44 protein-coding genes and 1 pseudogene (1 of these 45 only partly in view) are annotated in these 57,671 nt (G+C 59.6%); 10 read left to right on the forward strand and 35 right to left on the reverse strand.

From position 1 onward, the window contains the following. The 6 genes from ABID19_RS15500 to ABID19_RS15525 form a co-directional block, all read right to left on the reverse strand. Positions 1 to 373, reverse strand: the start of a protein-coding gene (locus tag ABID19_RS15500) for a substrate-binding domain-containing protein (protein WP_292217688.1). Its footprint begins 659 nt before the window's first position; only the first 373 of its 1,032 coding nucleotides appear in the window; its start codon is at positions 371 to 373; its stop codon lies off the left edge, out of view. A gap of 222 nt (positions 374 to 595) precedes the next feature. Beyond that, positions 596 to 1,879 carry a glycosyltransferase gene (locus tag ABID19_RS15505; RefSeq protein WP_354491826.1) on the reverse strand — a complete coding sequence of 428 codons (1,284 nt, stop codon included), beginning with the start codon at positions 1,877 to 1,879 and terminating at the stop codon, positions 596 to 598. 367 nt (positions 1,880 to 2,246) lie between these two features. After that, positions 2,247 to 3,866 carry an ABC transporter ATP-binding protein gene (locus ABID19_RS15510; protein ID WP_354491827.1) on the reverse strand — a complete coding sequence of 540 codons (1,620 nt, stop codon included), beginning with the start codon at positions 3,864 to 3,866 and terminating at the stop codon, positions 2,247 to 2,249. A gap of 1 nt (position 3,867) precedes the next feature. Further along, positions 3,868 to 4,989: an ABC transporter permease gene (locus ABID19_RS15515; protein ID WP_354491828.1), complete on the reverse strand. Its 1,122-nt coding sequence runs from the start codon at positions 4,987 to 4,989 to the stop codon at positions 3,868 to 3,870. After that, a complete protein-coding gene (locus ABID19_RS15520; RefSeq protein WP_354491830.1) occupies positions 4,982 to 5,905 on the reverse strand; it encodes an ABC transporter permease subunit in 924 nt (307 codons plus the stop codon). The genes ABID19_RS15515 and ABID19_RS15520 overlap by 8 nt, the downstream gene beginning before the upstream one ends. Before the next feature lie 179 nt (positions 5,906 to 6,084). Further along, positions 6,085 to 7,677: a peptide ABC transporter substrate-binding protein gene (locus tag ABID19_RS15525; RefSeq protein WP_354491831.1), complete on the reverse strand. Its 1,593-nt coding sequence runs from the start codon at positions 7,675 to 7,677 to the stop codon at positions 6,085 to 6,087. A 376-nt stretch (positions 7,678 to 8,053) separates the two neighbouring features. Between ABID19_RS15525 and ABID19_RS15530 the strand changes: the two genes are divergently transcribed. Continuing rightward, on the forward strand, positions 8,054 to 8,533 hold the full coding sequence (locus ABID19_RS15530; RefSeq protein ID WP_354491832.1) for a TadE/TadG family type IV pilus assembly protein: 480 nt from the start codon (positions 8,054 to 8,056) through the stop codon (positions 8,531 to 8,533). Positions 8,534 to 8,578: 45 nt separating this feature from the next. Next, the gene (locus ABID19_RS15535; protein ID WP_354491834.1) at positions 8,579 to 10,318 is read left to right on the forward strand and encodes a pilus assembly protein TadG-related protein; all 1,740 of its coding nucleotides are present in this window, start codon (positions 8,579 to 8,581) and stop codon (positions 10,316 to 10,318) included. A gap of 16 nt (positions 10,319 to 10,334) precedes the next feature. Here ABID19_RS15535 and bglA read toward each other — a convergent pair whose 3' ends face one another. The 10 genes from bglA to ABID19_RS15585 form a co-directional block, all read right to left on the reverse strand. Then, the gene (gene bglA, locus ABID19_RS15540) at positions 10,335 to 11,963 is read right to left on the reverse strand and encodes a beta-galactosidase BglA (protein WP_435528736.1); all 1,629 of its coding nucleotides are present in this window, start codon (positions 11,961 to 11,963) and stop codon (positions 10,335 to 10,337) included. Beyond that, positions 11,956 to 13,965 carry a glycogen debranching protein GlgX gene (glgX, locus tag ABID19_RS15545; protein WP_354491837.1) on the reverse strand — a complete coding sequence of 670 codons (2,010 nt, stop codon included), beginning with the start codon at positions 13,963 to 13,965 and terminating at the stop codon, positions 11,956 to 11,958. Before glgX ends, bglA begins: the two co-directional genes overlap by 8 nt. 277 nt (positions 13,966 to 14,242) lie before the next feature. Next, on the reverse strand, positions 14,243 to 15,871 hold the full coding sequence (locus ABID19_RS15550; protein ID WP_354491838.1) for an alpha-D-glucose phosphate-specific phosphoglucomutase: 1,629 nt from the start codon (positions 15,869 to 15,871) through the stop codon (positions 14,243 to 14,245). Positions 15,872 to 15,874: 3 nt separating this feature from the next. After that, positions 15,875 to 17,320 (reverse strand): glycogen synthase GlgA, encoded by a 1,446-nt coding sequence (gene glgA, locus ABID19_RS15555; RefSeq protein ID WP_354491839.1) that lies wholly within the window; start codon positions 17,318 to 17,320, stop codon positions 15,875 to 15,877. Positions 17,321 to 17,323: 3 nt separating this feature from the next. Next, on the reverse strand, positions 17,324 to 18,589 hold the full coding sequence (gene glgC / locus ABID19_RS15560) for a glucose-1-phosphate adenylyltransferase (protein ID WP_354491840.1): 1,266 nt from the start codon (positions 18,587 to 18,589) through the stop codon (positions 17,324 to 17,326). Between the two features lie 35 nt (positions 18,590 to 18,624). Continuing rightward, positions 18,625 to 20,838, reverse strand: a complete 2,214-nt coding sequence (glgB, locus tag ABID19_RS15565; RefSeq protein WP_354491841.1) for a 1,4-alpha-glucan branching protein GlgB — start codon at positions 20,836 to 20,838, stop codon at positions 18,625 to 18,627. A gap of 53 nt (positions 20,839 to 20,891) precedes the next feature. After that, positions 20,892 to 23,354, reverse strand: coding sequence for a glycogen/starch/alpha-glucan phosphorylase (locus ABID19_RS15570; protein WP_354491843.1), 2,463 nt, complete (start codon positions 23,352 to 23,354; stop codon positions 20,892 to 20,894). A gap of 230 nt (positions 23,355 to 23,584) precedes the next feature. Continuing rightward, a complete protein-coding gene (locus ABID19_RS15575) occupies positions 23,585 to 24,367 on the reverse strand; it encodes an ATP-binding cassette domain-containing protein (protein WP_352936307.1) in 783 nt (260 codons plus the stop codon). Positions 24,368 to 24,369: 2 nt separating this feature from the next. Next, positions 24,370 to 25,434: an ABC transporter permease gene (locus ABID19_RS15580; RefSeq protein WP_354491845.1), complete on the reverse strand. Its 1,065-nt coding sequence runs from the start codon at positions 25,432 to 25,434 to the stop codon at positions 24,370 to 24,372. Positions 25,435 to 25,588: 154 nt separating this feature from the next. Further along, the gene (locus ABID19_RS15585; protein WP_292515013.1) at positions 25,589 to 26,566 is read right to left on the reverse strand and encodes a sugar ABC transporter substrate-binding protein; all 978 of its coding nucleotides are present in this window, start codon (positions 26,564 to 26,566) and stop codon (positions 25,589 to 25,591) included. Positions 26,567 to 26,835: 269 nt separating this feature from the next. Between ABID19_RS15585 and ABID19_RS15590 the strand changes: the two genes are divergently transcribed. The 4 genes from ABID19_RS15590 to ABID19_RS15605 all read left to right on the forward strand — a co-directional run bounded on the left by ABID19_RS15590 (position 26,836) and on the right by ABID19_RS15605 (position 30,668). Then, entirely contained in the window at positions 26,836 to 28,062 is a 1,227-nt protein-coding gene (locus ABID19_RS15590; RefSeq protein WP_354491847.1) for an ROK family transcriptional regulator, read from the forward strand. Positions 28,063 to 28,186: 124 nt separating this feature from the next. Beyond that, positions 28,187 to 28,360, forward strand: a complete 174-nt coding sequence (locus ABID19_RS15595; RefSeq protein WP_435528730.1) for a hypothetical protein — start codon at positions 28,187 to 28,189, stop codon at positions 28,358 to 28,360. Next, positions 28,357 to 29,280: a carbohydrate kinase family protein gene (locus ABID19_RS15600; RefSeq protein WP_354491849.1), complete on the forward strand. Its 924-nt coding sequence runs from the start codon at positions 28,357 to 28,359 to the stop codon at positions 29,278 to 29,280. Before ABID19_RS15595 ends, ABID19_RS15600 begins: the two co-directional genes overlap by 4 nt. 245 nt (positions 29,281 to 29,525) lie before the next feature. Next, positions 29,526 to 30,668 (forward strand): DegT/DnrJ/EryC1/StrS family aminotransferase, encoded by a 1,143-nt coding sequence (locus tag ABID19_RS15605; protein ID WP_354491850.1) that lies wholly within the window; start codon positions 29,526 to 29,528, stop codon positions 30,666 to 30,668. A 29-nt stretch (positions 30,669 to 30,697) separates the two neighbouring features. Here the strand turns inward: ABID19_RS15605 and ABID19_RS15610 are convergent, their stop codons facing one another. From ABID19_RS15610 to ABID19_RS15620, 3 genes are all read right to left on the reverse strand, one after another. Beyond that, positions 30,698 to 31,945 (reverse strand): glycosyltransferase family 4 protein, encoded by a 1,248-nt coding sequence (locus tag ABID19_RS15610; protein ID WP_354491852.1) that lies wholly within the window; start codon positions 31,943 to 31,945, stop codon positions 30,698 to 30,700. A 316-nt stretch (positions 31,946 to 32,261) separates the two neighbouring features. After that, complete coding sequence (locus ABID19_RS15615) at positions 32,262 to 33,014, reverse strand: class I SAM-dependent methyltransferase (RefSeq protein ID WP_354491854.1); 753 nt, start codon at positions 33,012 to 33,014, stop codon at positions 32,262 to 32,264. A gap of 270 nt (positions 33,015 to 33,284) precedes the next feature. After that, positions 33,285 to 33,476 carry a hypothetical protein gene (locus ABID19_RS15620; RefSeq protein ID WP_354492200.1) on the reverse strand — a complete coding sequence of 64 codons (192 nt, stop codon included), beginning with the start codon at positions 33,474 to 33,476 and terminating at the stop codon, positions 33,285 to 33,287. 286 nt (positions 33,477 to 33,762) lie between these two features. Here ABID19_RS15620 and ABID19_RS15625 point away from each other — a divergent pair, with 286 nt between their 5' ends. Then, positions 33,763 to 35,082 carry an ABC transporter ATP-binding protein gene (locus ABID19_RS15625; protein WP_354491856.1) on the forward strand — a complete coding sequence of 440 codons (1,320 nt, stop codon included), beginning with the start codon at positions 33,763 to 33,765 and terminating at the stop codon, positions 35,080 to 35,082. 25 nt (positions 35,083 to 35,107) lie between these two features. Beyond that, on the forward strand, positions 35,108 to 35,878 hold the full coding sequence (locus ABID19_RS15630; protein ID WP_354491858.1) for an ABC transporter permease: 771 nt from the start codon (positions 35,108 to 35,110) through the stop codon (positions 35,876 to 35,878). A 51-nt stretch (positions 35,879 to 35,929) separates the two neighbouring features. Here ABID19_RS15630 and ABID19_RS15635 read toward each other — a convergent pair whose 3' ends face one another. From ABID19_RS15635 to cysD, 14 genes and pseudogenes are all read right to left on the reverse strand, one after another. Then, positions 35,930 to 36,619, reverse strand: a complete 690-nt coding sequence (locus tag ABID19_RS15635; RefSeq protein WP_354491860.1) for an FkbM family methyltransferase — start codon at positions 36,617 to 36,619, stop codon at positions 35,930 to 35,932. An 83-nt stretch (positions 36,620 to 36,702) separates the two neighbouring features. After that, positions 36,703 to 38,019 carry a glycosyltransferase gene (locus tag ABID19_RS15640; protein ID WP_354491862.1) on the reverse strand — a complete coding sequence of 439 codons (1,317 nt, stop codon included), beginning with the start codon at positions 38,017 to 38,019 and terminating at the stop codon, positions 36,703 to 36,705. Then, positions 38,012 to 39,268, reverse strand: coding sequence for an FkbM family methyltransferase (locus tag ABID19_RS15645; RefSeq protein WP_354491864.1), 1,257 nt, complete (start codon positions 39,266 to 39,268; stop codon positions 38,012 to 38,014). The genes ABID19_RS15640 and ABID19_RS15645 overlap by 8 nt, the downstream gene beginning before the upstream one ends. A gap of 16 nt (positions 39,269 to 39,284) precedes the next feature. Next, on the reverse strand, positions 39,285 to 40,577 hold the full coding sequence (locus ABID19_RS15650) for a glycosyltransferase (RefSeq protein WP_354491866.1): 1,293 nt from the start codon (positions 40,575 to 40,577) through the stop codon (positions 39,285 to 39,287). Positions 40,578 to 40,582: 5 nt separating this feature from the next. Continuing rightward, on the reverse strand, positions 40,583 to 41,572 hold the full coding sequence (locus tag ABID19_RS15655; protein WP_354491867.1) for a polysaccharide pyruvyl transferase family protein: 990 nt from the start codon (positions 41,570 to 41,572) through the stop codon (positions 40,583 to 40,585). A 14-nt stretch (positions 41,573 to 41,586) separates the two neighbouring features. Then, the gene (locus tag ABID19_RS15660; protein WP_354491869.1) at positions 41,587 to 42,825 is read right to left on the reverse strand and encodes a glycosyltransferase; all 1,239 of its coding nucleotides are present in this window, start codon (positions 42,823 to 42,825) and stop codon (positions 41,587 to 41,589) included. Between the two features lie 9 nt (positions 42,826 to 42,834). Further along, complete coding sequence (locus tag ABID19_RS15665; protein WP_354491871.1) at positions 42,835 to 43,530, reverse strand: class I SAM-dependent methyltransferase; 696 nt, start codon at positions 43,528 to 43,530, stop codon at positions 42,835 to 42,837. A gap of 641 nt (positions 43,531 to 44,171) precedes the next feature. Continuing rightward, entirely contained in the window at positions 44,172 to 45,113 is a 942-nt protein-coding gene (locus tag ABID19_RS15670) for a glycosyltransferase family 2 protein (RefSeq protein WP_354491872.1), read from the reverse strand. Between the two features lie 196 nt (positions 45,114 to 45,309). Continuing rightward, positions 45,310 to 46,200: a glycosyltransferase gene (locus tag ABID19_RS15675; protein ID WP_354491874.1), complete on the reverse strand. Its 891-nt coding sequence runs from the start codon at positions 46,198 to 46,200 to the stop codon at positions 45,310 to 45,312. A gap of 319 nt (positions 46,201 to 46,519) precedes the next feature. Further along, complete coding sequence (gmd, locus tag ABID19_RS15680) at positions 46,520 to 47,593, reverse strand: GDP-mannose 4,6-dehydratase (protein ID WP_354491876.1); 1,074 nt, start codon at positions 47,591 to 47,593, stop codon at positions 46,520 to 46,522. 107 nt (positions 47,594 to 47,700) lie between these two features. Continuing rightward, positions 47,701 to 48,164: pseudogene (locus ABID19_RS15685) on the reverse strand (ISAs1 family transposase); the annotation flags it as partial. 166 nt (positions 48,165 to 48,330) lie between these two features. Then, positions 48,331 to 49,119: a 3'(2'),5'-bisphosphate nucleotidase CysQ gene (cysQ, locus tag ABID19_RS15690; protein WP_354492178.1), complete on the reverse strand. Its 789-nt coding sequence runs from the start codon at positions 49,117 to 49,119 to the stop codon at positions 48,331 to 48,333. A gap of 10 nt (positions 49,120 to 49,129) precedes the next feature. Continuing rightward, the gene (gene cysN, locus ABID19_RS15695) at positions 49,130 to 51,067 is read right to left on the reverse strand and encodes a sulfate adenylyltransferase subunit CysN (RefSeq protein WP_354491878.1); all 1,938 of its coding nucleotides are present in this window, start codon (positions 51,065 to 51,067) and stop codon (positions 49,130 to 49,132) included. A 2-nt stretch (positions 51,068 to 51,069) separates the two neighbouring features. Continuing rightward, a complete protein-coding gene (gene cysD, locus ABID19_RS15700) occupies positions 51,070 to 51,975 on the reverse strand; it encodes a sulfate adenylyltransferase subunit CysD (RefSeq protein WP_352936290.1) in 906 nt (301 codons plus the stop codon). 506 nt (positions 51,976 to 52,481) lie between these two features. On the opposite strand from cysD, the gene ABID19_RS15705 reads away from it, so the two are divergent. Continuing rightward, complete coding sequence (locus ABID19_RS15705) at positions 52,482 to 53,762, forward strand: O-antigen ligase family protein (protein ID WP_354492179.1); 1,281 nt, start codon at positions 52,482 to 52,484, stop codon at positions 53,760 to 53,762. 17 nt (positions 53,763 to 53,779) lie between these two features. After that, positions 53,780 to 54,727: an NAD-dependent epimerase/dehydratase family protein gene (locus ABID19_RS15710; protein ID WP_354491880.1), complete on the forward strand. Its 948-nt coding sequence runs from the start codon at positions 53,780 to 53,782 to the stop codon at positions 54,725 to 54,727. On the opposite strand, the gene ABID19_RS15715 is transcribed toward ABID19_RS15710, so the two are convergent. Then, positions 54,715 to 55,254, reverse strand: coding sequence for a sugar transferase (locus ABID19_RS15715; protein WP_354492180.1), 540 nt, complete (start codon positions 55,252 to 55,254; stop codon positions 54,715 to 54,717). The genes ABID19_RS15710 and ABID19_RS15715 overlap by 13 nt on opposite strands. Positions 55,255 to 55,460: 206 nt before the next feature. Beyond that, positions 55,461 to 57,464: a nucleoside-diphosphate sugar epimerase/dehydratase gene (locus tag ABID19_RS15720; RefSeq protein WP_354491882.1), complete on the reverse strand. Its 2,004-nt coding sequence runs from the start codon at positions 57,462 to 57,464 to the stop codon at positions 55,461 to 55,463. Positions 57,465 to 57,671 lie beyond the last annotated feature (207 nt).

A 57,671-nucleotide genomic window follows, 5' to 3' on the forward strand; every position in this document is an offset into this window, starting at 1 on the left:
CGAATGTGACTACTGCCGTTCCTTGGTCGATAGCCCGATTGATCGGCTCGATGAATGGATCGGAGTTCATCGGATGCACCAGGATACCAGCCGGCTTCTGGGCCAGCGCCTGGTCGAATGTCGCTATCTGTTTGTTCACGTCGTACTCGGGCGTTCCGGTGTATTCGGTCTCGCAACCGAACTGCTGTCCGGCCTGCTTGAACATCTCGTAGACCGGGAACCAATATTCGACGCCGGAAACCATGACGTTCATGACGTATTTTTCACCCGGCTCGCATTTGAACGGGTTAGCGGCCTGGGCCGCGGCGTGGCTTGCCCCCAACACAGTGGTGGCTGCTGCCGAAATGGCGAGCATGCTCAAAAATTTGCGCAAGAATCCTCCCTCGGCCGAAGCCTGGTCAATGGGCGGTCGACACTTCCATGCCGCCGCTTGTGGTTGCTGACACCGAACCTCCTCCCGAGGCCCAGCGATTGATCATTCGCAGGAGTTCGCTCAACTGTCAATAAAATTCATGATCTGAAATATATTTCATGCTACTTGGTGCACCCGGCCAACCGAGACAACCACGCTTTGCCAACGCAGCGTGCACAGCCGTCACTTTGCCGAGTCACTGCGCGTCGCGACCGCGTCCTTGACGGCATTCGCAAGGTTGGCGAGGATTCTCCATTCCTGCTTGAGACCTTCGAGCGTCGCCTCAAACGAACGTGTGCGAGTAGCTCGGGCACCGGCATGGCTCGCGACAGCATGCGAATAGAGCTCGACGGTCTGCTGCGCGGTAGAAGATCGTGAATAGGAGGCCGCAGTCAGTCTGGCTTCTTCTTGCAATGCTGCCCGGCCCGGCGGAGTGAGCGCGCGGACTCTGGCGAGAGTTTCGGAGAATTGGCCAGGGGATGAATCGGCTGACAGGAGATGGCCGTTCTTTCCGTTGCGTACCACTTCACGAGCCCCAGGTTCATCGAGCCCGACTACGGGAACGCCGGTCGCCATCGCCTCGACGAGCACAAGACCCTGAGTTTCGGAACGCGACGAGAAGGCGAAGACGTCCATCGCGGCATAGACGTCGGCCAGATCGGCGCCTTCGACCATGCCTAGCAAATGACATCTGTCCTGAAGGCCCGCCTCTTCCAGCATTCGGCGCATTTCGGACGCCGACGCACCGTCGCCGGCGACGACAAAATGCGCGCGCTCATGTTGCGAAAGAAAAAGGCAGACTGCTTCGGTGAGGTAAGTCAGGTTTTTCTCCGGCGCCAGCCGACCTACGTGCCCGACGATGAAATCGGTTTCCGCTATTCCCAGCCGGCTCCGCAATCTCAGTCGATCTCCATCGGCAAACCTGGCTAGGTCAATCCCGGTCGGGATTATGCTGATCGGTTTGGTGACGTCGTGATGACGCAAGAGGTCGGCAATGCTCTGGGTTGGAGCGATGATATGGTCGCATAGATCACAGTAGCCGGCCGCCAGGCTGAGCACGAGCCGTTGGAGGACCGGCGCATCTTGCGCAACGTAGTGGCCGTAGAGTTCGTAGCGGGTGTGATAGGTAAATATCGTCGGCAATGCTCGCGACGCCGCGATGCGAAGAGCGGTGTCGCCGAGAAGAAACGGGTGATGCGAATGGACGATATCCGGTTCGAAGCCGTTCAATGTCTTTTCGAGCGAGCGCGCGAACGGGATCGGCACTGAAAAATCGCTCCCGTTAAAATTCTGGATCGCAGGGACGCGAAGGATGTTGCTTTCCGATCGAGCTGCTTCCGCATAGTCCGGCGCGACGATCAGGACTGCATGCCCCAACTCACGAAGCATTTCCGACAACGATGCAACGCTGTGTGCAACGCCACCGACATGGGGGACGAATGTGTTGGTAAACATCACAATGTTCATGCAGGGCCTGTCGAGTACCGCGCCTGTCGATCGAAGGGGCAGCCTTCAAGCAATTGCCGCATCCAGCTTGCCGAGTCGGCGACGACCAGGCGGCACGCTCGGTGGCTGGCGCTCAGGCCAAGCCTTGACCTTACCCTCAAGGGTTACCCTACCATCCTGAACGTTAGCGCGGATAGTCTGAGCTTCCGTTTCTGCCTCGCGCTTCAGCACTGCCGCGCGTCTCTTGATATCGGAAACTGAGGGACGTGCCTTTCGATCGGAGAGCATATCCAGTCTTCCAACGCGACTTGGCTCAACCGACAGCTCGTCGCGCGCGAGCTCCTTTGCTTCCGAAACATTTTATCCGCTGCAGCCCCGATCGGTGGCGCTAGGCGCTCAAGCGGAACCGTGTGACGTCGATCGCCGCGGCCATCAGCGTTTGCGTGTAGGCAGCCTGCGGATTGCTGAAGATGGCCTCGGTCGGCCCTTCCTCGACGATCTTGCCCTGCTTCATGACGATGATGTAGTCGGCCATGGCACGCACGACGGCGAGATCGTGGCTGATGAACAGATAGGACAGTTCGTGGTCGGCCTGCAGCTTCCGCAATAATTCGACGATCTGCTTCTGGACGGAGCGGTCGAGCGCCGACGTCGGCTCGTCGAGGACGACCACCTTGGGCTTGAGGATCATCGCGCGGGCGATGGCAATGCGCTGGCGCTGACCGCCGGAGAATTCGTGCGGGTAGCGATTGCGCGCATTCGGATCGAGCCCGACCTCGCGCAGGGCCTCGACCGCGCGCTGGTCGCGTTGCTTGCCAGACAGGGTCGGCTCATGCACCAGAAGCCCTTCGGTAATGACCTGGCCGACGGTCATGCGCGGCGACAACGAACCGAACGGGTCCTGGAAGACGAGCTGCAATTCACGACGCAGCGGCCGCATGGCCTGACGGTCGGCGGTGGAAATATCGCGGTCGCCGAAGCGAATGAGGCCGTCGCTTGGCAGGAGCCGCAGCAAGGCCCGGCCGAGCGTCGATTTTCCCGAACCGGATTCGCCGACGATACCGATCGTCTGGTTTCGTTTCAGCCGGATCGAAATGTTATCGACCGCGCGCAGGATCAGCGGCTCTCCGGCAAGAAACCCGCCACCGATCCTGAATGTCACCTCGACATTCCTGCCTTCGAGCAGGACGGGCGCATTTGGCGGTGGCGGCGCCTTGGTTCCGGCCGGCTCGGCAGCCAAAAGCATCTTGGTATAGGCATGCTGCGGGCTGACGAAGATCGCTTCGGCCTTGCCCTCCTCTACGACTTCGCCGTAGCGCATGACATAGACGCGGTCGGCAAAGCGCCGGACGATGCCGAGATCGTGGGTGATGAAGACGATCGCCATGCCGAGCTTGCGCTGCAGTTCGGCGAGCAGCACGAGGATCTGCGCCTGGATGGTCACGTCAAGCGCCGTCGTCGGTTCGTCGGCGATCAGGATATCCGGGTCGTTGGCCAGCGCCATGGCGATCATCACCCGCTGGCGCTGGCCGCCCGACATTTCATGCGGATAGGATTTCATCCGCCGTTCGGGATCTGGGATATGGACCAGCCGCAACAGCTTGAGCGCCTCTTCGTGCGCTTGCGCCGCACCAAGTCCGCGATGCCGGCGGATCGGCTCGATCAACTGGTTGCCGATCGAATAGAGCGGATCGAGCGAGGTCATCGGCTCCTGGAAGATCATGCTGATCTTGCGGCCGCGGACCTTGTTCAATTCGGATTTGCTCAGGGTCAAAAGGTTGCGGCCGCGGTAGTCGACAGCGCCTGATGCCTCGCCGTTCGAGGCCAGCAGGCTCATCGCCGCCATCATCGTCTGGCTCTTGCCAGATCCGGATTCGCCGACCACGGCAACGGTTTCGCCTGCATTGACGTGGATGTTGATACCCTTGACGGCCTCGACCGCGCCGTCGAGCGTGCGGAAGCGGACGCGAAGGTCCTTGACGCTGAGGATCGTTTCGGAAGCAGCCATCTTAGCGGTCCTTGGGGTCGAGCGCGTCGCGCAGGCCGTCGCCGACGAAGTTCAGCGCAAACAATGTCGAGACGAGGAAGAAGGCCGGGAATAGAAGCAACCAGTTGGCGGTGCCGATGTTCTGGGCGCCGACCGAGATCAGCACGCCCCAACTGGTCATCGGCTCCTGAACGCCGAGGCCGAGGAACGACAGGAAGCTTTCCAGGATGATGACCTGCGGCACGAGCAGCGTCATGTAGATCACCACCGGTCCGAGCAGGTTTGGAATGACATGGCGAATCAGGATGCCGCGCTGGCCGACGCCCAGGGCTTCGGCCGCCTGGACATATTCCTGCCGCCGGATCGAGAGCGCCTGGCCGCGCACGATGCGCGCCATGTCGAGCCACAGCACGGCACCCACCGCCAGGAACATCAGCACGAAGTTGCGGCCGAAGAACACCACCAGCATGATGACGAAGAAGATGAAAGGCAGCGAATAGAGCACGTCGACGATACGCATCATCACCTCGTCGACCTTGCCGCCGGCAAAACCGGCGGTGGCGCCGTAGAGCACGCCGATCACCACCGCCACTACGCCGGCAAGCAGGCCAATGGCCAGCGAGATGCGTCCCGCCATCAGCGTTCGCGACAGAAGATCGCGGCCGGTGTTGTCGGTACCGAACAGGAAATATTGCTGCTTGACCGAGGCGCTCATCGTCACTTCGAGGCCGTCCGGCGATTTGCTCTCGATGTGCGTGCCGTCAAACGCATCGGAACGGTCAAGATAGCGGATGTTGCGGTCGTCAATCGGCCTGGTCGATTTGACGGTGACGAAGACCTTGTTGCCTTCCTGCCGCCACTCCTTGATGTCGACCCGCATGCGCTTGATCGCTTCATCAAGCGCGGCCTCGATCATGTTTGCTTTCGGATATGGCGAAAAGCTCGGCGGCGTGCGCACATAGTCGCCGTAGATGGTGGTGTATTGATGCGGCACGAACCAGGGGCCGAAAACGCTGATGGCCGCGACGAAAGCAAGATAGTAGAGGCTGAACATGGCGGCGCGATTGGCCTTGAGGCGCGCCCAGGCATCGCCCCAGAGCGAGCGGCCGACGACGGCCGGAGCGGTGACGGCGATGTCAGTCATAGCGCACCCTCGGATCGACGACGGCATACATGAGATCGACGATCAGATTGAAGATGATGGTGAAGAGAGCGATCACCACCACGGTACCCATCACCAGCGTGTAATCGCGGTTGAGCGCGGCTACGACAAAATGGCGACCGATGCCTGGAATGGAGAAGATCGTCTCGACGATGATCGAGCCGGTGAGCAGTGCTGCCGCGGCCGGACCGGTGAAGGAGACGATCGGCAGGATGGCGCCGCGCAAAGCATGCTTCACCACCACCGACCAGTCCGACAGGCCGAGCGCACGGGCCGTGCGGATATGGTTTGAACGCAGCGATTCGATCATTGAGCCGCGCATCAGGCGGGCGACGATCGCGATCTGCGGCAGAGCGAGCGTCAGCACTGGGCCAATCTTGTTGATTAGCGCGCCATCTCCCCAGCCACCGATCGGCAAAAGCGTCCAAGTCAATCCGAACAAGAGCTGGATCACCGGGGCAGTGACGAAGGTCGGGATGGTGCTGCCTGCCGTCGCCAGCGCGATCACCGAATAGTCAGCAAGCTTGTTCTGGTTGAGCGCGGCAACGGTGCCGAGCATGCTACCGAGCAGCAGCGCCAGAATGAGGGCCGAAGCGCCGAGCTGGACCGAGATCGGAAGGCCCTCTTTGAACAATTCGCCGACGGTGAAGTCCGGCATATTGTAGCTGGGACCGAAATTGCCGCGCAACAAATTGCCGAGGTAGTGGACATATTGCAGCCAGAGCGGGTCGTTGAGACCGAACTGAGCCTCAAGATTGGCTCTGATCTCGGGGCTGAGCCCCCGCTCCTGGTTGAATGGGCCGCCCGGCGCGACGCGTATCAGGAAGAACGCCGCGGTCACGATGACCAACAGCGTCGGGATGGCGGTCAGAAGCCGCCGGAATACATAACGCAGCATCGGCGCCCCGCTTCGGCCAGAGCGACACGCATCCATGCAGACGCATAACCACGCTCCAGCGCCTTCAAATCTTCGCATCGTGTGTGCCGAAAATCGACAACGACTTTCGGACCGTGCGACGACCGACCGGCCCGCCGTGCTCCCGGAGAGGAGCGCGGCGGTCCAGCCAAGGATGATTGTCAGTCCTTGGAGATGAAGCGGGACGGATGGATGTCCATCACATTGTCGTCGAAGCCATGCAACTTCGAGGAGACGATGTCGTGAAAGCTGTAGTAGAGGAGCGGGATGTTTCCGACCTCATCGACGAGGATGCGCTCGGCCTTGGCGAGTTCCTTCATGCGATCTTCGGGCTTGCCGCCGGCGGCCGCCGCCTTGTCCATGGCCTCCTCGTATTTCGGACTGTTGTAGATCGAATAGTTGTTGCCGCTGGCCTTGCGCGAGATGCCGAGGAAGGTTTCCGGATCCTTGTAGTCTGCGATCCAGGCGGCGCGCGCCACGTCGTAGTCGCCCTTCTGTTCGAGGAAGGAATAGTGGGTCTTGGTGTCGGTGTTGAGCAGCGTGACTTCGACGCCGAGCGGCTTCAACTGTTCCTGAATGGCCACCGCGGTGTTCTTGTGGTTTTCCGAGGTGTTGTAGCGGATCTCCATCTTCAACGGCTTCTCGGGCGTATAGCCGAGCTTCTCCAGCACCTTCTTGGCCTCGTCCTCACGATCGATTTGCGACATGTCGGCGTATTTGGCCAGTGCCGGCGTGTAGCCCTCGATGCCCGGAGGCACCATCGAATAGCCTGGTAGCATCGAGTTCTGCCAGACTTTTTCGGCCAGGAAGTCGCGATCGATCGCCATGGAAATGGCGTTGCGCAGCTCGACATTGTCCCACGGCGCCTTGTCCGTCTTGATCGCATAATAGTAGGTGCCGAGATATGGCCCGACACGGATCTGGTCGCCGAATTTGGTCTTGAGATCAGCGAGCTGTTCGGTCGGCAGGTCACCGTAACTGTCGAGTTCGCCGGCCTCAAAGCGCTTCATCGCCGACGAGCGGTCCTCGGTAGGGATGTAGTTGACGGTGTCTATCTTGACCGTCGCGGCGTCCCAGAATTTCGGATTCTTGACCATTTTAAGGTGGTCGTTGGGAACCCATTCGGCAAGCGTGTAGGCGCCGTTGGACACCAGGTTGCCCGGCTTGATCCAATCGGCGCCAAGCTTTTCGATAGACGCCTTGTTAACCGGATAGGTCGCCTGATGGGTCAGCATCTCCAGGAAGTAAGGCGTTGGTGCCTTGAGCGTGACTTCGAGGGTATTTGCGTCGATCGCCTTGACGCCCATATCCTCCGGCTTGCCCTTCTTGGTGTTGACTTCCTCGGCGTTCTTCACGGGATAGAGCATGGAAGCGTATTCGGCAGCGGTGGCCGGATCTTCCAGCCGACGGAACGAATAGACGAAGTCGTCCGCCGTCACCGGGCTGCCATCTGACCAGAGGCCGTCCTTGCGCAGCTTGAAGGTGTAGACAGTGCCGTCGTCGGACACTGTCCAGCTTTCGGCGGCGCCCGGAATGAGGTTCGTCTTTTGGTCATGCATGACGAGGCCCTGGAACAGGTCGCGTATGATATCGGCTTCGTAGACCGTCGAGGTCTTGTGCGGATCGAGCGTCTCCGCTTCGGCGGCGGATCCGCGGTTGTAGACGGTCTCGGCGAAAGCCGGCGTGTAGAACGTGCCGGCGGCCAGCGCTATGGTTGTGGCGAATACCGTCGCCTTCAGCATATTTTTCAGCATGAAGTTCTCCCTGTCGAGACGGCCCTACAGCTACGCCTCTTGAGTGTTGACGCCCCGAAACCGATCAGATGGCCCCTTTGAGCGCGCCGCCGGTTCCCTTTCCGGCGACTGGTGGGCAAACAGTAACGTGGAGATTTTTTATTTCAACAGACTCTAGGGGTCACCCAAAGTAAGCCGCGCCGACAGCCACTTCGCGGCCGACAGAACAGCAATTGAAACTGCGGGCTTGGTTTGCGTTTTCTCAGTTCAGGATCTTCGTTTCCGGGCGAAAAAACCTGGCGTCGATTCCACTTTGCCGAAATGTCTTAAGCCGCCTTTAAGCAACCACGGGTTATATTCCTCGGTGGGCTCCGGTATGTCTCGACGGACGAAGGACATGGACAGTACAAGAAATAAGAAAACTTCTATAAAGTGGTGTAAAAGACACCAGTTAAAACTCAAACCACGCCAATTTAGAGACCAATCCGGAACTTCCGCGATCGAATTTGCGCTGCTTTCGCCTATTTTTATCTTGCTGTTACTCGGTATGGTTGCATATGGTATTTATTTTGGTGCAAGCAATTCCGTGCAGCAGATCGCCGCGGACGCCGCTCGCACGGCAATTGCCGGCCTGAACGAAACCGAGCGCCAGGCGCTGGTGACGAGTTTCGTCAACAACAATGCCGGTGGATATCCTTTCGTCGATTCCGGCAAGCTGACCTATCAGGCAAAGGACAGCACGGCCGACGGTAATCAGTTCGTGGTGTCGGTCCAATACGATGCCCGCAACCTGCCGATCTGGAACCTATTCCCGGCGCTGCCCATGCCTGGAACCACAATCTCGCGCAACTCGACCATACGGGTCGGAGGCATCTGAATGTCGGACACTTTGCTGCGGAGGATCGGCCGGAGCGCCCGCTCAATGCTCGGCGACCTGAAGGCGAACTTCACCGTCATGACGGCGCTGTGCGCACCGTTTGGGCTGGCGCTGGCTGCGTTCGCCATCGATGAAGGTTCCATCTATGTGGAGCGCCGGGAGGCGCAGGCAATGACCGATCTGGCGGCAATTACTGCCGCCACCAACATCAATAACATTGAGGCCGCGGTGGTGACCACGCTCGGCGACAACGGTATGCCGGGTATCGTTGTTCAAAAGGCAGGACAAACGATCGTCCCTGCCCTCGGAAAAACCGTCGTGTCGGTCACCCCTGGCCGATACTCACCAGAGTCCTCGCTCGGCGTCGACAAGCGCTTCGAGGCTGACAAGACGCCCCACAATGCGGTCCGTGTCACGCTAAAAAAGATTCCTGCCCGCTATTTCGCAAGTTCGCTTATCGCGACTCCGGTCATCGGCACCGAAGCCATTGCCAGCGTGGCACCGCAGGCAATGTTCTCGATCGGATCCAGGCTTCTCAGCGTCAATGGCGGCATCCTCAACGCTCTTCTCAGCAAGTTTCTGGGCGGCAACATCGCGCTCAGCGTCATGGACTACAACGCTCTGATAGCTGCCGACGTCAACCTGCTTTCGTTTTTCGATGCCCTTGCCGTTGAGATGCAACTGACAGGTGTCAGCTACTCGGAGGTGCTGGCTTCGAAAGCGACAGTAGGCCAGATAGCGACCGCCATGGCTAATGTTTCACCCGTTGGCAGCACCAGCAAGCTTGCTTTGCAGACAATCGCGTCAAGGACCACCAGCACGGTCAAAATACCGCTCAATCATCTTGTCGACCTTGGATCAATTGGCCAATTGGGGCTCGGGCAGAAGTCGGCTGGTTTCTCGGTCGACGCTAGCGCCATGGGTATTTTGACCACCGCCGCTGCACTGGCCAACGGCTCGAAGCAGGTCGAGCTCAATCTCGGAGCCACCATTCCGGGGCTTCTCTCCACCACGCTTGCCATCGCCATCGGCGAACCTGCGCAACTCTCGCCATGGCTGACAATTGGCGAGAAGGGCGCCGTGGTGCGTACGGCGCAGACGCGAATCAAGCTGGTGGCTTCCGTCGGCGGCGCCAACGCGAACCTCGGTGGCGGCATCAGCCTCCTGTCCGTCAAACTGCCGCTGCATGTCGAGGTGGCCTCTGCCGAAGCCAAGCTGACCGACATCAGTTGCCCGACGGGGCGCCCCGACAGTTTGAAGGTTACTATAGCCGCCCGGCCGGGCCTAGCATCGCTGCACCTTGGCGCCAGCGATGCCGACAACAGTCCCTCCGCCTTCGCCGATTTCAGCAACCCACAGTCGTTTCAAAATGCCGAAATCGCGCAGGTCAGCGTGAAGCTTCTGTTTCTCACCCTGAGTCTGCTCGGCGTGAATGGCTCTGCGGCCTTTGAGATCGCCAACACCGAGCCGACGATACTGACCTTCAACAGCACTGAAATCGCAAACAAGACGATAAAGACAGCTTCCACGAAAAACCTGACGCAATCCCTCACCACATCGCTGGTCAACAATTTGTCGCTTTCGGTCAGTGCGCTGGGCCTCGGGCTTGATGTAACCGCTCTGCTTGGAACTGTGAAGCCGGCGGTTGTGGCGCTGCTGAACGGTGTGACTGCGCCTGTCGACGAATTGGTTTATAACGTGCTTGCAGCACTGGGCGTGCGAGTCGGCGAGGCCGATGTCCGGGTCTTGGGCGCGACTTGCGGGCGCTCCGTGCTCGTTCAATGACGGCCAAGTAGAGAGATCAGCCGGCTCGTCCCAGGAAGCAGCCCAAGGGCGGCAGCGACAGAATCTTATCCTGCAAGACGGCACCAGTGTCGCCATGACCGACTGTCTCTGCAACATCTACATCCGGCGGCAACGGCCAGTTGGCCGACTCGACGGCGAAATTGAAGACGCAGAGCAGCTTCTCGCCGCCGCCTTCGCGAATGAAGGCAAGCACATCACCCTCTGCATCGAGAAAGCGGATTGAGCCCTGCACCAAGGCTACATGCTGCCTGCGCAAGGCGAGCATCGCCCGGTAGCTGGCTAGAACCGACTTCTCGTCGCCGTTCTGGACATCAACCGCGCGGGCGCGATGGCTATCCGGCACCGGAAGCCACGGCCTGCCGGTGGAAAAACCGGCATTGTCGGCACCTTTCTCCCAGACCATCGGCGTGCGGCATCCATCCCTGCCCTTGACGCCCGGCCAAAAGCGGATGCCCACGGGATCGCGCAGATCCGCGAACGCCAGTTCGGCCTCCTCCAGTCCAAGCTCTTCGCCCTGATACAGGCAGATCGATCCGCGCAGACAGGACAGCAGCGCGATCGAGAATTTCGCCACCGCCTTCAGATCGCCGCCGGGTTTTGTCCAGCGGGTCACGTGGCGAACGACGTCGTGGTTGGAAAACGCCCAGCAGACCCAGCCGTCGGAAACCGCATTCTCGAAGGCCTCAACGCATCCACGCACATGCGCCGCCGAGAACTGCGGACCGAGCAAGTCGAATGTGTAGCACATGTCGAGCTTGTCGCCGCCGGCGGTGTAGGCGGCGAGCGTCTGCAACGAACGGGTCTCGTCGCCGACTTCGCCGACGGCGGCGCGGCTCTTATATTCGTCGAGCAGCGCCCGAAAACGCTTGAGGAAAGCGAGGTTTTCGGGCTGCGTCTTGTCGAACAGATGCTCCTGATAAAGATAGGGATTGGTTTCGGCGTTGGTGCCGGCAACGCTCGACGCCAGGGGCGGATTGCTGCGCAGCCAGCGGTCATGGACATAGTAGTTGACCGTATCCAGCCGAAACCCGTCGACGCCGCGTTCCAGCCAGAACCGCACCGTGTCCAGAAGCGCATCCTGCACCTCGAGGTTGTGGAAATTCAGGTCCGGCTGCGAGGCGAGGAAATTGTGCATGTAATATTGCCTGCGGGTCGCGTCCCACTCCCAGGCAGGTCCGCCGAACACCGACAGCCAATTGTTGGGCGCGGTGCCGTCAGGCTTGGCATCGGCCCAGACGTACCAATCCGCCCGTGGGTTGTCGCGGCTCGCGCGGCTTTCGACGAACCATTCGTGCCGGTCGGACGAATGCGACAGGACCTGATCGATGATGACTTTCAGGCCGAGACGGTGTGCCTCGGCGACCACCGCGTCGAAATCCTCTAATGTGCCGAACATCGGATCGACGGCTGTATAGTCGGACACGTCGTAGCCCATATCGGCCATCGGCGACTTGAAGAAGGGCGACAGCCAAACGGCGTTGACGCCAAGCGACGCGACATGAGCCAGCCTTGAGGCAATGCCACTGAGATCGCCACTGCCGTCCCCGGTCGTGTCCTGGAAGGAGCGCGGATAGATCTGGTAGATGACGCAGCCGCGCCACCACTCGGCATTGCCGTCAACCATCATGGTTCCCCTCAGCGTTAGCCGGCCCGGCCTTGCGCTCGATCATGAAAATGACCATTCGCCCCGGCACCGGTCGTGAGATGTCCGGCGCATCGGCGGCGGCCGGGCTCCAGAAGAAGCCCTGGCGCGGCGGCAGCGTGAACATGCATTTGCGTCGATCGCCGTTGATAACGACGGCAAGACGGCGGTCTTCGTCGCCAATGCCGCCGAGCATCATGACAAGGCGGTGTCGCTCCTGATCGTGCCAGTCCGTCTCGTCGAGCGGCGCGCCCGTTTCGGTCAGCCAGGCAACGTCTGGTATTTCCGACCCGGCAAGCGGTTGTCCGGTCAGGAAAAGCGTGTCGGAAAGTGCCGGCATGGAACGACGAATCGCTGCGAACAGAACGGTGCATTTTTCCAGCGCCTGATCGCGCCCGGCCCAGTCGAGCCAGGTGATCTCGTTGTCCTGCGCATAGGCGTTGTTGTTGCCCTTCTGGGTGCGGCCGAATTCGTCGCCGGCGGTCAGCATGATCGTGCCGCGCGAGGCAAACAGCGTGGCCAGCAGCGCACACTGGTCATCGAAACGGGCCGTAACGATCCCCTGGTCGCGGGTCTCACCCTCGACGCCATTGTTCCAGGACAGGTTGTCGTCGTGGCCATCGCGGTTCTGCTCGCCATTGGCCTCATTGTGCTTGTGCTGGTAGGCAACGATGTCGGCCAGCGCCATGCCGTCATGCGCGGCAATGAAGTTGACGCTGCGGCTTGTCTGCTGGCCTGCCTTGGCAAAAATTTCGGACGAGCCGGCAAGCCGGGTCGCCAGTGCGCCGACCATGCCGCGATCGCCGCGCCAGAACCGGCGGATGTCGTCGCGATATTTGTCGTTCCATTCGAGGAAAGGCGTCGGGAAATTGCCGAGCTGATAGCCACCCGGACCAATGTCCCAGGGCTCAGCGATCAGCACCCGGTCGCCAAGGACCGGGTCGTTCCGAATAGCCCTAAGCAGCGGCGCATCAGTGTCGAACGACCCGCCGACCCGGCCCAGAATGGGCGCCAGATCGAAGCGGAAACCATCGACACCGGCATGGCGGACAAAATGACGAAGCGTGTCGAGAACCATTTCCTGGACGACTGGGTGATCGCAAGCGACCGTATTGCCGGTGCCAGTGTCGTTGACCAAGCTGCCGTCCGGCCAATGCCGGTAGTAGACGGGGCTGTCGAGGCCGCGCAACGACAGCGTCGGTCCAAACCTGTCGCTTTCGCCGGTGTGGTTGAAAACGAGGTCGAGGATAACGCCAATGCCGGCGTCGCGCAGCGTGGCAACCGTCTGCCGCAATTCAGCCAGACCGCCGGGCGCGAGGCGCGGGTCGAGCGCCATGAAGGTCACGGGGTTATATCCCCAGGCGTTGCGGAGCCCGAGCGGCGGCAAATGCCGCTCGTCGACCGACGCCGTCACCGGCATCAGCTCGACGGCGCCCACACCGAGTCTTTTCAGGTGCTCGATGATGGCCGGATGGGCGAGGGCTGCAATCGTCCCGCGCTGGTGCTTGGGGATGTCCGGATGCAGCATGGTGAAGGCGCGCACAGGCACTTCGTAGACCAATCCACCGGACCGGAACAATGGCGGCAAAGCAGCCAGCGGCTCTGGCAAAAAGCCGGCAATCGCCTTCGGCAGCAGCGGAGCGGTGTCGGCGCCCTCGCCCCGACGCGCGGCGAGCCTGCCATCATAGGCATAGGGCCTGTCGATCTCGACAGCATAGGGGTCAACCAGCAGCTTGTCGGGATCGAACCAGAGCCCTTGCTCGGGGGCATAGTCGCCATCGGCGCGAAACCCGTATCGGGCCCCGGCGGCAAGGCCGGCGACGAAAAGCGCGTGAACGCCCTCGCCTTCCGGCCGGAGTTCAAGCCTGTCGAGTTCGCGGTTTCCTTCGTCGTTGAAGATCGAGACCCAGATGCGACGAGCCGACGAGGACCATGCGGCAAGGCGAATGCCTTCGTTGGTGATGGTGGCGCCGAGCGAGGTCACGTGCGCCAACCTCGTGGTAGACCATTGCAAACGTTCGGGATTGGCCGAGGCCTCCCCAACTTCGTCATCCCTGGGCGGAGCAGGAGCGAAGCTCCGTCGCGAAGACCCTGGGATCCATGCCGTAACCCTAGCCGAAGGGTGCGGCGGAGTGAAATTCTGCGCCGCGGCGGCGCTCTGAAGTCACGGCATGGATCCCGGGGTCTGCGCTGCGTCGCTTCGCTCCTTGCTCCGCCCCAGGATGACGAAGCGATGGGTGTTTTGGCCAATCTCCAAAGCCTCAAGTAATCACGCTCGGCTTGGCGCGGCCGGTATGGCTCTTGATCCCGGCGATATCATCGGCCGCCGCAATCAGATCGGCAAGCGCCTCCTGCGTGTCGAGATCATGCCTAGACTTGTCCGGCTCATAGCGCTCGATATAGACGCGCAGCGTCGCCCCCGAGGTGCCGGTGCCGGATAGCCGGAAGACGACGCGCGATCCGCCTTCGAATAGCACCCTGATCCCCTGGTTCTCGGATATCGAACTGTCGACCGGATCGTGGTAGGCGAAATCGTCGGCGCTGGCGATCTTCATGCCGCGCACGCTGGTGCCGGGCAGCGAGCCAAGCTTGGCGCGCAATTCGTCAATCAGCGCGTTGGCGCGGTCGGTCTCGACCTCCTCATAGTCATGGCGCGAATAGTAATTGCGGCCATAGGCTGCCCAGTGCTCGGTGACGATCTGCTTGGCGCTTTCGCCGCGGGCAGCAAGGACATTGAGCCATAAAAGCACGGCCCACAGCCCGTCCTTTTCGCGGACATGGTTGGAGCCGGTTCCCGCACTCTCCTCGCCGCAGATCGTCGCCATGCCGGCGTCGAGCAGATTGCCGAAGAATTTCCAGCCGGTCGGCGTTTCATAGATGCCGATGCCGAGTTTTTCGGCGACGCGGTCGGCCGCACCGCTGGTCGGCATCGAGCGCGCGATGCCTGTCAGGCCGGCCTTATAGCCTGGCGCCAGATGGGCGTTGGCGGCGAGCATGGCCACCGAATCCGACGGGGTGACGAAAATGCCCTTGCCGATGATCAGGTTGCGGTCGCCGTCCCCGTCAGAGGCGGCGCCGAAATCCGGCGCATCCGGTCCCATCATTTCGTCATAGAGATGCTTGGCGTGGACCAGGTTGGGGTCGGGATGGTGGCCGCCGAAATCCGGCAGGGGGATGAAGTTACGGGCGGTGCCCTTCGGCGCGCCGAGACGGTTTTCCAGGATCTCCTTGGCGTAAGGACCGGTCACGGCATGCATGGCGTCGAAGCGCATGCGGAAACCCGATTTGAACAACGCGCGCAAGGCATCGAAATCGAACAGGCTTTCCATCAACTCGGCATAATCGGCGACCGGGTCGATCACCTCCACCGTCATGCCGCCCGCCTCGACCGTGCCGATCGTGTCGATATCGACAGCTCCGATATCGGCGGTCTTGAAGCTCGAAATCGCCTTGGTCTTTGCGAAGATCGCGTCGGTCAGCTTTTCCGGCGCCGGGCCGCCATTGCCGGCATTGTATTTGATGCCGAAATCCTCATGCGGGCCGCCCGGATTGTGGCTGGCCGACAGGATGATGCCGCCGAAGGTCTTGTATTTGCGGATGACATTGGAAGCTGCCGGGGTCGACAGGATACCGCCCTGCCCGACCATCACCTTGCCGAAGCCGTTTGCCGCCGCCATGGCGATGGCCTTCTGGATGACCTCGCGGTTGTAGAAGCGGCCATCGCCGCCGATCACCAGGGTCTTGCCCTTGAATCCATCCAGAGCATCGAAGATCGACTGGATGAAGTTCTCGGCATAGTGCTCCTGCTGGAACACCGGCACTTTCTTACGCAGGCCGGAGGTGCCGGGCTTCTGGTCGAGATAGGGTTTGGTGGCGATGGTTTGTATCATGCGTCAGACAGCCCTTTTCGAAAGCAGCAAGCGATAGAGTTCGACATATTTTTCCGCGCTTTTGTCCCACGACACATCGGCCTTCATGCCTTGCCGCTGCATCGACGTCCAGACGGTGGGGTTGGCGTGCGCCTCGACCAGCCGGCGGATGGCGTGCAGCAAGGCGCCGGCATCGGCGGGTGCGAACTGGAAGCCGGTCGCCACACCGGCCGAGACGGCCGCTTCATTGGCGTCGATGACCGTATCGGCGAGGCCGCCGGTGCGGGCGACGACCGGCACGCAGCCATAGCGCAGGCCATAAAGCTGCGTCAGTCCGCAAGGCTCGAAGCGCGACGGGATGATTATGGCGTCACAGCCGCCCTGCATGGTGTGGGAAAGACCCTCGTCGTAACCGATGACGACGCCGATGCGACCGCGGTGGCGGGCCGCGGCAGCCAGCAGCGCACCTTCGAGGCCGGCGTCGCCGGACCCCAGGACCGCCAGGCGCGCACCCCTGGCAACGATCCCGTCAACGACGGCCGCCAAAATATCCATTCCCTTTTGCCAGGTGAGCCGGCTGATGACGCAGACGATCGGACTGTCGTCGCGATCGAGGTCGAAACGATCCTCGACGGCGGTCCGGTTGGGGTGCCGTGCCTTCAAAGTCTTGGCCGTATAATTGGAGACCAGATGCTTGTCGGTAGCCGGGTCCCATATCTCGGTATCGATGCCGTTGACGATGCCATAGAGATCGACAGACCGCATGTTGACGAGGCCATCGAGGCCCATGCCGAATTCCGGCGAGCGGATCTCCTGCGCATAGGTCGGGCTGACGGTGGTGATGGCCCAGGCAGCTTGCAGACCGGCCTTCAGGAAACCGACGCCGCCATAGTATTCGACGCCGTCGAGCGCCATGGCCGACGCCGGCAAGCCAAGCTCGCCAAAGATACCGGCGCCGAACCGGCCCTGGAAAGCGAGGTTGTGGACGGTGATCATCGACGGCGTGCCGACGGCCTTGCCGTAGCGCATATAGGCCAGCGTCATGGCCGACTGCCAGTCATGGGCGTGGACAATGTCGGGCTGGTAGCCCGAGATGGCGCCGCCAGCGATGTCGCCGCCAACCTGGCTCAGGGCCGCGAAACGCCGCCAATTGTCCGGCCAGTCGGCGCCGTTGGCGTTGCCATAAGGGCCGCCGGGACGATCGAACAGATGCGGCGCGTCGAGCACGAACAAGTCAAGCCCGTCGATATGGGCGGCATGGACCGAAGCCTTGCCGCCCTGCAGCAGCGGATATTGATGAACAGCCTTCTTTTTCTTGAAAGCGTCCATCACCTGGGGATAGCCGGGAATAAGCGTGCGCATCGCCACACCCTTGCCGGCGAGCGCCCCGGGCAATGCACCGGTCACGTCGGCAAGCCCACCAGTCTTGATCAGAGGGAATATTTCGGGCGTGACCGACAGAACCTGCATCCACTACAATCCCAGTTTGTCGATCATGACCTGCGTGACAAGGCAGATGCCCTTTTCGGAAACGCGGAAGCGCTTGGCGTCGAGAATGGGATCCTCGCCGACCACGAGACCCTCCGGTATCCTTACGCCATGATCAATCACCACGCGCTTCAATCTTGCGTTGCGGCCGACATGGCAGTCGGGCAGCATGACGACTTCTTCGAGCGTCGAATAGGAATTGATGCGCGCGCCGGTGAAGATCAGGCTTCGCTTGAGCGATGCGCCCGAGACGATGCAATCGCCCGAGACGAGCGACGACACGGCCGAGCCACGACGGCCGTCCTCGTCATGCACGAACTTTGCCGGCGGCTTCAGCTCGGCATAGGTCCAGATCGGCCAGTCGCGGTCGTAGAGGTCGAGCTCCGGCGTGATGTCGGTGAGGTCGATATTGGCTTCCCAATAGGCGTCGACGGTTCCGACGTCGCGCCAGTAGGCCTCGTTCTCGGCGGTCGAGCGCACGCAGGATTTGGCGAAGCGATGGGCGATCGCCTTCCCGTGCTCGACGACATACGGGATGATGTCCTTGCCGAAGTCGCGGCTTGAGCCCGGTTCGGCCGCGTCGCGGCGCAATTGCTCCATCAGGAACTTGGTCTTGAACACGTAGATGCCCATCGAGGCCAGGGCGAAGTCCGGTTTGTCGGGAATGCCGGGCGGGTCGGCGGGTTTCTCGATGAAGGAGATGATTGTGTCCTTGGCATCGACATGCATGACACCGAAGCCGGTCGCCTCCATGCGCGGCACTTCGAGGCAGCCGACGGTGACGTCGGCACCTGCGTCGACATGCTGGCGAAGCATCAGCTCATAGTCCATCTTGTAGACGTGGTCGCCGGCCAGGATGACCATGTATTCGGGCCCGTAGGCCTCGATGATATCGATATTCTGGTAGACGGCGTCGGCCGTGCCCTCATACCACTGCGTTTCCGATACGCGCTGGCTGGCCGGCAGGATATCGAAGCTCTCGTTGCGCTCGGGACGCAGGAAATTCCAGCCGCGCTGCAGGTGGCGGATCAGCGAATGCGCCTTGTATTGGGTGGCGACGCCGAGGCGGCGGATGCCCGAATTGAGCGCATTGGAGAGCGCGAAATCGATGATGCGCGTCTTGCCGCCAAAATAGACCGCCGGCTTGGCGCGCCGGTCGGTCAACTCCCTGAGCCGGCTGCCACGCCCGCCGGCCAGCACATAGGCCATGGCATCGCGCGCCAGCGGTTGGGTTCGTTTTATCTCTGCCATTTTATCCTCCCAAGTTACGCGCTGCGAGACATCGCTCATTCCGGAGCAAATTCGAGCATGACCGTCGACAATGGCGGTAAAAGCATCGTCGCCGAGATGCTTCCTCCTTCCGCCCGGGCCTCGACAGCGCCGCCATTGCCCTTGCCGGAACCGCCATAGTCGGAGGCGTCCGTGTTGATGATCTCGCGCCATGTTCCGGCAATCGGCAACGGCACGCGGTAGTTGTCACGCGGCACTGGCGTGAAATTGGAAATGACGGCGACCGGATTTCCGCCCGGCGCGCTGCGCAGCCAGGCAAAGACCGAGTTCGCGCTGTCGTCGACGATCAGCCAGGAAAAGCCCTCGGGCTCGCAGTCGCGCGCATGCAAGGCCGGGCGCGAGCGGTAGAGGTAGTTGAGATCGCGCACCGTTTGCCAGACGCCGCGATGAAGCCGGAAATCGAGCAGGTTCCAGTCGAGCGCGCGCGCCTCGCTCCACTCGCGGCGCTGAGCGAATTCCTGCCCCATGAACAACAGCTTCTTGCCGGGGTAGCCCCACATGAAGGCGTAATAGGCCCGCAGCGTCGCGAATTTCTGCCAGTCGTCGCCGGCCATCTTGCCGAGCAGCGTCCCCTTGCCGTGCACGACCTCGTCATGGGAGAGCGGCAGCACGAAATTCTCCGAAAAGGCGTAAACCAGGCCAAAGGTGATGTCGCCGTGGTGATGCTTGCGAAAAATCGGCTCCTTGGAGAAATACTCCAGCGTGTCGTGCATGAAGCCCATGTTCCACTTGAAGCCGAAACCCAGCCCACCCTCATCCACCGGCTGCGAGACCTTCGGCCATGAGGTCGATTCCTCGGCAATCGTCACTACGCCCGGATGGTGGCCGTAGACCTCCTTGTTCATCCGCTGGAGGAAGCTAACCGCCTCGAGGTTCTCGCGCCCGCCCTTTTCGTTGGGGATCCATTCGCCGGCCCTGCGCGAATAATCGAGATAGAGCATCGAGGCGACGGCATCGACGCGCAAACCGTCGACATGGTATTTCTCTGCCCAGAACAGCGCGTTGTTGACGAGGAACGAGACCACCTCGCGCCGGCCGAAATTGTAGATCGCGGTGTTCCAGTCGGGATGGAAGCCCTTGCGCGGGTCGGCATGCTCATAGAGGGCGGTGCCGTCGAAATTGGCCAGGCCATGCGCGTCCACCGGGAAATGCGCCGGCACCCAGTCCAGGATGACGCCGATGCCGGCGCGGTGAGCGCCGTCGACAAACCGGGCAAAACCGTCCGGATCGCCGAAGCGGGCCGACGGCGCGTAGAGACCGGTCGTCTGGTAGCCCCAGGACGGGTCATAGGGATGTTCGGAGATCGGCATGAATTCGATGTGGGTGAAACCCGTGTCGACGACATAGGGGATCAGCCGGCCGGCAAGCTCGTCCCATGACAGGAAGCTGCCGTCGTCGTGAAGCTGCCAGGAACCGGCGTGGACCTCATAGATCGACACCGCCTCGCGCCTGGGGTCGGCGTTGCGCCAGAAATTGCGGTGCGCGTCGTCGCCCCATTGATGCGCCGGCGGAAGCGCCGTCACCGAAGCGGTGGCCGGGCGCAGTTCGGACTTGAAGGCGAACGGATCGGCCTTCAGCGGGAGTCTCACCCCATCCGGCCCTATGATCTCGTATTTGTAGGGCCTGCCGGCGCCGATGTCGGGAATGAACAATTCCCAGATGCCGGTGTCGCGGCGGACGCGCATCGTATGCCGGCGACCGTCCCATTCGTTGAAGTCGCCGACCACCGAAACGCGCTTTGCATTGGGCGCCCACACAGCGAAATGCACGCCAGACGCACCCTCGTGGTCGATGAGGTGCGCACCGAGCTTATCGAACAGCCTGAGATGCGACCCCTCGGCGATGTAATAGTCATCCAGCGGACCGAGCACCGGGCCGAACGAATAGGGATCGGTCAGCCACCAATCACCGCCGGCATTGCGCGCATGATAGCGCAGCGGCTGGCGCTTTCTGAGCGATAGTCTGCCCTCGAAGAATCCACCTGCGTCGCGCCTAGAAAGTTCGCCGGCTTTCTTGCCGGTCAGCGTATAGGCAGTGACGAACTCGGCATGTGGGACGAAGCAGCGGGCGACAAACCCCTTGTCAACCTCGTGCACACCGAGGACAGCGAAAGGGTCACCATGCGTGCCGGCGACAATTGCCGCGACATCACCGGCTGACGCCAGTCCATCCGGCCCGCTTGTCGCAGCGGTCGCGCGCGGCTTCCTCATCAGGCAGTGACCCTCCCCGGGGACCACGTTGTTCGTGGCCTCATGCAATCACATCAGACGGGCACGTTCCAGATTTCTTTCGCATATTGGCGGATCGTGCGGTCGGACGAGAACCAGCCGACGCGGGCGACATTGCGGATTGCCTTGGCGTACCAATCGGGGCTGTTGCGCCAGACGGCGTCGACGGCGCGCTGGGCGGCGGTGTAGGCGTCGAAATCCGCGGCGACCATGAACCAGTCGCTCTGGTAGAGACCGTTCATCAGGTCGCGATAGCGTTCCGGATCGTCAGGCGAAAAGACGCCCGACGAAACGGCAGCCACTGCCTGCGCCAGTTCGGGAGACGCTTCGATCACGGATCTCGGATGATAGCCGTTGCTGCGCCGCTCGGCGACCTCAGCGGTGGTCAGGCCGAAGATGAAGATGTTGTCGTCGCCGACGCATTCCTTGATCTCGACATTGGCGCCGTCAAGCGTGCCGATGGTCAGCGCACCGTTCAGCGCAAATTTCATGTTGCCGGTGCCGGAGGCTTCCATGCCGGCGGTCGATATCTGCTCCGAAAGGTCGGCGGCCGGCATCATGATCTCGGCCAGGCTGACATTGTAGTTCGGCAAGAACACCACTTTGAGCAAGCCGCGAACGGCCGGATCGCGGTTGATGACCTTGGCGACATCGTTGGCGAGTTTGATGATCAGCTTGGCGTTGTGATAGCTGGGCGCCGCCTTGCCGCCGAAGAATTTCACACGCGGCATCCAGTCGCGCTCCGGATGGGAGCGGATCTGATCATAGAGCGCCACCGCTTCGAGGATGTTCAGGAGCTGGCGCTTGTATTCGTGGATGCGTTTGATCTGGATGTCGAACAGCGCCGAGGGATCGACCTTGATGCCAAGGCGGTCGGCGACGAGATTGGCAAGCCTGACCTTGTTCGCCCGTTTGACCGCCGCGAATTTGTCGCGGAAAGCGGCGTCGTCGGCAAAGGCGTCGAGACCTTTGATGGCGTCGATGTCGTCCATGAAGCGGTCGCCAATCGCCTCGCGGGTGAGCGCGGTAAGTCCGGGATTGCACTGGATCAGCCAGCGCCGCGGCGTGATGCCGTTGGTCTTGTTGTTGATGCGGTCGGGATAGAGCCTGTGGAGGTCGGCAAACACTGTCTGCTTCATCAATTCGGTATGCAGCGCCGAGACGCCGTTGATCGAGTGCGAGCCGACAAAGGCCAGATTGCCCATGCGCACCCGGCGGTCGCCGTTTTCCTGGATCAGAGAGATGTGGCTGATCTGCTCATCCGAAAACTGGCCGGAGGCGCGCGCCTCCAGCAGCACTTGCGCGTTGATGGCGTAGACGATCTGCATATGGCGCGGCAACAGCCGCTCGAACAGCGGCACCGGCCAGCTTTCGAGGGCTTCGGGAAGCAGCGTGTGGTTGGTGTAGCCGAAGGTGCGCTTGGTGATGCTCCAGGCCTGATCGAAATCCATGCCGTGGACATCCATCAACAGGCGCAGCAGCTCGGCCACCGCGATGGCCGGATGAGTGTCGTTCAGATGGATCGCCGCCTTGTCGGGCAGCGATTGCAGGTCACCATATTGACTGAGATGGCGCTGGAGGATGTCCTGCAGGGACGCGGTGGAAAAGAAATATTCCTGCCTGAGCCGCAATTCCTGCCCGGCCATGTGGGAATCGGCGGGGTAAAGGACGCGCGACAAGGCATCGGCCTTGTTGCTTTCCGCGAGCGCACCGATGTGGTCGCCGGCGTTGAACTTGTCGAGCAGGATCGGATCAATAGGCATGCCGGACCAGAGGCGCAGCGTGTTGACGCGCTTGGCGCGCCAGCCGGCTACCGGCGTATCATAGGCGACAGCCAGAATGTGTTCGGTCGGCTTCCAGACATGGCGCTCGAGCCGACCGTCCTTGGAGGTGATCGATTCTACAGCGCCACCGAAGCCGACCTCGAAGGAGCGTTCGCGCCGCTCGAACTCCCAGGGGTTGCCGTGATCGAGCCAGGTCTCGGGCAGTTCTACCTGCCAGCCGTCATGGATTTCCTGCCGGAACATGCCGTTGGCGTAGCGAATGCCGTAGCCGTGCGCCGGGATATCGACCGTCGCCATGCTTTCCATGAAGCAGGCGGCGAGCCGGCCGAGACCGCCATTGCCAAGGGCCGCATCCGGTTCGAGCGCGGCGATGAGGTCGAGATCGACGCCAAGCGACGAAAGCGCTTCGCGCATGGTGTCCATCAGACCCAGATTGGAAATGGCGTCGCGCATCAGACGGCCGATGAGGAATTCGAGCGAAAGATAGTAAACGCGCTTTTCCTGCTGGGCGTAGGCCTCTTGCGTCGCCTGCATCCAGTGATCGACGACGCGGTCACGCACCACCTTGATCGAGGCGGTTAGCCAATCGTACTGCGTGGCAACGGCGGTTCCCTTGCCGACCCTGTATTTCAGAGCCTTGAGGATTTCGTCAGCGAGCGTCTTGGGATCTGGGAGTTCGAGAATGGGAGCTTCGGATGTCATCGAGTGCGTCATGCTGCCTCTCGTGCGGTTGCCATGGTCATTCCGGCTTTCACCATTCCTCCCAGCCCATGCTAGCGCATATTGTTATGCGTTCAATCGAGTTAGATTGCCGCGGGGCAGCTTACCCCAGGGCAAGTGGCCACTTAAGCGTGTCGCCTTTGAGCGCCTCCGGGACGCCTTAAGTTCTTACTTATGTGCATGCCGTTATCCCAAAACCGTTGCGCACCTTTCGGCGACATGCATCAGGCCGCCAGCGCTGCCTCCGGCGGGAGCTTCGCTCCGGTCATGAACGCGACGGCGTCGGACATCGTATATTGCTTGGGATCGATGACGCAGAGACGACGGCCCAGCCGATGGATGTGGATGCGGTCGGCCACCTCGAAGACATGTGGCATGTTGTGCGAGATCAGCACGATCGGCAGGCCGCGCTTCTTCACGTCGAGGATCAGTTCGAGCACGCGGCGGCTCTCCTTGACGCCCAACGCCGCCGTTGGCTCATCCATGATGACCATCTTCGAGCCGAAGGCGGCGGCGCGTGCCACGGCCACGCCCTGACGTTGGCCGCCCGAAAGCGTTTCGACGGCCTGGCTGATGTTCTGGATGGTCATCAAGCCAAGTTCGGTGAGCTTGTCGCGGGCGCGCTTTTCCATTGCCGGCCGGTCGAGCATGCGTAGCCAATCGCCCAAGAAGCCCGGTTTGCGGATCTCGCGGCCGAGGAACATATTGTCGGCGATCGATAGCGCCGGCGACAGCGCCAGGTTCTGGTAGACGGTCTCAATGCCGGCCTCGCGGGCCTCGATGGGCGACTTGAAGAGCACCGGCTTGCCGTCCAATTCGATGGTCCCCTCGTCCGGGATCACGGCGCCGGAGATCGCCTTGATAAGCGTCGATTTGCCGGCGCCGTTGTCGCCAATCACGGCCAAGATTTCTCCCGGATAGAGATCGAAGTCGCAATTGTTCAGCGCGGTGACGCGGCCGTAGCGCTTGACGAGGCCACGCGCGGTGAGGATGGGTTCCTGGGTCATCGCTACACCGAAACCTTTCTGATCCACTGGTCGATCGCCACAGCGCCGATAATCAGCACGCCGGTAAGCAGCACTTTCCATTGCGGATCGGCGCCCAGCATGTTGAGGCCCATCGAAACGACGCCGACGATCATCGCGCCGAACAGCGTGCCCAAAATCGAGCCGCGTCCGCCGAAGAGGGAAATGCCGCCGATCACCGTCGCGGTGATCGCCTGCAAATTGTAGTCGGTGACGGCTGCCGACGGCGAGATCGAGCCGTTGCGGCCGATGGAGACCCAGGCAGCGAAGGCGGCGATCAGGCCGGCGAGGGTGTAGACCGAGATCAGCACCTTCTTGGTCTGGATGCCCGATAGCTTGGCCGCCTCCGGATCGTCGCCGACCGCGTAGACATGGCGACCCCATGCCGTGTGGTTGAGCACGTACCACAGGATCAGCACCAGCACGACCATGGCAATGACGCCGAATGTAAGCACCGCGGTGCCGATCTTGAAGTTGAGGCCAAACAGATGCAGCAGCGGTGCCTGGACACCGACGTCGGCGTCACGGATCGTCTCATTGGCCGAATAGATGAAATTCGTGGCCATGACGATGTTCCAGGTGCCGAGCGTCACGATAAAGGGCGGCAGCTTCATATAGGCGACCAGCAGCCCATTGAGCAGCCCGCAGGCCCCACCGGCGGCAAGCCCGATCACCACGGCAAGCAAGGTCGGCAGACCGTAGGTGACCGCGCAATTGCCCATGATCACTGCCGAAATCACCATGATCACGCCGATTGACAGGTCGATGCCGGCTGTAAGGATGACCAGCGTTTGCGCCGCGCCGAGAATGCCGACAATGGCGATCTGCTGCAGGATCAGCGTCAGCGTGTATGACGAAAAGAACCGCCCTCCGATCGTGACGCCGAAAATAGCGATCGCCAGAACCAGCACGATCAGCGGCACCGCAGCCGGAGTGGAATGCAGGAAATGCTGGATGCGCTTGACGATCGATGTGCCGTGCTCGTCAAAAGCAGCGACGCTTGTGTCGCTGCTCGATAGAGCCTTCTCGAATTCCTGAGCCTGAGCCACGTTTCCTCCCATGGGGCTTCAGCCACGCCGACGCCCGTCCAACCATTCCCGATCTGCCGCCGGAATTGCTCGCGCTTGGCGAAGCGCATCGTCCGCCCGAAACGACCGGGGATCAAGCCCCGGCCGATCGGTTCTGTTGCCAGTCAGACCGGCATCAGCCCCAGCACTTGGCGAGGCCTTCCTTGGTGTCGATGGACTTCACGCCTTCCGCCGGCTTGTCGGTCACGAGGTTGACGCCGGTATCGAAGAAATCCTTGCCTTCGGTCGGCTTGGGCTTCGTCCCGTCCTTGGCGAAAGCAGCGATCGCTTCGATGCCGAGTGCCGCCATCTGGAGCGGATATTGCTGCGAGGTCGCGCCGATCACGCCTTCCGCGACCGACTTCACGCCGGGACAGCCGCCGTCAACCGAGACGATCAGCACGTTGCCTTCGAGGCCAACGGCCTTGAGCGCCTGGTAGGCGCCGACGGCTGCCGGCTCATTGATGGTATGGATGACATTGATGCCGGGATCTTTCTGGAGAAGGTTCTCCATCGCCTTGCGGCCGCCTTCCTCGTTGCCGTTCGTGACATCGTGGCCGACGATGCGAGGATCGTCCTCGTCGCCGATCTTGTTGGGGTCCTTCACGTCGATACCGTAGCCCATCATGAAGCCCTGATCGCGCAAGACGTCGACCGTCGGTTGCGAGGGGGTCAGGTCGAGGAAGCCGATCTTGGCATCCTTCGCCTTGTCGCCGAGCGTCGCGGCGGCCCACGCGCCGATCAGCTTGCCGGCCTCCAGATTGTCGGTCGCGAAGGTCGCGTCGGCGGCGTCGAGCGGATCAAGCGGCGTGTCCAGCGCGATCACCAGCAGACCGGCGTCACGTGCCTTCTTCACCGCAGGCACGATACCCTTGGTGTCCGACGCGGTGATCAGGATGCCCTTGGCGCCGTCGGCGATGCAGCTTTCGATCGCCGCCACCTGGCTCTCGCTGTCGCCGTCGATCTTGCCGGCGTAGGCTTTAAGCTCGACGCCTAGTTCTTTCGCCTTGGCGGCCGCACCTTCCTTCATCTTGACGAAGAACGGGTTGGTGTCGGTCTTGGTGATCAGGCAGGCGCTAACGTCGGCGGCAGACGCAGCCGAGGTAAACGCCATCAGGCTCAATCCGGCCGCAGCAAAAACGGTGGACTTCAATAGTGCTGTCTTGGTCACGATTTTCCTCCCAGTGGACCATTTCGGATGCCGGCCAACCGGCATCCGCACAAGCATCCAGACGACTTCTCCCGGCGTGGACGCCTGCCCCAACAGAACACCAGCCCGAAGTCTCTGTCAATAATTAAATCACTCTTATTTATTATTGACAGCGTTGCATCGTTCACCCATTCTGGCCCAAAAGCATTGCGGGGAACGACGGGAGGAACAGGGTGGAGATCGGCATTACAGGGCACGGTTCGCCCGAGGCAGCCGAAAGCCGCATTCATCGCGGCACCAACCAGAGCGGCATGCGCGACCACAATGAGCGGCTGGTGCTGTCGCTGGTGCGTCGGCACGGCAGCCTGGCGAAGTCCGACATCGCACGCATGACAGGGCTTTCGGCCCAGACGGTTTCCGTCATCATGCGCGAGCTTGAGGAGGACAAGCTCCTTGTCCGCCAGGCGCCGTTGCGCGGCAAGATCGGCCAACCTTCCATTCCGATGGCGCTCAATCCCGATGGCGCCTATTTCATCGGCCTGAAGATCGGGCGACGCAGCGCCGAACTCGTGCTGATCGATTTCCTCGGCAATGTGCGTTCGATGCTGCAGCATTCCTACCGTTATCCGGCACCGCGCGAGACGGTTGAATTCGTCACCTCCGGGATGAAGACGATGCGCGGCGAACTCACCCCGGCGCAGGACAAGCGTATTGCCGGACTTGGCATCGCCATGCCGTTCGAATTGTGGAACTGGGCCGATACGGCAGGTGCGCCGCGCGATGTCATGGACGAATGGCGCCACCGCGACATCCGCGCCGACATCCAGGCGCAATGCGAATTCCCGGTCTACCTGCAGAACGATGCCACCTCGGCTTGCGGCGCCGAACTGGTGTTCGGTAAGGCGGGCGCGGCGCGCGACTTCGTCTATTTCTATATCGGCGCCTTTGCCGGCGGCGGCATCGTGCTGAACGGTCACCTTTTTGGCGGGCCGACCGGCAATGCCGGCGCGCTGGGTTCAATGCCGGTGCCCGGACCGGACGGCAAGCCGGCCCAACTGATCGACGTGGCGTCGATCGCGATGCTGGAAAAGGCGCTCAACGCGCGCGGCGTCGAGGCCTCGCATCTATGGACGTCACCGGAGGACTGGGGCGAGATCGGCGTCGAACTCGACCGCTGGATAGCCAGCGCCTCGCAAGCGCTCGCCTATGCCATCGTGGCGGCGTCCTCGGTCATCGATTTCGAGGCCGCAGTGATCGACGGATGGATGCCGAAGGCCGTGCGGCGCCGGCTCGTCGATGCCGTTGTCGAAGCTATCAGCAAGATCGACGGCGAAGGCCTGAAGCTCCCAGCCGTTCGCGAGGGAACCGTCGGCATCCATGCACGTGCCCTGGGCGGCGCCAGCCTGCCGCTTTCCGAGCGCTTCCTCATCGGTTCGACCATGATTTCCAGGAGTGCCTGAGCATGCTGATCGGATCCCGGTCTGCTCGATCCCGAGCGGCTGGCGACGCTGACACGGCCGTAGCAATAAGATCGCGCCTCCAGTCGCTGGTGATCGCTGGCTTGCCGATCCCGTTCATGGCGAGATGGAGGCGATCTGCGCCAAGCCCGCATCGGACCGCAAGGTGGTTGCGCTCGCCGGCGGCGACTTCTATCTACGGTCCGCGCACGCGATCGTTGCGACAAGCGAGTTGCGGCTCTACGCCAACATCACCACCCGCAAGGTTGTGATCCACCCGCCGGAGAACAGCAAATCATGATCCTCTGTTGCGGCGAAGCCTTGATCGACATGCTGCCGCGCACCACGACGGAGGGCGAGCCGGCCTTTGCCCCCTATGTCGGCGGCGCAGTGTTCAATACGGCAATAGCGCTCGGCCGGCTGGGGGCACCCGCCGCCTTCTTTTCCGGCCTGTCGTCGGATCTGTTCGGCGGGCGGTTGAGGGACGCGCTCGGGGCAAGCAAGGTCAGTTCCACCTATGCGCACACATCGCCCCGGCCGACCACGCTTGCCTTCGTGCGGTTGGACAACGGCCAGGCGAGCTACACGTTCTACGATGAAAATACAGCCGGACGCATGCTGACCACCGATGATTTGCCGAAACTCGGCAGCGAGGTCGAAGCCATGCTGTTCGGCGCCATCAGCCTGATCTCGGAACCGGCCGGAGCGGCTTATGAGGAATTCATGCGGCGCGAGCACAGCCGCCGCGTCATGATGCTCGATCCCAACATTCGGCCCAATTTTATCCCTGATAAGGCCAAGCATCTCAGGCGCATCCGCTCGATGATGGCCATGGCCGACATCGTGAAGCTGTCGGATGAGGACCTCAACTGGTTCGGCGAAGCCGGCTCGCACGAGGATGTCGTCCACAATTGGCTGGATCGCGGCCCGACGCTGATCGTCGTCACCCATGGCAGCGAAGGCGCTGTCGGCTACACCAGGGATCACAAGGTCACGGTCGTGCCCGACAAGGTCGAGGTGGTCGATACGGTCGGTGCCGGCGACACGTTCAACGCCGGCATCCTGGCCTCGCTGCACGAGCAGGGCCTGCTGTCGAAAGAGGCGATCGCCAAGCTGCCGGAAGACGCCATCCACAAGGCGCTGGCGCTCGGTGCTAGGGCTGCGGCGGTGACGGTGTCGCGGGCCGGAGCCAATCCGCCCTGGCGGCATGAAATCGCCTGATTGGACGGCTATGCACCCAGCTTGCCGATCACTTTATGTTTCGCCGGCTCGGGTCATGCGCGATATGAAGACCAAATGACATCCGACGAAGCCCGGATTTCCGGCATCTGCAAGGGTACTTCGGAAATCTGAGGTAACAGACTGCGACACTTGAGCAATTCGCGGTTTGGCTCGTGCGGGTTTCTCGGTCGGGCCAAGTCTGCTACCAGCGGCCGATTATCTGGCTAGCACCGTTTGAGGCCAACATGCAGTTCATTGATCTTGGCGCGCAGCGCGAGCGCATCCGCGACAGGCTGAAAGCGGCCATCGACCGCGTTGTCGACGAGGGGCGCTATATCCTCGGGCCTGAGGTCACCGAATTCGAAAACAAACTCGCCGCCTATATCGGCACCAAGCATGTCGTCGCCTGCGCCAACGGTACCGACGCGCTACTGCTGCCGCTGTTTGCTGCCGGCATCGGCCCGGGTGACGCGGTGTTCGTGCCGAGCTTCACCTTCGCCGCTACGGCGGAAGTGGTGGCGCTGGCCAAGGCCGAGCCAGTTTTCGTCGATGTCGATCCCCAGACCTACAATATCGATGTCGCCAGTCTCGAGGCGGCGATCGCCATGATCAAGAAGGAAGGCCGGCTTAAGCCGAAGGCGATCATTCCGGTCGACCTGTTCGGGCTAGCCGCCGACTATGAGGCGATCATGACAATCGCCAGCCGCGAAGGATTGTTGGTGATCGAGGATGCCGCCCAGTCGATGGGTGGTTCGCTCGACGGCAAGATGTGCGGCGCGTTCGGCCATGTCGGATCGACCAGCTTCTACCCGGCCAAGCCACTCGGCTGCTATGGCGATGGCGGCGCGATGTTCACCAATGACGATGCGCTGGCGGAAAAGCTCCGCTCCTTCGCTTTCCACGGCAAGGGCGAAACCCAATATGATAATGTCCGCGTCGGCATCAATTCGCGGCTCGATACGCTGCAGGCGGCAATCCTGATAGAGAAGCTGGCCATTCTCGAAGACGAGATGGTTGCCCGGCAAGCGGTTGCAAATCGTTACGCCGAAGGACTCGGCGATGTCGTCAAGGCGGCGCGCAACCTAGACGGCAGCCGTTCGGCCTGGGCGCAATATGCCATCGAGACGCCGAAGCGCGACGGGCTCAAGGCGCATCTCGGCGAAAAGGGCATTCCGTCGGTCATCTATTACGTGAAGCCCTTGCACAGCCAGATCGCCTACCGCGATTATCCGCGCACGCCGACCGGTCTTGCCGTCTCGGAGGAGCTGCCGAAGCGCATCCTGTGCCTGCCCATGCACCCGTATCTGAGCGAGGCAGACCAGGATCGGATCATCGAAACGATCCGTAACTATATCGGCTCGAATTCGGCGCACACCGCGGCCGCGTAGAGCCTCGTGCGGTCGGGGCGAGGTGAGAGCTAAACGTCCGTCAGCAGCGCTAGGAAACGACCGACAACCGCTTCTTCGCTGAAGTCTCGGCTAAGAAACAGCCGGTGGCCGGCCTTTCCATGACGATCAAGAAGGCCGGGATCGGCGAGATATCCGGTAATTGCGTTACATATCGTCTCGACCATCGCGGCCTTCTCACCAGCCGGCAGGAGATAGCCAGTGACGCCGTCGACGATGATTTCCCGGCATCCTTCGATATCCGTCCCAAGGCAGGCAACTCCACATGCGGCCGCCTCAATGAGAATGCGCGGTATGCCTTCCCCGTAGCGGGTCGGCAGGCAGACAAGATCGACGCTCTGGAGCAGTTTGGGCATGTCAGCGACCTCGCCCAGAAACGTGATGGAACCCTCACATTCCAATTCCCTAGGCGCAACGCCATCCGAATCGTGAGGCTCGACCATCCCGGCGACCAGAAACTGGAGATTGGGGTTTTGGGAAAAGCGCCGCGCAACCCCGATGAAGACATCCAAGCCTTTTGATCTCAACAGCCTTGAGGCGAAGAGAATTCTGATTGGCCCTTTTTCTTGGCGGGGGGGACCAGGATGAAATCTGCCCGGATCGACGCCGGCTCCGCTGATGGTGGTCGAGTTGTCCTCTCGAATCAGACCTTCGTCCAGCCACAGATTGCGGTCGTGCGATGTCTCAAAGGTGAAGCAAATGCCCGATCGCGCCGACAGGAAACGGATCACGCGGCCAACCAGCAGTCGTGAAGCTCGCGCGACCCAGCTCTGATCCGCGGCGGACGGGGACATCAGGCGTCCGAGGCCGGGAATGGTGATTAGGATGCGACCGGCCGCCCCGGACGGCAGGCGCGCCAGAACAGCGGCGATGCCGACGAATACTGCAGGCTTCAGGGTGATCAGATGTATCGCGTCCGGCTTCAGCGTTACGATCTTACTGAAGGAGCGGATCATGAGCGCGCAGTCGCGTATCGGATGGACGGTGAAGCGATCGATCGGAATGTGTATCGCCGACCAGCCACGCGGAACCGACCCCGGAATAGCCTTTCCACCGGTCATCACTGTCACTTCCGCGCCGCGCTCCACAAGCCCTAGCACTATCGGCAAGCGGTGGCGCAGGAAATAATCGCTGTCGTTGCATACAACCATGATCTTGGTCATGCTAGGTGAAGCTCCAAAGTGGAGGGCTGCGGTAGGTCCGTAAGCCGTGCTCCTCCATTGGCGACGATATCGACGTCCTCGGATTCGCGAGGCCAACGAGCGCGCTTTCCCGCGTCACCTGACGAACGCAGGCGCTACCGGAGACTCCCTGCTGGCGGCGGTAGCCGGTGGTCGGCGACTTGCAGACGTCGCGCTCCAAAAGGTTGTCCGAGGGCTGGACGGTGATCACTTCGCCCCAAACCGACCAGCCCACGGGAACCGCGCCGCACATGACCAGAATGGTATTTTCCCTCACCCTCGACATCGCAAAAACCGTGGCAGACGGCAAGCATGTCGATCGATTGCTTGGTCCTTTCGTGAGCGGAACCACCGCCTTACGAAAGCGCCTTGACACTACGGACATCGCATGTCGCTAACGCTTCTTACAGATCACCAAGTCTTGAACGTTGGAAATCACCCCGCGCTTGATATCGCGGATCTCGAAAAACTGACTCCAATGACGACGTATATAGTCATCGTCATGGGCCGTCAGGCCATAGGAACTCGTAATACCGGGATAGTCCGTCGATTTTTTGTGGCCGAAACGCTCATATTCAATGTATATGAAGCCGCGTTCCTTCAATTGCTCGTCTGTGATTTCGGTCCAGCCTGGATCGCCACGTTTGCGGCGAGCCTGCATTGCTTTGTAGCCGGAAGTCGTAATAAGAGCGATGCCACCCGGCTTCAGGATTCGAGCCATCTCCTTTAGCCAGCGGTCTTGAGCCTCCTCGGGCATGTGGGTCCAGACCGATACCGAATAGATCGCGTCGAAAGTTCTGTCCTCGTAAGGGAGAGGCGGATCATACTTGGTGTGTAGAACGGAAATCTCCGGAATTTGCCGCTGAAGATAGGCCGCACCTATCCGATTCACGTCGCAGCAATGTGTTGGCCATTTCTTCTCGGCATGCATTTTGAGAGCAACACGACCGACGCCGCAGCCGAAATCAAGGATCGTTTTAGGTTTTGTCCAAGGCCAGAAGCCGAATTCGGACTTTAGGTGACTGGAAATAACGGGCTCTATCACTTCGGCCTGCCGCTTGAAGACCTCCCAGTTGGGCGCACCAACGCGTTGCATCTCCTCCGCCGACGGCGTTCGGTATTTCGAAAACCAGGGTGCTTCTGTCAACGTCAATCTCCTGCAGGCTTCAGTCGCGCAAACATCAATCGTTTGGCAGTCCAACATTCGTCTGAGGAAGACTTTTTCCGGCACATGGAGCGCCGCCTTCCACGATTTGCCCGCACTTCATCTCGCCTCGATGCGTTTGTACCCATGTTGCCGTGGGATGCAACGCCCATTGCCTTTTGATGAACCGAAATTTGCACCAATCCGACCGTGGGAACAGGCGCGGCGAAGTGGCGTTCGCCGTGCATAATGACCGCATGCCTGGGAACGAGATCATCCGCGCAGGCGTCCCGGCAGGGTCGCATCGCTGTGGGTGGAATTAGGGAACTCCGGATCAGACTGCAGCGATGGCGTGGCGCAACGGCTCGTTAGCCTGAACAGGCGATAGACCGAGGCTTCCGACACGAAGTTGTGCTCCGTGTCAGTGAAGCGCACCGCCAGTTCGCGCGGCAGTTCCAGCGCCATGTCGAGGCCTCCGGAGGCACTGTAGCTGCTTGCCGGGCAACAGTCCGACGGCCTTGCCCTATTGATTCCATTTCTAATCCAGCTTTCGGGGCGAGTCACGCAAGCTGCACCGGTTCCCTATTTCCGAAAGTCGCGGTCGCCGAAGTCGAGGAAGCACAAGTCAGGCGACAAGCCGAGGTCAATCCAGACGAATTGCCGATTCGGCAGAAAGAGGGTAGTGCGTGCTGGCGCACCGCCGACGGCGTCAGGTTGCAGCCGTTCAAAGGCGATACAAGGGAAATAAGCCTTGCAAGACGTAGTTCTACAAATCGAAAATCTCACAAAGAAGTTTTCTGCGAAACAATCCCCTGGTCGAGCCCTTCGAAACGCCCTGTTTCCCAGTCAGGCTAAGCTGGATCGCTCATTCGCTGCTGTAGATTCTGTGTCACTGAAACTTTCGCGGGGCGAGGTGGTCGGCATAATTGGCCATAATGGCGCAGGCAAATCGACGTTGCTGAAGATGATATCGGGCGTTATCCCGCCGACATCGGGGACGATAAGCATTCACGGAAGGGTTTCGGCAATGCTGGAACTGGGTTCGGCGATCAATCCCGAATACACCGGCATCGAGAACATATATTATTACGGCGCCGTTCTGGGGATCGACCGGAAGACCATGAAAGGTCTGGAAGACAAGATCATCGAATTTGCCGATATCGGACAGCATATCAATCGGCCAGTGAAGTTTTATTCGAGCGGCATGAAGGCGCGCTTGTCCTTCGCCATAGTAACCACCATAAAACCCGACATCCTGATCGTGGATGAAATCCTCTCGGTCGGCGACGCCGCTTTCTCCGCGAAAAGTGCTGCGCGGATGCGCGAGCTGATCGGAAGCGGAGCCGCAGCGCTTGTGGTGTCACATAGCGTCGCCACGATGACGAGCTTGTGCGATCGCGTCGTCTGGCTGGACGAGGGGAAAATTGTCATGAACGGACCCCCGTCGGAAGTCATCACGCAGTATTCTGCGACCATGCTGATGTCTTCCACAGCGCGCAGACAGCATCTGATCGACCTTCTTTCCACCGAACGGACCGCTACTTCGAAAGCGGCCGCAGCCGCGACAAAAGGCAAACCGAAAGCCGCGTCTGAGAAGGAAGAGGAAAGGCGCGAGCCGCCGCCGGCGACCGTAGTCAACAACGGCGGCGCGCGTATCGAACTGGTCGAGATCATAGACGAAAAGGGAAATCCGACGAGGCAATTGTCATCCGGGCAGCCGTACACGATCGAGATTACCGCAGCCACCGAACTTGTCATCAACGATCTCAGCATCGGCTTGTCGATCAGAACGCGTAACGGCGACGTTTTGGGCGGGCAGATCTATAAGCTTGAGAAGCGAAGGAGCCCGGGGACGTTTCAGGCCGCGTGCACGTTCTTGAATCCAATCGTCACCGGACACTACTACCTTACGTGTGACATTCGATCCGATAATCGAAAACGCATCCATCACATCATCGACCTGGTCACCCCGTTTTCCGTGCTGTCTCCGCCCCAGACGAATTGCGTCGGCCAGATAAATTTCAACTTTTCCTGGTCCGTCGACGGCGACCAGACCGCGAAGGTTTCTTGAAGCGATGGTTTCTGTGGCGTCGAAATTGACGATATCTGGCAAAGGATCCCTCACACGGGAGATCTGGCGACGCGAACTGCGCTCGATGACGGCAAATCGCGCGCTTTCGTTCTTGTGGCTCATCTTCGAGCCAATCGCCATCCTATTCCTGATATGGTTCGTTTTTAAAAGAACACTCTTCAACGTGAATGGGCCATCATACTTTATATATATGGGAACTGGTTATATAGCCTGGCAATGCTTTATCCGTATCCTTATTTCCGGATGCAATGTTTTTATAAAATACAAAACGATACTCAACCAATCTACCGCAAGTCCGATAAGTATTTTTTCTGGTGTTGTCCTGGCGGAAGCCACCGTCAGCATTATACTATTTTCGATTTACTTCGCGTTGGCCTTCTTCATGGGCTGGAGGCCGGGATACACGATGTTTCTGTTTCCCTTCGCATTTGTCACGCTCCTAACAGTAGCAGCCCTGTTCGCGATTGTGGCCGGATCGATCAACGTCTTTGTGAGAGACGTCGGAAACGTCGTGGGTATGATTTCGAGATTTGGCATGTGGATTCTGCCAATATTCTGGAAACCGGAACATATCAGCGGGATATTCCATGCGATCACGGTAGGAAATCCCGTTTTCTTCCTTCTTGAGTTTTGCCGTTGGACAGTGGATACATCGACAGTCAGTGCTGCCACGATGAACAGTCTCGTTTATTATATTTTGACAATATTTATCATCGGAGCCGTAGCAATCTGGATCTATCGACGACTGAAGCCCAGCATGGCAGAGTATTTGTAGCACTCGGCAGGATTTCTGGTGTAGCTCGGCAACGACGCAGGCAGTGCGAGATTATGCCGTTGCGGGACGAAAGACAGCATTCCCCCATTTGAGCTGACCCGATGCGTCGTAGACAAAATCATAAAAATCATACAACGCGTAGTCGAAGCGGCCGAGATATCCGGCAATCTCGTAAAAAGTCGTCTGGCCGACGTAGATCGGAACGAAAATCATTTCGCAATAGACAGACGCGACGGCTTTTCGAGACAAAAGGCCTTTGCCCCCATCGAGAACCTGACGCTCGAATCCCTGTGTGTCGATCTTCAAAAGGTCGACCCTGTTGATGCCCTGGGAGGCACAATAGGCATCGAGTGAAACCGCCTTGACTGTGCATTCGGTCGGTTGCGCCGACTGCGGCATGTATCGTGCGGCATCTGCATGAAAGGGAAGCAACGAATTGGTCACGCTCAATTCCGCGTGGACATGCATCGTCTTTGTTCCACTCTCCGCATCCGCGGCAGCTTCGACACAGGTAACCCTCGGCTGATCTCGAAAGCGGCTCCTGAGCTTTGCTGCAGATGCAGGAAATGGCTCGAAAGCATGGATCCGCGCGTTCGGGAACGCATCGAGCAGCACCGCAGTCGTTTGCCCTACATTGGCTCCTATATCGAGCACGGTGGAGGCCTCCGGCATCAGTTTCTGATGGTCGGCGATCCAGCTCTTCTGGCGAAAGCCACGCGCGAATTTTTCCTCCACCGACATTTCGTTCCCAAGAAGTTCAGTCAACATGCAACCTTTCAGTGAGATTATGGCGTTCGGAAGAGGCCCCTCTTCGATAAAAGCGCCTATCGGCTCCTATCGCGGTCAACGATCTCGGCAAACAATGCTTTGTAACGCTGCGCCTGAACATTGAAGGCGCATTCCCGCTCTACCAGACGGCGGGCTTTCTGCCCCATTCCGGCATAGTCTGATTTCAACATCTGGAGAATGACCTCACCCAATGCTAGAGCACCTCCCCCCGCAGGGGCCAGAACACCCGTTTGCCCAGGCAAGACGAAATCAGGCAGCCCGCCCGTGTCGAAACCAGCGACGGGCGTACCGCACGCCATGGATTCGAGCATCGTGTTCGGCAGATTGTCCTGAAGCGAAGGAAGAATGGTAACATCCGCCGCCGCATAGGCTGCAGCCATATCCAGGTCGTCACTGAAAGATCCTAACGATCGGTGCTCGACAGTCGCGGCCGGCATACCTGCGCCTACGGTTACGAGAAGTGCATCCGGCAGGTCGGCCCTTACACGCTCCACGATCTGTGCCACAAGCTGGCCCCCCTTCCTCTCATTCGACAGCTTGCTGGAAACAAACAGCAGAATGGGACGCTGTGAAGGCAACCCCAGCCTACGGCGCGCCTGTTCCCTCGGCTGCGGCGAGAATGTTTTCAGGTCGATGGAGTTGGGGATCACGTCGATCCGCCGCGCGCCAAGAAGGGGGCTTCTTCGGCACTGTTCTGCCATCCATATACTCGGCGTAACGATATTCAACCTGTCGGCGGGGATGGTGGCATATGCGCGGCGTTTCCTCTCGAAGTTTCGTCTGGAAAGATCGTTCGGCCGCGGCAGAACCAGTTGCGGGCACTTACCGCAAGCTCCTTCGAAACGCCCGCATCCATTATCGTAATGGCAGCCACCGGTAAACGGCACCATGTCGTGCAGTGTCCAGACTACCGGTGCGTGCGTTCTGGCTATTTGGGCAATCGACTCAGGGGTCAGAAAAATCGAAACCCAATGCAGATTTATAATGTCACACCGCGGAATGGAAAGTCGGGCCGCCGCCTGCGGAATGATTGCCTGAAGTTCGAAGATCTCGGCATGCTTCGAGCGAAATGCAGCGGCGGTTCGCGCCTGCAGCGAGCGGAGCATGCGTAGCGCCAATCTCTGTGCCGCGTCGACTGGATTGGCGGGTGCGGGTGGGTGCAAATCGCCAGTCCGATGTCCTCGAAGGCACACAAAACGTGTATCAACGCCAGCCTCGCCGAGCGAGGTGTGCAGACGCTGTGAGGCAAGCGCGGCTCCTCCCTGCCCTCTGAAGGCATTTATGACGGCTACCGACAGTGAAGCGCTTGCGGAAAAATTGTCTGTCATGGGACCGTGTCGACGGTCAGCCATCTCCGCCGCCCTCAGGCCTCCCACGCGTCACGCGACGCCACAGGGAGTAAAGAATTACACGAAGCGATCCTTGAAGTTGATGAATGCGGCTGTTGAGCTCCTGCTGTCGGCGGCGTCTGCGCTCGATCTCCGTGTCCTTCTGCTCAAGCAACTCTGTATTCGCACGGGCTCTTGCCAATGCCTCGGTCACACGTTCGCGCAGACGTTCCGATGTGCGTTGCGCCATTGCCCGCTGCGCCCGGACTTCCTTAAGCAGGCTTTCCAGATTTGTCGCCCTGGCGCGAACCGACTTCAGCGCCCTGTCGGACGTCACAGTTCCGGCGCGAGAGGCTTTCAAGGCATTTTCGACCGTTGCAACGCGCTCTCGAGCGGAAGTAAGCGCCGATGTTAGACGAGCGACTTCCCTAATCTTCACGTCTGATTTCGAACGAATGCGGCCGATCTCGATAAAGGCCTGTTGCAGTTTCTTGTCTCGTATCTCGTCGATTATCTTCCCACTGACGATCCCAGGAAAGGAATACTGCACGCCCTTGGGATGCGTTTGCTTCTCCACGAAGCATTGCATTTGGTACGATAGGAGTTTCGTGGCATCTTCCTCGGTCGCCACAAATATATGATTTTGGGCGATCTTTCGACCAAGCCGGTATCCGTAACCATCCATATAGGAGACCAGAAGGTCCGAACGTTCCGAATTGTTGGCCTCGATAACCAATGCTCGTGGTCGGATCTTGTCCAGGCCCAGCCCATCCAGAACACGCTTCTCGCCACCCTCTACATCAATTGAGATGAAGTCGATCGCCTCACCCCGCGCATGCTCGCGAATGATGCTGGCGAGCGTTCGCGCAGCAACCACGGTCTTCTGGAAGCCATCGACTTTCAGCTCATGCTTTTTATAAGATGCCTTGAGTTGGTCGACGTCTCCATTCTCGATTTCCAGTCGGGAATATATACCTATCTCTTCCGTATAAAACGGGATCTCCCGCAGATTTTCATCATCGACGCACGCCATCTGAAGCGTACACGCGAGAGGACGGTTGCTTTCGCAAATCTTGGCGTAGTCGGGATGGGGCTCGACGCAAATACCGCGCCACCCCTGCTGTTCAAAAGAAAGTGTATTGCTAAGATAGACGCCGTCAAACGCGCCTACATCCACATAAAAGCCTGTCGGCTTGCCTTCAAAAAGATGCCAAAGTAGACAGTCCTCGGCGTTCTCACCATAATAACGAACAAGTCTCTTATCGGTGGACATCTTGATACCGGAAGATCTATGCACTTAACGACGCGCTTTTGTTCTGTTCTCGCCGATTACCTACTTCGACAAAAAGATCCATATAGCGTCTAGCCATCAGCTTGACATTGAAATTCAGTGCATACTCCCGAGCGGAAGCCGACAGTCGTTCCGACGCCTCAGGATCGTCCAAATACCTCCAAATCCGATCGGCCAGCTCGTTCTGGCTTTCTACAGTTCCCAGCAATCCGCTGACGCCATCTTTTATGACTTCCCCGCATCCTCCGACATCGAAGGTTGCACCAGGCAAGCCACACGCAATCGCCTCGACCAACGTGTTCGGCAAATTATCCGCTTCGGTGGGAAAAAGAAAGAGATCGGACGCCCGGAAGACTTTGATCAGATCAGACTCCTTGGAGATGTACCCCATCCGTCGCGCTTTGATGTTTGCCAACTCCCCGATCCAGGGCAGGTCGCCCTCACCCACCAGAAGCACATCGATTTTCGATGTCGCCACTTCATTCAATCGGCGAAGCGTGGCTTCCAGTGCCTTGCCGCCCTTGCGGGCATTGCCGCCGACCCGCTCGGCTACAAATACCAGCACCTTCGCGTCTTTGGCGATCCTGAGCGACTGTCGCGCCGCAATCTTGTTGCCCGGGGAAAAGCGGGTAAGGTCGACACCATTAGGGATCGTGCGAATATTGTCGGAAACGACCAGTTTCGTCTCGTGGCAAAGCTGCCCGAGCCAATGCGAAGGCGTCACGATCGTCAAGCTGCTATGGGCGTAGATACTACGCTTCCACCGCCAGAGACCAGCCGATTGGTCCTTTGCGATCGGAGGGTAGAAATTCAGATGCGGACAAGGGCCGCAGCCATCACGCCAGCGTTCACATCCCATAGAATAGGCGCAGTGCCCGGTGAGCGCCCACATGTCATGAAGCGTCCAGACGACAGGTGCTAGGCGGGAGAGATCCACGATGAGGTCGGTCTGGAAAAATCCGTCCGGCGCGCCGCCATGCAGGTTGTGGAGATTGATGACATCAGGCTGGAATTGGCGGACCGTCGCGAGAATTCTCTGGCGCTGCACCGGAAGAAAGCGGTACTGCCAACCGCTCCACTTCTGAAAGGCTCCAGTCAACTGACGAATGCGCTTAGCATAGGGGCGACCTTCGCGACCGATATCTATGACGTCCTTCTCGTTCGTCACCTTTCGTGCGACCGCGCTGATCACGCGCGCACGAAACTGCGAAACCAGTTCGGCGTTTAGACGGTACGCAGCAATTGCCGCGCCGCCCGCCTTATCGCTTGATCCTATGGATAGCACTCTCATGCCAATCAGCTCTTCAGGTTGGAAGCACTTGGCTGAGTAAACTGACGCTTCCAGGCTTCTATCGCCTCAATCGGCCGGTTCACGACAATGGACCTGTCCTCGGCGAGCGAGGTCTTCAGATCCCCGACGGCCTTGCGTTCAATGACCGGCAGATTGAAATCACGCCCCATTTCCGTGGCCCTATTATCCACCGACACGATCATGGTGCGACGCTTGTGCTGAAGTGCTCGTATGCCCGCATGTAGGCGTGTGCCCACATATTCGAGATCAAGATTCGACGACAGTATCTGATCGAAAGCCTTCAGGCTAGGATCAACAATCTCGGCACGAGTTCCGCAGATGGCCTTGGAATACTCGAGATCACGCGACCCCTGAAGCCAAAGATATACTTTGCTATACTGCTTCGCCAAAATGTTGAACAGATATTTGTCACTTTCGGGATGCGGCTTATAATCAGTAAGCGTGAAAATAACATTCTCCGCCTTGCGTTTGGGAATCTGACTCGTGTGCTCGGCATCGAGATCCCAAAGCGTCATGCACCCTGTATTGACGACGTTAGGAAGCCCCATTTCCTGCAGTTTGCGCTGGGTGTATCCATCCCTGACGGAATGCAGCATGTTTCCATGAAGAAAGCGCTTCAGCAAAGTGCGAGTATAGAGCGTCGACTCCTTCTGGTATTGCCACCAACCGACCCCCATCAGAATGACGTTCTTTAATCTGAAGTAGTCTCGGTAGCTCACCTTCCATTGATTGTATTTCCACATGTCTCCCGTTAGCAGATTTGTGCCACCAACAATCGCGAACGAACTTTGCTCAAGAATTTTAAAGCTCTCGCTCGACAAGTAGTCATGGGTAGGAATAGAACAAAAGAAGGTTCGCGGATACATGCGTCGCAGCTGAGTATTGACTGCATCCATAATAATCTGGTCACCCAGATTTTTAGTGCAGACAGATGTATCAAGAAGCGCGATGAGTGGAGTATTCTTTTCTGTCATTTTCTGCAATACTCTTACGCGCTCAACAAAATTCGCTGAAACTCGCCAACCGAATTATTCTGAGCGTAGTTAATACAATTGGCGGACAATTTCTGATACTCCGCTTCCGCGGGATCCCGCAAGGAAAAAAGAACTTCCGCCATTTTGGCAATATTCGCCGATGGATAGACGAAACCCATGCCGAACCGCTGAACACGGTAGCCAACGCATCCATGGTCCGTCGCGACGATCGGCTTACCTGATCTTGCCGCGTTGGCCATAACGCCGCTGGAGCTTTCGAAATCGCGCGCATATGGAAGCAGCACGTAGTCGGCTTCACCATATCGACGCTGAATCTCCGCCTCCGGCAGATACTCGTCTATCCATTCAAGCACCCCCGTCTTGCACGCCGCCGCGAGTTTGGGTCGCAAATGCTCACTTTCAGCAACCAGCGAACCGCATAGGACAAACTGGAAGCGCTCCTTTAGGTTCGGCCGAGCCTGTAAGAGTTGCGAGAAATCCTCTATGCCCTTGCGCTTCGACTGGAGGCCAACGAGGAGAACCCGTATCCTGTCATGATGCTGCCTCAAGGTTTGGCCTAACGGAGCCGGCCCGACAAAACGCGGCGGCGGATCCGGAAGCTGGACCAGGAAGGATCGCCAGGTGCGCGTTGCAAGCGCCCGGTCGAAAGCTCTTTCGTCAAGAACGGCCACACGCAGGCCAGGTATCGCCCGCCGCAGGAAACGGAGGTTTTGACGCTGCCTTTCGCGACGCAGCCATACCCGAAATTCGCGGCGCAAGCGTTCAAGCGGATTGCGCGGCGCCGGTGCCTGCAACCCCCGAAGCAGATAGCGGGCGTCGTATTCTATTGCCACCAAAGGCGTGCGACCGAGAGCGGCCTTGATCTCCCGCCTGTGGGTAAGACAAGCATCGGTGAACTCGCGGTTCAACTCGTTCAAGCCGACCGCCAGGATACGTTCGAACTGGAATTCCTTATGGAGTAAAATCAGTGCCCCGATCAAAGCCTCGACGGCTTCAGGACCGATCTTGCCATACCAGAACCCTTCCGGCAGCGGAACGTTGCGGTGCAAGGTAACCGGAATACCCTCGAAAAGTTCGAAGTAATGCTCGGTTTCCGCTTCCCCGCGGGTCAGGATATGAACCTCCCATCCGCACGCAAACGCGCCTGCTGCCGCCATCGCACTGTAATAGAGGCGGCTGCCGCGAAAAATCGGATCGATAATCAGTAGCCTTCGCTTTGCTAGCGTCTTCATAAATACGGGCTAACCGCGCGTTTGATGGGAGGGGAGGAAGTCGAGAAGAAGAGGATTGCTGATGGGCTGCCGTGACGCGATGAAAATCGCGCGGGCATGGGACTGCCACATGTCCTTGCGCATCCAGTCAGTCGGAAATTCTTCATGATAAGGCTGAAACACCGGTACATAGACATGCGCGAACAGCTTGTTCAGGCGATGGTATAGCCAGGCACGCGTCGGACGCGTGCCAGCGCCGCTGAACGACTGCGAAGCCATATCTTTCTGCTCCTTCACGGCCACTAGTTTCTCTTCCGCCCCAAACGAAACACATGTTTCAAGAAGCAGCATCTTTTCGCAGCGCGACGCCATCCAGGTCAATGCGGCGTCCGGATTGCTAAGATGGTAGAGCAGTCCGTAGCAATAGACGACCGAATGTGGCTTTACCTTGACATCGTCCGGGTGCTCCAGATCCCCTAGAACGGTAGATACCTTCGCGTTGAGCCGCTGGTTCAGAAGGTCGAGGTTCTCCTGGCGCGCTTCGACGGCGGTCACGCTGCAACCACGATCCAGGAAAAAGGTCGTATGGTCGCCGGGTCCGGAACCCAATTCGAGAACATCGGTTTTCTCGATCGGTAGCGACAGGCGTGCGAGATGCTCCAGTCGGCGCGCATTGTGCCTCTGGTAATGCACGCTTCCAAATATCTCGGAAGGCGTCTTGGACATATTCGGCACCTCGACATCCTTTTTTGCGTGTTCGGCACCGCAAGACGGTGCCACGCTCGATCTTATGAGGGAAAACACTTGTTCCCAGCTTCAACTCATTAAGCGGGTTGCTCGACTACGCGAAGACGGCCGACGGGATTCGCCTGCAGATTACCAATCGAAGGTGGAAGTTATGCCTTCGCGAAGACCGATCGCGGCGGACCATCCTTGATCTATCGACGTTCAGCAGCTTGCGCGGCGCATCATCGGGTTTTGCAGAACCAAAAGCGAACTCGCCGGCAAATCCAATAACGTCCGCGACGATCTCAGCGAGTTCACAAATCGTCACATCGACATCCGCAGCCACATTCACGTGGCCTTCGCCCGAATTCTACGAGATAAACTCCATCCTGACAGGACACTCCAGTAATGAGCGCCACACGTTCATTCATATCTTGATTCCACCTGATGCCGGTCAACTCCTTAGAGGCTACACAGCCATCAATCAACTATCCTGATTTCGCCTCTGCAAATCGCCTACCATCTCGGCTACAGCCGTGTCGTTCTCGTCGGCGTCGATGGCTCGCAATGCCGGCGGACGGGAGATCGTGGACGCGTGGCGGGCGTTTGCGGATATTTCCGAAGTCAGCTGCGCTGGGACTTTAGCCGAGCCCGACAAATTCTTTTTTTCGCGTCAGACTCGCCTCTGGCATCGTCCGGATCGACTCGATCTCCCAGCCCGGTGAGAGCTGCAGATTTCGACGCGGGTGCTTCAGAAACGACTTTGCCAGGTTCATCAAGGCCTTGGTCCTGAAGCCGGCGAAATAATTCGCTGCGGCGCGCTCGAGATCGATATAGCTGTCGAGACGCCGCAGCTTTTGTGGATCCAGCCCTTTCTTTGTCCATTTGGTGCGCAAGACTTGGGCTGCCTGCTCGATCTGCTGTGGATCCTGCCGTCGCGTTCGCTCTATCGCCACTGCCGCTACAGGCAGCACGGCTAGGGAGAATCCCTTCAGCGCCAGAGAAAGAAACCAGTCCACATCCTCGAATCGCCTCATCGTTTCATCCTGCGGGCCTGCTCGTTCGAGAGCGGTCCGTCTGTTGAAGATCAGACAGGAACCGGGCGAAAACCAGCAACCGGAGGCAAATTGGTCGGGATCAGCGGATGGTCGCGGCCAGCGTGCCGCAATCGGGGTGCCATCTTCCCCGCAATCGATCCAGCCGCACCCGTAGAGAATCGTGCCGTCCGACCTTCGCGACTGATCGACCATAGCGAGGGACCAGCGGGTTGCCAGGCTGCCGACCAACAGGCAATCGTCGCTGTCAAGAAACGATATCCATTCTGTGTCGGCTGCCTGCATTCCAGTGTTGCGGGCGGCGGCAGCGCCTTTGTTCTTTTCGTGACGGATGAGACGGATATTAAGCCGCTCGCGGAACTCCCCCGCGATCGCCACGTTTGCCGCAGATCCATCGTCCACGACCAACGTTTCGGTAGGAAGGGTGTCCTGACGTGCCACGCTCGCCAGCGCCCGATCGAGTTGATACTGACGGTCGCGAACCGGGATGATGAGCGTCAGTGGGATCGTGCCGGGTTTGGCGTGCATGAACAGTTATGTTTCGTGGCAGTGGTCAATGGGCTGCAGCGCCATATCATAAAGGGCATTCGGCCGGTAGAAGAACATTAACAATGGGCCAGCCCCGCGCCAGAGCGAATTTTACGCGGCGCGTCGCGGCACAGCAAAATCCGTGGTTTCTGCTCTCCGGATCGCTTCGGGAATGCACGGCACGAAAAGCCGAACCTCACCATCCGCAGCCATGCCCCCGATTGAGACGGTGAAGGGAAAGGCCGCGATACCAACTCGTTGGCGAGCGGTTGTAGCGGCATGCCAACAGGCCGACGTTCAGCGCCTTCTTGGGTCGTCCGCCGAAGAAATGTGCCCGTGCCTTGGCGAGCGCGGACAGCGAGGCGAAAGAATCGAGCAATCCTCGCTCACTCGCGTCGCCCAACTGATCGCGTAATGCGGGGACCATCTGCAAATTTGCGTCATGAACATCGTGATAGGACTCCCACGTCGCAGCCATGGTCTTCGAGCCGCCGTGCGAATTGTATCGATAGACGGTGGAAGTCAAATAGCTCCTCTTATCGGATAGGCGCAGCAGTTTCAGCAGCATGTGACGATCGGCTCCAAGCCCGATGTCGCACTGGAATGGCCCTGCCTTCCGGAGCAGCCCGGCATGCATCAGCCGGCTGTTTGCGGTCGGTACCGCAAAAAGGATCGACGCCGGATTCATTGGTCGTACGTGATGGTCGCTTCTCCAGACAATTTTGCCTTCCGATGCGATCTCGGCCTCACCAGTCACCAGATCGGCCTTCTCTTCGCGCGCCTTGCGCCAAAGATCCACGACTGCCCCAAGCAGGAGGTCGTCCGAATTGAGCCAAACGATGTATTCCCCACGTGCCTGCGCAATCGCCTTGTTGAGCCCCTCATAGAGCGAGCGGTCGGGACTCTCGATCAATCTCACGCCTGAATTGCGCAAAAAGTCGCGTGTCCCGTCGGTGGAGCCGCCGTCGGCGACGATGATTTCGCAATCGGCAGCCGGAAGGGCGGACTTCACGGATTCGATCGCGGCGGGCAAGTGCGGCATGCCGTTGAGGCAAGGCATGACGACGCTCAGAATGGATTCCAGCATGAACTCAGAATATCCTTATTCCATTGGATCCGGTCGCAAGTTCGACTGGCGGGCTGAGCATGGCCTCAGACGACTGATGCTTCAACCTAAAGGCGCCCAATACCGAACCGCTCCTCAGCCTCAAGATCGAGACGGGTGGCGATCATCTGCGTCTCTAGAAAGGGCTCGAACTTTCGCAGCCATCCGGGCCGCCCGACGGCATTAGACGTTGCAGTCAGGTGGCGTTCAGCCTCGCCTCGCCTTGCTCCACGTGTCCGCGGAACCAGGCATAGGCGTGCACAAGTCCCGACCTCAGGTTGTATTTCGGGCGTGGGCCTCGCTATCGCGCCGAGCGGTCGTTTCGCCAAGCTTCCCGTTCGAACAGTGCTAAGTCGAAAGCGACCATCTCGGCCACGAGCTCTTTGAAACTGGTCGTATGCTGCCAACCCAGCCTGGCCCTGGCCTTGGCCGGATCGCCGATCAGAAGATCGACCTCTGTCAGTCGGAAATAGCGCGGATCGACACGCACCAGGATATCGCCCGACGCCTTGTCGCGACCGACTTCGTCGACACCCGTGCCCTCCCATACGACCGTTCGGCCAACCTCCGCAAATGCGAGTTCCACGAACTCACGCACGGCATGCGTTTCACCTGTGGCGAGCACGAAGTCGTCAGACTCGTCGTGCTGCAAAATGCGCCACATACCTTCGACGTAATCGCGGGCGTGACCCCAGTCGCGTTTGGCATCCAGATTGCCGAGGTAAAGTGCATCCTGAACGCCGTGCTGAATGCCCGCCACGGCGCGCGTGATCTTGCGCGTCACGAAGGTTTCGCCCCGGGACGGGCCCTCATGGTTGAACAGGATGCCGTTCGAAGCGAATATGCCGTAGGCCTCGCGGTAGTTGACCGTGATCCAGTAGGCGTAGAGCTTCGCCGCCGCGTAGGGTGAGCGCGGATAGAAGGGCGTTGTCTCATTCTGGGGTACCTCCTGAACCTTGCCGTAAAGCTCCGAGGTCGACGCCTGATAGAACCGGACCGTCTTCTCCAGGTCGAGAATGCGGATGGCTTCCAGAAGTCGCAATGTGCCCAGCGCATCTGCATTGCCGGTATATTCAGGCGTCTCGAAGCTGACCTGAACATGGCTTTGCGCCGCTAGATTGTAGATCTCGGTCGGCTTCGTCTCCTGCACCAGCCTGATCAGGTTGGTGGCGTCCGTCAGATCGCCGTAGTGAAGAAAGAAGCGCGTCCCACTTTCATGCGGGTCCACATAAATACTGTCGATGCGCTCGGTGTTGAAGGATGAGGAGCGTCGCTTCACACCGTGAACGGTGTAACCCTTGTCGAGCAACAATCTCGCTAGGTATGCCCCGTCCTGCCCCGTGACTCCGGTGATCAGCGCCGTCTTGTCTGCCATTAAATTGTTCCGGTTGCTGTTAGCCGGAGACAGGACTTATCGAAATAACCGCCAAACGCAACTCCGGATTATCGAATCTGTTTTGACGACAAGGCTCCGAATCCAGGTCAACGCCGAAGCTCTCCAAGGATGGCGGCGAGGACGTTGGGATCCCAGCCTGCCCTTTTGTGTCTGAGTTTGATGGAGCGCTTGCCGTTGACGGCTCTGACGAGATTGAGGGCGAAATGGCGCACGATGGCTATGTTGAGTGCGCCATGGCCTGTTCTGACCCGGGACCGGTCGTCGTTGAAGACGACGTCGACGCGCACGATGGTTGTGACGTCCGGCAGGCGCAGTTCACCGGGAAAGGGGCGCTGGCCTTCGAGCCAGCCGGCCTCGTGGCTGACGTGAAAGTGGTGGCGAAAGCCGAGACCAGGTGCAGCGGAGATTTGCCGGCGCTCCTATCATGGCTGCGCCGCGAGGTTTTGCCGTCGATGGCGACGAAATCAGGCCTGTCGAGCTAGGTCTCGTGCACCCAGGACGTGAAGGCGTCGGCGAAGAAGGCCGGCTCGATGCGGTGCTCAGCGACGGTCCTGCTGCTTAGTACTCGAGAATTTTGGGAGCATTCGTGGCCAACCTCTGCAACGCCGGCGCATCGCCCCTTCCGAAATCGAAATCGATTTCGCTCGGGACCATGCACAAAATCCAAGTACTACACGCCTTTGCGAGACCAAAGGACGCGCGGCGCTGTATAATCGTCAGGCTGACGTGGCGACCTTGCCGCTGGCAATGAAATGCGGATTGGCGAAGTCTTCGTCATCGCTCTGGTTGCGCTTGCCGTAGGCGAGCGGCTGACCGTCGAGCGTGCGTGTTATGCCGCCGGCGGCGCGCAGCACCGCATCGCCGGCCGCGGTGTCCCATTCCATGGTGCGGCCGAAGCGCGGATAGACATCCGCCTCGGCGCTGGCGAGAAGACAGAATTTCAGGGAGGATCCGACCGAGACAATCTCGGCGGCACCGAGGCCACGAATATAGGCTTCGGTTTCCGGCGTGTTGTGGGAGCGGCTGGCAACCACGGCCAGCGGAGTTGCGGCCGTTCTGACCGAGATCGGCCGGCGAGCGGCGATCTGATAGTCGCCGTCAATTTCGAGGGATTCCGCCCTGCCCGGCCGGCCGGAAAAGAAGCGTCCGGTGCATGGCGCAAAGACCACGCCGATCTCCGGCACGCCGTGCCGGACGAGCGCGATATTGACGGTGAAGTCGGTCCTGCGGTTGACGAATTCCTTGGTGCCGTCGAGCGGATCCACCAGGAAGAAGGCGTCGTCGAGGTCGGGCGGCACGATGCCGCTCGATGCCTCTTCCTCAGCCACGCAAGGGATGCCGGGAAACGCGTCGCGCAGCCCAGCCAGAATGATCTTTTCGCTCTCGCGATCGGCCTCGGTCACCGGCGAGCTGTCTGATTTCTGATCGACAGCGCAGCCGGTATCGAAAACCCGCATCACCTCTCGCCCCGCCGCCAAGGCAAGGCGCTCGAACACGCCGAGCATCGCTTCGTCGTCAGATGCCGCCGCCGCTATCGTATTGGTTTTCGGCAATGTCGCGCTCGTTCAGCCAGAGTTCCAGGGCCTCTACCATCTCCTCGGCAGACTTGCCGAGTGTCTTGAGATGGATTTCGGGATTTTCCGGGGCTTCATACGGTGAATCGACGCCGGTGAAATTCTTGATTTCGCCATTCAACGCCCGCGCATAGAGGCCCTTCGGATCGCGTCTGGCGCACTCCTCAAAGGGGGTGTCGACAAACACCTCGACGAACTCGCCGTTGGCCATCAATTCCCTGGCCATGCGCCGCTCGGCGCTGAACGGCGAAATAAAGGAAACGATGACGATCAGCCCGGCATCGGCCATCAGGCGCGCCACTTCCGCAACGCGGCGAATATTCTCGACCCGATCGGCGTCGGTGAAGCCAAGATCGCGATTGAGGCCGTGGCGGACATTGTCGCCATCCAGGATATAGGTATGGCGACCGGTGGCGAACAGCTTCTTCTCGAAGAGGTTGGCGATGGTCGACTTGCCCGAGCCCGAGAGCCCGGTGAACCAGAACACGGCAGGCCGCTGGTTCTTCAGATCGGCACGACCGTGCTTGCCGACATCGAGCGATTGCCAGTGGATGTTTTCGGCGCGGCGCAGCGAATGCAGGATCATGCCGGCGCCGACCGTGGCGTTGGTGATGCGGTCGATCAGGATGAAGGCGCCGGTCGTGCGGTTCTCGGCGAAAGTATCGAAGGCGATCGGCGCCCGCGTCGAGATGTTGCAGATGCCGACCTCGTTCATTTCGAGCGACTTGGCCGCCTCATGGGCAAAGTCGTTGACGTTGACGCGGTATTTCAGGTCGGTGACGGTGGCGCTGGTCTGATCGGTCTCGGTCCGCAGGATATAGGAGCGGCCCGGCAACAGTGCGTGCTCGTCGAACCAGACGATGTTGGCGGCAAACTGGTCGGCGACCTGAGGCCGCGCCGCTGGTGATACCAGCATATTGCCGCGCGAGACCTCGACCTCGTCGTCGAGAACAAGGGTGATGGCCTGGCCGGCGACCGCTTGGCTCAGATCGCCGCCATGCGAGACGATGCGCCTGACGTGAGCGGACTTGCCGGATTTAGCGACAACAATCTCGTCGCCTGTTGAAACCGAGCCGGACGCGATCGTGCCGGCAAAACCGCGAAAGTCGAGATTGGGGCGGTTCACGTACTGCACCGGAAAACGGAACGGCAGTTCGACAACGGCTTCATCGACCGACACGGTTTCCAGATGTTCTATCAGCGTCGGTCCGGAATACCATTTCGTCTTGTCCGAGCGGCTGGTGACGTTGTCGCCGTAACGGGCAGACATCGGGATTGGCATGATCGTCTGGAAGCCGAGCTTGTGCGAAAATTGCCTGAAATCCTCGATAATTCGTTCGAAGACAGCCTTGTCGAACCCGACGAGATCGATCTTGTTGACGGCAAGCACGATGTGCCGGATGCCCAGCAGCGAGGCGATGATCGAGTGGCGCCTTGTCTGGCGCAGCACACCTTGACGGGCGTCGATCAACACAATGGCCAGATCGGCGGTCGACGCGCCCGTGGCCATGTTGCGCGTGTATTGTTCGTGGCCGGGCGTGTCGGCAACGATGAATTTGCGTTTCGGCGTGGCGAAAAAGCGATAGGCGACATCGATGGTGATGCCCTGCTCGCGCTCGGCCTCGAGCCCATCGACCAAAAGCGCGAAATCGACGTCGTCGCCCGTCGTCCCGTGCTTGCGCGAATCACGCTCCAATGCGGCAAGCTGGTCCTCGAAAATCTGCTTGGTGTCCGAAAGCAGGCGCCCGATCAGCGTCGACTTACCGTCGTCGACGGAGCCGCAGGTGAGGAAGCGCAGCAGCGACTTTTTCTCCTGCGCAGCCATGTAATCGCGTATGCCGTCGGTTGGGGCGAGGCTTTTGGCCAAGATGTGGCGCATGCTCAGAAATACCCCTCGCGCTTCTTCTTTTCCATCGAGCCGGCTTCGTCGCGATCAATGAGACGGCCCTGGCGCTCCGATGTGCGCGCGGTGAGCATTTCGCCGACGATGGCTTCCAGCGTGTCGGCGTCCGATTCGATGGCGCCAGTCAGCGGATAGCAGCCGAGCGTGCGAAACCGCACCAACCGATTCTCCACCGTCTCGCCCGGGCGCAATTCCATGCGGTCGTCATCCCTCAGAATGAGCATGCCGTCACGTTCCACGACCGGCCGTTCCTTGGCGAAATAGAGCGGCACGATCGGGATGTCCTCCTGGAGAATGTACTGCCAGATGTCGAGTTCGGTCCAGTTCGACAACGGAAAGACGCGGATCGATTCACCTGATGCGATGCGGGTGTTGAATATCTTCCACATCTCCGGCCGCTGGTTCTTCGGATCCCAGACGTGCTGGGCGTTGCGGAACGAGAAGATCCGCTCCTTGGCGCGCGACTTCTCCTCGTCGCGACGGGCACCGCCAAAGGCTGCATCGAAGCCGTATTTGTCGAGCGCCTGCCGCAGCGCCACGGTCTTCATCACATGCGTATGGGTATTTGAGCCATGGTCGAAGGGATTGATGTTGTCGCGCACCCCGTCTTCGTTGACATGGACCAGGAGATCGAAGCCGAGCTTTTGCGCCATCTGATCGCGAAAGGCGATCATCTCGCGGAATTTCCAGGTCGTGTCGACGTGAAGAAAGGGAAAGGGCGGCTTGGCGGGGTAAAACGCCTTCATAGCAAGGTGCATCAGAACGGAGGAATCCTTGCCGACCGAGTAGAGCATGACCGGCTTGGCGAAGGCCGCTGCAACCTCGCGGAAGATATGGATGGACTCGGCCTCGAGCCGCTGAAGGTGCGTAAGCGCGATGTTCATGGACTGTGAGCGTTCTCTCGTGCCATCCAGATCTTGCATCGTGCATCAGGCGCAATTTTCAGCTGCCCGGTTCAAGCTTCACTCTGGACAATCTCATTTTCGTGCAGGCGTTCTAGCAGATCGCCATTGTTTATAACAATGCAAGACAGGCCCGCCCTAGAGTGGTTCGGGAATGAATCTTCCACGCGGGGACCAGAATCCGGAAATTCCTGCTCAATAGGCTGATGGCCTAGGTAGCCCAAGGAAAATATGTCCCGGGGGCCGAGATCAGCATCAACTCGATTACATTTTCCTGCGGTCGCAAGCGATGGATTGAGCAGCACTGTCGATTTTGATGGCTGCCCCGGCCCTGCTGCACTATCGAAAACCATGATCAGCCGCTATACCGGCTCCTGAATGAACCACCGCGCGTAGCGCAATGCGCATGAACCTTGAACATCATCGCGCCAGACACGATCAGTTTAAATACTCATCTCGAAAGACCGTGAAGAATGCGAATTATACCGCTGGAGAGACTTTCATTGATAAGAAATGAACTAACACCTTCGCGGGTCAATACATATTTCTCCATTCTTTGCTTCTTTTTCCCCCCTGTCCTAGGGTCGGTCGTTAGCTTTGTATTCAATGGCGGTGGTCTCTTGTCCGTCCTTCTGATTGCCCTGAAGAAACGGCGCTTCAACATTGACCAGCCCATGATTGCGATGACGATCGCAATCTATGCCTATTGCGGGACCGTTATCCTTGCTTCCATCGTCAACAACTCGATTGCGAGGGATGCGTCGCATCTTGTGCCGCTGATCACCTTCCTGTTTTTCCCCTTCTCATACTCGACCTGGAGCATTTCGCAGAAGACCACGCTTGCCCGCATCATCATACTCAGCAGCATGGCCGCTTGCTTCGGGGCATTGCTGTTGGCGATTGTCCAATATCATTGGCTCGGCATAAGGGCCGAAGGCGGGGCCGGGAATGCGATCGTGTTCGCCACGGTCACCTGTCTCGCCGCCATGGCCTGTCTGGCGGGTGCCCTGTCGGACATCGAAAAAGCCAAAAGCCTGCTCGTCGGCGCGGCGCTAGCTGGAACGATCGCCATCCTCTACTCGGGGTCACGTATCATCTGGCTGGCGATTCTGATCGCGGGCATCGCCGTTTTACTGATCCATCGGCAGAAGCTAAGGGGAAAGAACGCCCTTCGCCTGTCGTTGATACTGGGCGTGGTCGGCCTCGCGATCGCGGCTTTTGTATTCCAAGTGCAATCGTGGCGAGTCGAGTTCTTCCGTTCCGAATGGGCCGCGCTCACAGTGCATGGCGACTACACCACCTCCTTGGGATTGCGCGCCGCCATGTGGCATATCGGTCTCGCAGCATTTCGCGACATGCCGCTTTTCGGACATGGGGTGGGCGCGACGCCGCTGCTGATGAAACAGGGGTTCCAAGAGTTCGGCATGGTCCACGGCTTCAGCCATTTCCACAACGGCTTTCTGACCGCACTGGTGGAAGCGGGCATTCTGGGGGCCGTCGCGCTGGCGGCTATATTCGTCGTTGCCGCCAGAAACGCAGCCAGGGTGCTGCGTATCAGCAGCGATCCGGTCGAACGGTTCGGCGCCACGATGATCATCATCGTCGTTGTCACCTATCTCACAGGCGGCTTGACCGGCATTCTGGTCGGCCACGACATTCTTGATTCGATGCTAATGGTATTCCTGGTGTCGGGGACATATCTTGCATCGGGGCGCCACATGCCGCCGGCGGGCGAACAGGCGCTTCCCACGTCATCGGCTGCCGGGTAGCAGCTTCGGGCAAAGCAATGAAAGTGTTGGTCACGGGCGCGACAGGGTTCATTGGGCGCCTTGTCGTGCAACACCTCCGCGATGCCCAGTTCAAGGTTCGGACCGCCACCCGGCATCCGGAAAAGCTCCGTTTGGGAAAAGACGCAGTCCTGCTGCCGAATTTCGATGCGCCTGCCGAGGCCTTTGTGACGATCATGAAAGACGTCACGCATGTCGTTCACTGCGCCGGGTTGAACAACGATCATGGCAATCCAAACGAAGCCGATTACCTGAAAGCCAATGCCGAATTGACCGAGCAGCTCGCGCGCGCCGCGGCTGCACAGGCCAGCGGACGCTTTATTTACCTGTCTTCGGTCCGGGCTGTGGTCGGCGCCGGCTTCAGCGGAACGACCGACGAAGAGACGACCCCTGCCCCGCAATGCGCCTATGGGCGTTCGAAACGCGAAGGCGAGATCAGGATCCTGGATGCCTATGCATCGTACGGCCGTTCCGATGCTGCAGTGCTGCGGCTGCCGCCGGTCTATGGATCTGGTATGAGAGGGAATCTGGCCGCACTGATGCGCCTGGCCGACACCGCCTTGCCGCTGCCCACAGCTGCCTTGGCGGGCGTCCGTTCGCTGATATCAGCCGAGGCGGCGGCACGGGCGATTTTGCACCTGCTGACCCATTCGAGCCCGCTTCGCCCCGTCTATGTCGCCAGCGATGTGCGGCCAATCCCGATTGTGGCGATCCTCGAAGCTTTTCGACAAGGCCTGGGGCGGCCGAAGCGCGTGGTTGCGGTACCAACCGGGCTGATACGGCCGGTCGTTTCGTTGCTGGGCAAACGCAAATCTTGGGACAACTTGACCGCAACGCAGATATGCGATCCGTCCCTGCTCATTTCGGAGGGCTGGCTGCCGGAAGCCGATACGATCGAGCGATTGACCGAAATAGCGCAGCTCAGCAAACTTGCTCAGGCCCGGTAGATCGTCCCGAGCATAATCCTGACATCAAGACCGAACGACGCCGCCTTGAGATAGGCGGCATCGGTTTCGGCACAGAGCATCGGATCGGACATGTCGATAGCCCGGATTTGCGCCAGACCGGTGATGCCCGGAAGCATGGACGACACGCCCAACTGCTTGCGACGCTCGATCAGCTCCATTTGCGTGGGCAAGCATGGACGTGGCCCGACCAGGCTCATCTCTCCCTTCAGGACATTCCAGAGCTGCGGCAATTCATCAAGCTTGTATCGCCGCAAGGCTTTTCCGACCACCGTAACGGCATTTGCCGGCGCCTCATGCGAGGGCAATGACGGCGTTCCCAGAACCATCGTTCTCAGCTTGTGGCAGCGAAAAAGCCCGCCATTTCGGCCGACCCTCGTCTGAGAAAAGATTGCAGGCCCGGGCGACGATAGCCGGATTGCCAAGATGGCAAGCAACAGGACCGGCGAGGTGATCAGCAACAACAGGGCCGCCATCACAAGGTCGAAGGTCCGCTTCGCGCCTTTCATGAACATGCATTAAACCCGGCTCGAGACGACTGACAGATAGAGCCCGAACGTTCCAAAAGCATCCAACGGAGAGCGGTCTCTAACCTGTCGGGCGCCAATATGGCCACTCGCTGATCTTGTTTGTTCGATCTTGATATCATCTGCAAATGCCTGGGAACGGCCTTGGGATTGTTCGCTTCATTCTGCCCTAACCGCCCAGTACCGGCCTAACTTGATTGTCCAACTGTTTTCGGACTTGTTTCCCAATGTGCGTCGCTCGGGGGTTTCTCTGCCTGATGGAGCCCTTCCAGCACGGCAAGGGCCGAGGCTTTGTCCTGGTTCTTCATCGCTGTTTGAAGCGCGGTAAGCGCGGTCTCGACCCTCGGCCAGCCGACGACATCCGTCCTGAGGCCAAAAATCTTGGAGGTGCTGAGCTTGACGATTTCCTCATTTTCGCCGTGGAGCGTTTCATGAAGCTTCTCGCCTGGCCTTATTCCAGTGAACCGGATTGGGATATCCGTGTAAGGGCTTTTTCCAGCCATGCGGATCATCGTCTCGGCGACTTCCAGTATGGCCACCGGTTTGCCCATGTCGAGCATGTAGACGGCATAATCCTCTCTGCCTTGTCGCTGCGCCGCATCGGCTGCCGACATGATAACGAGGTCGACGGCTTCCGCAACCGTCATGAAATAGCGCGTCATGCGCCGGTCGGTAATGGTGACAGGCCCTCCAGCCTCGATCTGTGCCTGGAATATGGTCGCCGCTGATCCGCTGCTGCCGAAAACGTTGCCGAACCGGACGGCAATGAACTTGGTGCCGGAATGAAGCCTGTCGGACTGATGCCCGTTTGGCTCGATCGCGTGCGTTTCGTGCAAGGCGCTCACAATCTGCTCGGCGGCTCGTTTTGTCATGCCAAGCACGGATGTCGGATCCACAGCCTTGTCACTCGAGACAAGCACGAACTGCGGAACCTCGCACTTGGCGGCAACCTCCGCACAAACAAGCGTTCCAAAAACGTTTGTCTGGATCGCAGCATCCCAGTTTTCCTCAAGCAGGGGGACGTGCTTGAGCGCGGCGGCATGAAAGATAATTCCCGGTTTGAATTCGCCGACGACGCGCGTCATTTGCCGCCGATCCGCCACATCGACTATGCGAACCTTGAGACGATCGTGATCCTTCTCGTCGATATATTGGCTCAACTGGAAAATTCCGAACTCGGAAAGATCGGCGACCAGAACCGCCTCGGCGCCCAGTTCAAGCGACCGTCTGACCAACGTTCGTCCGATGGAGCCGGCTCCGCCCGTCACCAGGACGCGCTTGCCACTGACAAAAGTGACGATACGCTCGATATCGGAAGGCACAGCCGGACGGCGCAGGATTGTTTCCATCTCGACGGCATCCAGAACCAGCTTTCCTCCTTGCCCGAGTTCAGAGAACCCCGAGAACTGCACAACGGCTATGTCACTATGCCGAGCGACACGAACCAGCTCTGAATACTCCTCGATCTCGTGCTCGGCCCCGTTGCCGAAAATCAGCAGGTCGAGATGTCCCGTGCCTTTTATGTATTCCTCCAGGACTTCGACCAAATGGGGCCGGATGGCCACCACCGGTACCCCTTGGATCTGAGTGCCCGACCGCGCCGCACCTTCCATCGCCATGATCCCGGCGATGGAATACTCTGCGGGCTCGGCCGTACGCGTGAAACGGATGATCACATCGGCCTCGGCCAGCCTGCCGACGAACAGCGCCTGCTTGGTCTGTGCCTTGTCGGTCCTGCGGTTCAGGATTCGCCAGCTCGCTCCGTCACGGAAAAATCGGTAGAAAAGCCGGGGTGCCGAAATGATGGTGAACGAGACGAGGAAGAAGACGATGAACTGGCGCTCGTTCAAGCCCGTCATGGGCTGAAAAGAACGAACCAGGAGCGAGGCGCCATAAAGAGTGACGGTCAAGATCGCGCAGCTCTTCAGGATGTTGAAGAAGTCGGGTGTCGAGGCGAAGCGCCACACTGTGCTATAGAGGCCGCAATATCTGAACAGCACATGGCTAAGAACGACGACGCTCGCCCAGAATGTCAGCCCCGTAGAGGAGAACGCCTCGAACGAAAGCTTCGACTGCGACAAAATCAGGCTAAGCGCCACCGCGACCAGGACCATGACAGCGTCCTGAATCATGATAAAGGCGCGCCGCATGTCCGGCCGAAGTCCGAATACGGCTTCCAAGTGTGAATTCATTGGGTAGTACTGTACTCCAGCCGCAAGGATTCGGATACTAAATGGCGCCAGATCGAACACGTCCGTCACCGACACCTGTTTAGGGTGCCAATCCTCAGCCCCGCCACCATGTACCCGCATAGCGTGGAGTTGGGCTCATCGCCAGATATTTTTGAGGCCGATGGGCCGACGGCCTATTGATTCCAAAATCCCGGTCCTGCGCCACCG

The organism is Mesorhizobium robiniae, assembly GCF_040545535.1.
GTDB lineage: Bacteria > Pseudomonadota > Alphaproteobacteria > Rhizobiales > Rhizobiaceae > Mesorhizobium > Mesorhizobium robiniae.

What these genes read in the sequence shown, in the direction of transcription:
- ABID19_RS15535 (WP_354491834.1), top strand. Translation starts at nt 8,579, where the DNA reads ATGCTCGGCGACCTGAAGGCGAACTTCACCGTCATGACGGCGCTGTGC.
- glgB (WP_354491841.1), bottom strand. Translation starts at nt 20,838, where the DNA reads ATGAGGAAGCCGCGCGCGACCGCTGCGACAAGCGGGCCGGATGGACTG.
- ABID19_RS15715 (WP_354492180.1), bottom strand. Translation starts at nt 55,254, where the DNA reads ATGAAAGGCGCGAAGCGGACCTTCGACCTTGTGATGGCGGCCCTGTTG.
- ABID19_RS15655 (WP_354491867.1), bottom strand. Translation starts at nt 41,572, where the DNA reads ATGACAGAAAAGAATACTCCACTCATCGCGCTTCTTGATACATCTGTC.
- ABID19_RS15640 (WP_354491862.1), bottom strand. Translation starts at nt 38,019, where the DNA reads ATGGCTGACCGTCGACACGGTCCCATGACAGACAATTTTTCCGCAAGC.
- ABID19_RS15620 (WP_354492200.1), bottom strand. Translation starts at nt 33,476, where the DNA reads ATGGCGCTGGAACTGCCGCGCGAACTGGCGGTGCGCTTCACTGACACG.
- ABID19_RS15510 (WP_354491827.1), bottom strand. Translation starts at nt 3,866, where the DNA reads ATGGCTGCTTCCGAAACGATCCTCAGCGTCAAGGACCTTCGCGTCCGC.
- cysQ (WP_354492178.1), bottom strand. Translation starts at nt 49,119, where the DNA reads ATGCTCGGCGTGTTCGAGCGCCTTGCCTTGGCGGCGGGGCGAGAGGTG.
- ABID19_RS15525 (WP_354491831.1), bottom strand. Translation starts at nt 7,677, where the DNA reads ATGCTGAAAAATATGCTGAAGGCGACGGTATTCGCCACAACCATAGCG.
- ABID19_RS15575 (WP_352936307.1), bottom strand. Translation starts at nt 24,367, where the DNA reads ATGACCCAGGAACCCATCCTCACCGCGCGTGGCCTCGTCAAGCGCTAC.
- glgA (WP_354491839.1), bottom strand. Translation starts at nt 17,320, where the DNA reads ATGCAGGTTCTGTCGGTCACGCCCGAAATATTCCCTCTGATCAAGACT.
- ABID19_RS15675 (WP_354491874.1), bottom strand. Translation starts at nt 46,200, where the DNA reads ATGCTGGAATCCATTCTGAGCGTCGTCATGCCTTGCCTCAACGGCATG.
- ABID19_RS15550 (WP_354491838.1), bottom strand. Translation starts at nt 15,871, where the DNA reads ATGATACAAACCATCGCCACCAAACCCTATCTCGACCAGAAGCCCGGC.
- ABID19_RS15605 (WP_354491850.1), top strand. Translation starts at nt 29,526, where the DNA reads ATGCAGTTCATTGATCTTGGCGCGCAGCGCGAGCGCATCCGCGACAGG.
- ABID19_RS15530 (WP_354491832.1), top strand. Translation starts at nt 8,054, where the DNA reads ATGGACAGTACAAGAAATAAGAAAACTTCTATAAAGTGGTGTAAAAGA.
- ABID19_RS15600 (WP_354491849.1), top strand. Translation starts at nt 28,357, where the DNA reads ATGATCCTCTGTTGCGGCGAAGCCTTGATCGACATGCTGCCGCGCACC.
- ABID19_RS15635 (WP_354491860.1), bottom strand. Translation starts at nt 36,619, where the DNA reads ATGTCGGTGGAGGAAAAATTCGCGCGTGGCTTTCGCCAGAAGAGCTGG.
- ABID19_RS15665 (WP_354491871.1), bottom strand. Translation starts at nt 43,530, where the DNA reads ATGTCCAAGACGCCTTCCGAGATATTTGGAAGCGTGCATTACCAGAGG.
- ABID19_RS15670 (WP_354491872.1), bottom strand. Translation starts at nt 45,113, where the DNA reads ATGCACGCCAAACCCGGCACGATCCCACTGACGCTCATCATCCCGGTT.
- glgC (WP_354491840.1), bottom strand. Translation starts at nt 18,589, where the DNA reads ATGGCAGAGATAAAACGAACCCAACCGCTGGCGCGCGATGCCATGGCC.
- ABID19_RS15585 (WP_292515013.1), bottom strand. Translation starts at nt 26,566, where the DNA reads ATGGCGTTTACCTCGGCTGCGTCTGCCGCCGACGTTAGCGCCTGCCTG.
- ABID19_RS15515 (WP_354491828.1), bottom strand. Translation starts at nt 4,989, where the DNA reads ATGACTGACATCGCCGTCACCGCTCCGGCCGTCGTCGGCCGCTCGCTC.
- ABID19_RS15520 (WP_354491830.1), bottom strand. Translation starts at nt 5,905, where the DNA reads ATGCTGCGTTATGTATTCCGGCGGCTTCTGACCGCCATCCCGACGCTG.
- cysD (WP_352936290.1), bottom strand. Translation starts at nt 51,975, where the DNA reads ATGAACATCGCGCTTACGCACCTTCAGCGGCTCGAGGCCGAGTCCATC.
- gmd (WP_354491876.1), bottom strand. Translation starts at nt 47,593, where the DNA reads ATGGCAGACAAGACGGCGCTGATCACCGGAGTCACGGGGCAGGACGGG.
- cysN (WP_354491878.1), bottom strand. Translation starts at nt 51,067, where the DNA reads ATGCGCCACATCTTGGCCAAAAGCCTCGCCCCAACCGACGGCATACGC.
- ABID19_RS15645 (WP_354491864.1), bottom strand. Translation starts at nt 39,268, where the DNA reads ATGTCCACCGATAAGAGACTTGTTCGTTATTATGGTGAGAACGCCGAG.
- ABID19_RS15720 (WP_354491882.1), bottom strand. Translation starts at nt 57,464, where the DNA reads ATGAATTCACACTTGGAAGCCGTATTCGGACTTCGGCCGGACATGCGG.
- ABID19_RS15660 (WP_354491869.1), bottom strand. Translation starts at nt 42,825, where the DNA reads ATGAAGACGCTAGCAAAGCGAAGGCTACTGATTATCGATCCGATTTTT.
- ABID19_RS15595 (WP_435528730.1), top strand. Translation starts at nt 28,187, where the DNA reads ATGGAGGCGATCTGCGCCAAGCCCGCATCGGACCGCAAGGTGGTTGCG.
- ABID19_RS15570 (WP_354491843.1), bottom strand. Translation starts at nt 23,354, where the DNA reads ATGACGCACTCGATGACATCCGAAGCTCCCATTCTCGAACTCCCAGAT.
- bglA (WP_435528736.1), bottom strand. Translation starts at nt 11,963, where the DNA reads ATGGTTGACGGCAATGCCGAGTGGTGGCGCGGCTGCGTCATCTACCAG.
- ABID19_RS15505 (WP_354491826.1), bottom strand. Translation starts at nt 1,879, where the DNA reads ATGAACATTGTGATGTTTACCAACACATTCGTCCCCCATGTCGGTGGC.
- ABID19_RS15650 (WP_354491866.1), bottom strand. Translation starts at nt 40,577, where the DNA reads ATGAGAGTGCTATCCATAGGATCAAGCGATAAGGCGGGCGGCGCGGCA.
- ABID19_RS15710 (WP_354491880.1), top strand. Translation starts at nt 53,780, where the DNA reads ATGAAAGTGTTGGTCACGGGCGCGACAGGGTTCATTGGGCGCCTTGTC.